Origin of the sequence: Ochrobactrum sp. CGA5, from assembly GCF_006345815.1 — a bacterium.
GTDB lineage: Bacteria > Pseudomonadota > Alphaproteobacteria > Rhizobiales > Rhizobiaceae > Brucella.
In genome coordinates this window covers 1-55,463 of sequence record NZ_VCIG01000042.1, presented here as the reverse complement: position 1 = coordinate 55,463, position 55,463 = coordinate 1, and the positions used below count along the sequence as shown (strand labels likewise).

The window sequence follows — 55,463 nt, the reverse complement described above, 5'->3', positions numbered from 1 at the left end:
CCGGTCGGTTGCATTTCTGAAGGGCACAAAATGGAAAAAGCAGATATCGGAATGGTCGGCCTTGGCGTCATGGGCTCCAACCTGGCGCTGAACATAGCCGAGAAAGGCTACACGGTAGCCGTCTACGACCGTGATGAGCCTGTGCTCAAAGCCTTCATCGAAAAGGCTGGCCCGCTGCGCGACAAGATTATCCCTTGCCCCACTTTCGAGGATCTGGCTGCCAGCGTCCGCAAGCCGCGCCCGATCATCTTCCTCATCAAGGCAGGCGCTCCTGTCGATACTGAGACCACCCGCCTCAAGGCTTATCTTGAGAAGGGCGATATTATGATCGACGCCGGTAATTCCGACTACCGCGATACGGTGCGTCGTCTGAAGGCTCTAGGCCCTAACGACCCAACCTTCGTCGGCATGGGCGTTTCCGGCGGTGCAGAAGGCGCGCGTCACGGCCCGTCAATGATGGTTGGCGGCACCGAGGAAGCTTATGAGCGTATCGCGCCGATCCTGCTCGCCGCTGCCGCCAAGTACAAGGACGAGCCTTGCTGCGCGCTGGTCGGGCCGGATGGCGCCGGTCATTTCGTCAAGACGATCCATAACGGCATCGAATATGCCGACATGCAGATGATCGCAGAAATCTACGGCATCCTGCGCGACGGTCTGGGACTTTCGGCTCCTGCCATCGGTGACGTGTTCGAGAAATGGAACGAAGGACCGCTCAACTCCTATCTGATCGAAATCACGGCCAAGGTGCTGAAGGCGACCGATCCGCAAACAGGCAAGGCGATGGTCGACATGATCCTCGACGAAGCTGGCCAGAAGGGTACGGGTCGCTGGGCGGCCATTGAGGCGCAGATGCTGGGCGTTCCGGCAACGGCCATCGAAGCGGCAGTTGCCGCGCGCTCGTTGTCCTCGCTGAAGGCCACGCGTGCGCTTGCTGCAAATGCCTATAAGCCGGGTTCGCGCAGCCTCGACATTTCCGATCAGGCAAAATTCCTTGCCGATCTGGAGCAGGGCCTGCTTGCAGGCAAGATTGCCGCCTATGCCCAAGGTTTCGCAGTGATGGAAGCTGCATCGCAAGAGCATGGCTGGAACATTCCGCTTGCTGAGACCGCCCGTATCTGGCGCGCAGGCTGTATCATTCGTTCGCAGCTTCTGGACGACATCGCTCACGCTTTTGAAGACAGCGAAAGCCGCAATCTGCTGCTGGCACCTGCTTTTGTTGAACGCATGAGCAAGGCTTCCAAGGGCCTTCGCCAGATCGTTGCCAAGACAGCGCTCGCCGGCCTGCCTCTGCCTGCGCTGGGCTCGGCCCTCAGCTATTTCGACAGCTTCACGCAGGCGCTTGGCACAGCCAATCTCATTCAGGGCCAACGCGATTTCTTCGGCTCGCACGGCTTCAAGCGTATCGACAAGGACGGCGATTTCCACGGTCCTTGGGGCTGATCTTTCGGTCCCTGCCCCGCCTGCAAAAGGCGTCTTTCTGCGATTCGGTGCTCACGTACTTTATGTACGCTGCGCTCCGGTTCTCGAAAGCCACCATTTTCGGCACGTCATGAACCGAAATCGCATCAGCCCGTCGCGCACGTAACAAACAAAAAAAGCCGCCCATCGGGCGGCTTTTTTACTTTAATCGGCCAGCACGAGCAGATCATGCGAGGCGAAATGCACCGTCACCTTGTCGCCGCGCTGCGGCGGAGGCTGTGTTGGGTCGTTGAACGTGTCGAACGAGAGGCGATTCTTGCCGAGCGCCACGCGCGTGCGGATGACAGAGCCGAGGAAGTGAACATCCTCGATGGTCGCGTCGAGCGAAGTATCGTGGCTTTTGCGTGCTTCGAGGCTCACAGCCTCCGGGCGCAAGGCAAGGGTCAGCGGTTTACCCTTTGGATGGTGGTCGAGATTTTCCTGCACGGTTATCATGCGGCCGTCGAGCTCGATGCTGTTTTTGCCAGGTTCGCTGACCGAGGCTTCCAGCATGTTGAGCGTGCCGACGAACGATGCCACGAAGCGCGAGGCCGGCCGGTTATAGATGTCGAAGGGCGAGCCGATCTGATCAGCGCGGCCTTCATGCATGACCACAATACGATCGGAGATTGACAGGGCTTCTTCCTGGTCATGGGTAACGAAGACAGTCGTAATGCCGAGCTTCTGCTGGATGGCGCGAATTTCTTCGCGCAAGGATATACGGATTTTTGCATCAAGTGCCGATAAGGGCTCGTCGAGCAGAAGAACCTGCGGCTTGGTTGCAAGCGCGCGGGCCAGAGCGACGCGCTGCTGCTGGCCACCGGACATCTGATAGGGATAACGATCCGCCAGATGGTCGAGACGGATGAGGCTGAGCATCTCCTGCACCGTGGCATCGATTTCCGCCTTAGGTTTCCCGGCAACCCGCAGGCCGAATGACACGTTCTGAGCAACCGTCATATTGGGGAAGAGCGCGTAGGCCTGAAACACCATGCCGATATTGCGCTGGTTCGGCTTCAGATCGACCACATCCTTGCCGTCGATTTCGATAGCGCCACTATCGGGCATCTCGAAACCGGCGATCATGCGAAGAACAGTTGTCTTGCCACAGCCCGATGGACCGAGGAAGGAGACGAATTCGCCCTTCTCCACAGCGAGGTTGAAATCGTGGACGACGGTATTGGCGCCGAAGCTCTTTTTCAGGTTTTTGATGTTGAGAAAAGCCATGAATGTTACCCGGCGGTTGTCTTGAACTTATTGAGGCGCGAGACGAGCTGCAGCATGATGATGCTGAGCCACGTGATGCCGAACGAAATGATTGCCAGCGCCGACGGTTCGTAGGCACGGTTTGCGCCGACGAGCTGCAAATAGGGACCGAAGGCCGGGCGGTTCAGGAGCGAGGCCAGCGTGAACTCGCCGATGACGATGGCGAATGTGATGAAGGCACCGCTCATTACGCCGGAAATCACATTCGGGAAAATCACTTTGAACATGATGCGGCCCCATCCCGCGCCGAGGCTTTGTGCGGCCTCTGTCAGCGTTCTGACGTCGATGGTGCGCATCGCCGTATCGACGGCGCGATACATATAGGGCAGCGACAGCGTCATATAGCCGAACATCAGAAGCAGGTCGGTTGCCCGCGTGGACGATGTGAATGGCAGCCACGACGACGAATTGTAGATTCGGAGGTATCCGAACACAATAACGATGGCCGGGATGACCAGTGGCATCAGCGTGATGAACTCCATCACCGGGCGCAACTGCGGCAGGCGCAGCCGTACCCAATAGGCGGTGGGCACAACCAGCAGAACACCGAAAATGATGGTCAGCAGGCCAAGTAGGATCGAATAGCCAAAGGTGGCCTGGAAGTTTGGATCGGAGAAAACGACGCGATAGGCATCGAAGGAATACTCGCCGCGCCGCATACGCAGCGAGAATTCAAACGTACCGATCAGCGGGACGAGAAAATAGATCGCACCGATCAGGAAGGCGATCCAGGCGCCGATCTTCTGGGCGTTAATGCCTTTCTTTTTCATCGCTGCCACCTCTCGGCGCGAATGCGCAGCCAAATATAGATGAGGTTGGAAACACCCGTAATGACAATCATGCCAAGTGCCAATGCGTAGCCGAGGTTCTGGTTATGCAGAACGTCGCCGCGAATTTGGGCATAGAGCAGGATCGGTACGATGTTGAGCGATGAACCTGTCAGAGCATAGGCGGTAGCAATCGCCCCGAAGGCATTGGCGAACAGCAGAAGCGTTGTGCCGAGCAGGCTGGGCCACAGGATTGGGAAAGCCACCATACGCCAGTATTGCGCGGTGGTTGCGCCTAGAATGGATGAGGCTTCCCGCCATTCTTTTTTCAGTCCGTCGAGCGCGGGCGTCAGGATCAGCACCATCAGCGGTATCTGGAAGAACAGATAGGTCAGCGTCAGGCCAAAAAAGGAGAGTAGGTTGAAGCCTGTCGAATAAAGATTGAAACCAAACCACTCTCTGAGCAGGATCGTTACAAAGCCGGTTCGTCCCAGTGTCGCCAGAAAGGCGAAAGCAAGTGGCACGCCTGCGAAATTCGACGCTACGCCAGAAAAGGTCAAGACCGTTGGGCGCAGCCATGAAGGCAGGTTGCCGAGAACGACCGCCCAAGCCAGAAAGAAGCCAATAATCGCGCCACCAATGGCCGATGCAAGGCTGACCTTGATCGACACCCAGTAGGCGCTCATGATCTGCGGCTGGAACAGATCGTGGATGTTCTGGAGCGTGAAGTTTCCTGCTGGGTCCTGAAATGCACCGATGATGAGATACATCGTCGGCCAGATCAGAAACAGAATGGCGAAGATGAAAAACGGTGTCACGCCAAGCCAGGACAACGGAAGCGGGCGTTTGCGCACTCCGCTGGGGGCTGGTGTTTCGGCTATTGAACTCATACGTTCTTTCTTTAGACCGGTTCCCGCTAGAACGGAACTGATAGAACCCGTTCCAACTTCTTGTTTTATTTTTTGCGATCAGCAGGGCGGCCGTTGGGTCCTGCCGGAATTGCTGTCATTCTTTTAAACTGGGCATCCTGTTTGCCAAAAAGCTGGTGCTGTTTGGAAAAGAGGATCGGCTGCTAGGAGAAAGCTGCCTGGATATCGCGCCGACCGTGTAAGGCCGACGCGATATGTGGTCGATGCAAAAGCGCCCTTTGACGCTTATTGGACGTTTGCGCCTACGACACTGTCCCACTCCTTGGTGATCGTGGTCTGTGCAGCTTCGATCTGTTCCAGGGTCGGGAAGATAGCCTTTTCATAAGCGTCTGCCGGTGGCAGCTTGTCGAGCAGTTCCTGCGGAATCTTGCCGGCCTTCGCCATTGCATTGAAGCGGATCGGGTGGCAGTAGCCCTTCAGATAACCGAGCTGGCCTTCGTCCGAATAGAGGTGTTCCATCCACAGCTTCGCAGCATTCGGGTGCGGCGCGTAGGCGCTGATTGCCTGAACATACACGCCAGCGATAACGCCGGACTTCGGAATGACGGTTTCGACTTCCGGATTGCCCTTGAGCGTGTCACGATCGGCGAGCGCGTTATAGTCCCAACGGATGACGATCGGGGTAGAGCCCTGCGCCAGCGAAGCAGCCTTGCCGATGACCGGAACGAAATTGCCGTTGGCATTCAGTTCCTTGTAGAATTCAAGGCCCTTTTTGCCTGCGGCTTCGCCCGGTTCACCGCCACGAGCGATGCCGGCAGCATGAACACCGAGAATAGCCTGTGCCGAAACGCGCGGGTCACCTGCAAGCGCGACAGAGTTTGCATAGTCGCTCTTGAGGAGGTCTTCCCAATCCTGCGGAATATCCTTGACGATGTCCTTGTTCACTTCAAACGCCAAAACACCGTAGTAATCGCCATACCAGTAGCCTTCGGCATCCTTGGCGCTGTCTGGAATTTCGTCCCAGGTTGCGACCTTGTAAGGCTGAATGAGGCCATCCTTCTTGGCCGATGCGCCGAACGCAAAGCCAACGTCGATGACGTCTGGTGCCTGAGGACCTTTGTTGTCCTTGTTGGCCTTGATGGCTTCAATTTCATCGCCCGAACCGGCATCCGGGTTCAGTTCGTTGACCTTGAGGCCATATTTGTCCTTGAAGCTCTTGATGATTTCGCCATAGCCGCACCAGTCATGCGGGAGAGCGATGGTTGTCAGTTCGCCTTCTGCCTTGGCTGCGGCAATCAGTTCGGCTGATGGTTCGGCAGCGGCGATGGAAACCCCGGCAACGGCGATTGCCGTCGAAAGCGACAGCAGACGCGCTGTGTAAGCAAGCATTGTTTGACTCCCCTGTTTAAGGTCCGGCGAACGCCCCCGGTCGATTCCGGTGCTCGCGCATTCCCGATACCCGCCCTACATGACGGTTGGATGACAGTTTGTTGCTTGTCACAAACTGTCAGCGGTGGAAAGTGAAACACGTTTTCAGGGACTTAGCAATTCATCCATTCGCGGGAAGGGCATTTTTATGACAGGAATTGTGACAGTAAATTCGTCACTGTCATAATTCTGGAGGAAGCTTTTCCCTGCGCGACAAGGGTTTTTCCGATTGCGCCACCAACGGTGGATATTGGCGACAAACGAAAATTTCCGAAAGACGGGTGAACCTTTATTGTTTTCGTATGAAGTCGAGAGGCAGGAGGCCGGGGCATCCCGAAGGGCGTGAAACCGGTCTCGGAAGAGACCCGTTTCCAAGCAAATACTGAGAGCGCATGTCTGATTCATCCAGATCGAAAAGCGCTCTAATGCCCCCCGCCGCCACCGGCAACCTGTTGCGGCTTGCGCAGCATGATGGCGCAGACAGCAAGCGAACAGAACATCATCGTGAGGATGAAGAACACGTCGATGAACGACAGAAGGGTGGCTTGCTGGCGCACCATCCCGGAGAGTTTGGCTATGGCGATTGTCGCGCCGTCCATGCCCGCAGCATTGTACTTGGCGGTCAGATTGGCGACTATTTTCTCCGCTTCTGCATTGCCCCATCGGACATGCTCCGCCAGACGTTCGTAATGCATGTCACCACGTCGGGTCAGGATCGTGTTGATAACGGCAAGGCCGACGGCTCCCCCCAGATTGCGGGTTAGGTTGAAAAGGCCGGAAGCGTTTTTCAAAAGAGCAGGTGGAAGCGTGCCGAGCGCCAGATTGTTGATCGGCACCATGCAAAGCATCAGTGAGCAGCCGCGCAGAATTTGAGGCAGCAGCAATTCGTAGAAATCCCAATCGGCAGTAAGACCAGTTACCATCCATGTGCCTGCCGCAAAGCCGAGAAAGCCGATCGTCATCATCAGGCGGGGGTCCATCCTGTTGGACAGGAAACCGGCTACCGGCGCGGTGAAGAACATGGCCAGACCGCTGACGAAAAGTGCTTTGCCAATCATCAGGGCGTCATAGCCGCGAACACTGCTCAAATAGAGCGGATAAAGATAAGTGAGGCCGTAGAGACCGACACCCATTACAAAGGAGAACAGCGAGCCAAAGGCAAAATTGACATTCTTGAAGGCACGCAAATCCACAATTGGCTGTTCTGCCCTAAACGCGCGATAGAAAAAGACGATGCCGCCGACTGTCATGACTATGGAAAGGAAGAAGATCGCGTCGTCCTGCAGCCAGTCGTTGCGCGGGCCTTCTTCTAGGACATATTCCATGGAGCCGAGGAATGCGGCCATGCCAGCAAGTCCCCACCAGTCAAACTTGCTCAAAAGCGAGCGGTCGCCTTCGTCGAAGTCGATAAGATTCCATGCAGCGATGGTGACCAGAATGCCGGGGCCGACATTGACCAAAAACAGCCAGTGCCAGGAAAAAGCGTGGCTGAGATAGCCGCCGACCGTCGGGCCGATGGTTGGCGCAAGTGTCGCGACCAGTCCGATCATCGGCGAAACGATGGAACGTTTGGACGGCGGGAAAATGGTGAAGGCGGCTGCGAACACGCTGGGGATCATGCCGCCGCCGATGAATCCCTGAATGGCGCGGTAGACGATCATCTGCTCAATATTCGTCGCTGTCGCGCAGAGCATGCTGGCCAGGGTGAAGCCCGCCGCCGAGAAGGTGAAGAGAACGCGCGTCGACAGCAGACGCCCGAGGAAGCCCGACAGCGGAATCATGATGACTTCCGCGATCAGATAGGAGGTTTGAACCCAAGAGATTTCGTCAGAGCTGGCACTCAAACCCGCTTGGATTTCGGCCAGCGATGCAGAGACGATCTGGATGTCCAGGATTGCCATGAACATGCCGAACACCATGGCCAGAAAGCCGATGGCCTTCTTCGGGTCGATGCGGTCATCTGCCGGGACCAATGGTCCCATTGTCGTGTCTGCAGCCATGACGGCGCACTCCGGAATGAAAGAGAAAGGCGGCACGAAACCTGCTTTGCCGCGCCGCCGTCTTTTACTTCAAGTCACCCACAGGGCTCGATCAGTTGGCCTTCCCATCGGGCGCCGTGCGCGTATCGATATCGACCACGACACTCAGGCCCGCGCGGATCTTTCCAGATTCCAGCGCTTCCTTGGGGATCATGATGCGAACGGGAACGCGCTGAACGATCTTGGTGAAATTGCCGGTCGCATTTTCCGGCGGCAGCAGTGAGAACACTGAACCCGAAGCCGGAGCGATGGACGCCACTATCCCGTCAAACTTCGCGCCGTCGATAGCATCGACATAGATATGCGCGGTCTCACCGGTCTTGATCTCTGCGAGCTGCGTTTCCTTGAAGTTCGCATCAATATAAAGCTCATTGATTGGAACCAGGGCCGCTATCTTCTGGCCAGGAGAAACGAGATCGCCCTTTTTGCCTGAAAGATTGCCAATCACGCCGTCAAACGGCGCGCGCAGCACCGTGAAGGACAGATCACGTGCGGCTTTATCGCGGGCAAGTTCCAGCGACTTCATAGCGCTTTCGACTTCGCTATATTGAGCGTTGAGCACTTCGATATTGGCCTTTGCAGAAGCGATCTGCGCATCGCCTCCGGCGACCTTGGCGCGGGCCTGATCCAGTGAAGACTGGGCGGTGTCAAGATCAGCTTGCGCGACAAAACGCGTTTCATGCAACTTCTGCACGCGCGCAATTGTGTTCTGTGCGTTGGTCAGGACAGCGGTTGCGGCTTGCTTGTCGGCATTGGCCTGCTGGAGCAATGCCTGTGCGGCATCAGTCTCGGCCTTGATGCGAATGAGGGTCTGCTTCTGAGTTGCGAGCTTGGCTTCAGCTTCGTCGAGCGCGATCTGGTAATCGCCCGCATCAAGCTGGAAGATCACATCACCAGCCTTGACCATCTGGTTGGCAACCACCGGGATATTTTCGACATAGCCGGTAACTTTGGGTGCGATGGACGCGATGTCACCCTGCACATAAGCGTCGTCAGTCGAAACCATGAAACGCCCGACGGTCCACCAGTCATAGGCGAACCAGAGGCCGCCAGCGACCGCGACTGCCAGAATTCCGGGAATAAGGACACGTTTGCCGAAGCCTTTGTTCTTGCCGTCCTTGGCGATCTCGCCGGGTTCCTTGGGTGCGGCTTCCTGCGGTTTCGGTGCGGTATGGGGCTGCGATCTCTCGTTCAGAGGCGCCTCACTTGTCGCCGGCGAGGTTGCCGAGGCGAGGTTCTTGGCGTTGGGGAACGGATGAATATCGGCCTTATCAACGGACTTCGGGGCGGACATAGGGAAACTTTCTGTACATCCTTTGGATTGAACCGATCGGTTCGATGTTGACATAAATCAATAAGATGCTCATATCAAGAGGATATCGAACCGCTTGGTTCGAAAAAGTTAAGAGTCTCGAATAATGAAGCCTGATCGCAACACCAGCGGAACAACAGATACGATAATGCATGACCGGAATCGGCATGTCGAAAAAGGTGTCGGTCGATCCGGCGACAGCAAATCTTCCTGCTCCGAGATAGAGTGTGGCCGCACACGGCTGGGTGCGGGGCAGGACCCGGCGAAACGCCGCCAAATCCTCGAAGGCGCTCAGGATGTTTTCCTGCGCATGGGTTTCGATGCCGCCAGCATGAATGATATCACGCGTGAGGCAGGCGTGTCGAAGGGAACGATTTACGTTTACTTCAACAGCAAGGAAGATCTGTTCGTCGCATTATGCGAGCATTATCGTGATACAATGTTTCGTGAACTGATCGACAAACTCGATAAGGGTTTCAATTCGCGACAGGAACTGACCGATTTCGGCGTTGCATTGGTAACGCTGATAACGTCACCGACGGCCGTGCGCGCTCAGCGCATTGTTCTGGGCGTCAGCGAGCGCAAGCCGGAACTAGCGGCGCGTTTCTATGAGCGCGGGCCGAAACGCAGCCTCGTCCTGATGGCTGAATATCTCAAGGACATGATCGATAGGGGGGAACTGGAACCTTTCGATCCTGAGAAGATGGCCTATCAGCTTTCTGATCTGTTTCTTTCCGGCCTCTACAGGCCCCGTCTGTTCGGCGTGCTGCCTGAGCCGCCGCCAGCGGAAACGATTCGCAACAATGTCGAGCTGGCAATCGATTTCTTCTACCGCGCCTACGGTAGGGGGCCGGCGAGTGTTCAAAAAGAGAGCAGCTGATTTGTCAAAATCGCCGCAGATGCGGTTATTCTTCATCCGACCTATAAACTTCGCGTGAAGGTCTTAATTTCTGCCCGGTTTTTGTGTGTAATGGACTGCACTCTATTATTTGTGGGTTGTCAGAGACCCTATATTTTATGTCACTTATAAATGATTGAAAAGCTCTTCGTCTACGATTCGCTGATATTTGAAATACAGTAACTGGCAGCGCTTGAGCTTGAGTACCAAGGATATTGTAGAAATGACGCTTGACCTCATTCATTTTCCGAACTTCAAGAAGACCTTCTTTGGAACGGCCTTTCAAAGCGATACGCTGGCTCTCTTGACGCGAATTCGCGACGAGATCGGTTGCCGCCATATCATGCACACCTATCGCGGACGCATGGGCGATTGCGCAAAGACGAACTCTTCCGATCTGACCGTCGTAATGACTGTGCCGACTACCTGGAGTGCCCGTTACTCCGCTAAGAACTATTTTGTCATCGATCCGATCTTTCAGGAAGACGCACCTTATTTTCACAACGACGCCAGCGGCATCGTTCGCGATCTTCGGGAAGACGCCGATCAGTGTCCAGCCGTTGCTGAGTTACTGGCGGATGCGGAAAAGCATGGCCTGGGCAATATCTTCATTGGCGTCTCGGCCCGTAGCCAGAAAGGTGCGGTTGGCTGTTCCCTGTTCAGCTTTGAGATCAGCCCGGATGAGGATCGCGAACAGTTCCTGACAAAGCTTCGCCCGCGGTTGCTGAGCCTATCCGGGATCATTCATTCGGCCCTGTGCGGCTGCAAGGATGTCGCGACTGTTGCAAGTCTTCTGACCCCGCGCGAAGTTGATTGCCTGCGCTGGGCTGCGAGCGGGAAGACGGATGGCGAGATTGCGGAAATCCTGAGCATCGCTCGCTGGACCGTCGTGACCTATCTACAGAACGCGAAGATCAAGCTCAATTGCTCCAACCGTACTTCGGCCGTGGCAACGGCTCTGTCGCTCGGCATTATCGAAATGCCAGAGGTTCACCATCTGGTGTAGTTACAGCGCCATACGAAAACAGAACACCGGATGCTGAGGCATCCGGTGTTTACATATTTTCAGCGTGTTTGCCTCACGTAAAACCGCTTTGCACTTTGCGGGAAATGCTTCAGGCTCGCTTTCTAAGTGGCAGGCGTGCGGCCTCGAATGCGTTGGCAAGTCGCACTGTATTTTTCGCCGGGTCTTCGTCCGCGTCTTCGAACGCGATATGGTTCAGCTCCACGCCAGCAGTTTTGTCGGTCAGCGTCAGGCGGAAATAGGCGTAGACGCCCTGATTGCGAAACTCCATATCGAGCACGATGGCAGGCGCTGACTGCCAATCGCAGAGATAGTCGCCGCCATGACCGAGTTCGAGTGTTCCGGGAAAGAAATAAAGCTCGGTCGCGGAACTGACGATATCGGCAATATTGGCAAAAAGCTCGCAGCGTATGAACGCGATGTAATCCGCTGGATCGACCAGCCGGAGATCGGTTGCGACCTCGCGCAGGTTCCGTGCAATGATCGCCTCTCGTTCGTTCGAGAATTGCAGGCTTTTCATAGTCTCACCGCCGATCTGGGGAACAGGCTGTCACTGTTCTGAAATATATAAATAACATGGACATCCATCAATGTATCGCATGTCGCGTGTTGATGACCCGTATAAGCTCAGCCACCGCCTTGTAGAACTCAGGTGCAATCATTTGATCGACACTCACCTGTTTATAGAGCGCACGCGCCAACGGAACGTCCTCGAATATCGGGATAGAATGCTGTGCAGCTATTTCTCTGATCTTCAATGCGATGAGATCCTGTCCCTTTGCGACGACGATCGGGGCGGCGTCCTGATCGGGCTTGTAACGCAGTGCTACGGAAAAATGCGTCGGATTTGCGACGATCAGCGTTGCTGTCGGAACAGTGTTGATCATCCGGCGGCGTGCGCGGTCACGACCGAGCGAACGCAGGCGCGATTTGACCAGAGGGTCACCTTCCGACTGCTTCAGCTCGTCTTTGACTTCTTGCCGGGTCATGCGCAATTCCTGCCGCCAGTGAATGCGTGACCAGGCGAGGTCGAAACCGGCAATTGCCGTAATGGCCAGAACATTGGCGACAAGCAGGCGCACCATGTTCTCGCGCAGAAATTCCGGCAAAGCGCTTGGATCGGAGGCGACTGCATCCGTGAAAAGGCTGTTGCCGCCGAAGAAAACGACAAAGACAATAACGCTCGCAGCGAGAAATTTGGCAAGAGACTTGAGAAACTCCACCTGACCGGCGCGCCCAAAAATACGCTGCCAGCCCTTGAGTGGGGATATGCGCGAGGCTTGCGGGCGGATGCGCTCGCCAACGAAACGCGGCGCGTTCTGGAACGCGGAAGCTGCAATACCGGCAAGCGGGATGATGATGAACACCGGTACCAGGGCTGCACCGACTGCCAGCGCCAGCACGCCAAAGAGGCGACTTGCGTCTTCTGCACTGTTGAGGAGCCAGTCTTCTGGACGGTCAATCAGTTCGCGCAGGAAGACGGCAAGTTTCATTGTAGCCGGGCCTGCGACAAAGACCGCGATAATCAGCAGGGAAGCAATGCCAGCGAGGATCGGCGTTTCGCGGGAGAAGGGCATATTGCCCTTTTCCAATGCGTCGCGGATCTTCTGCTCGGTCGCTTCTTCTGTTTTGCTTTCCTTGTCAGCGTCATCGGCCATAGGTCACACGAAATCAGGACGAAGCTTCGCTTGCGTCAAGGGTGATGATACCGCGCTCGGAAAGGTCAATGGCGATACGGGCTATCGCGCGGCGCGCATCGGCAATGTTTTGTGCGGTTACGTTGCCCTGCTCGGCGCCAAGTTCAGTCTCAACCATTCGGCGGCCCCGGGTCGAGAGCGATGAGAGAACAAGTTCCTGAAGTTTTGCATCGGCTCCGCGCAGTGCGATGGCGATCTGTTCCGTCTGCACTTCATCGAAGAGCAACAGGCGCGCGCGTTGCGACAGACGTTCGATGTCTTCAAAGGTGAAAAGCTTGGCCTTGATGCGGTTGAGATCGTCGCGGTTGAGATCCTCAAGGCTCGCCATCAGTTCTTCCATCTCGCTCCTATCGAGCTGGTTGAAGATGTTGGCGATCTGGCCGTGATGAGCTTTGACTGGCCCGGAATCACTGCGGCCTAGAAGATCGCGCCGCAGCACGTCTTCGAGAAGTTCCACAGCCGCCGGTGCCACATTGCCGATATGAAGCGACCGCTGCACGACGGCGTTGCGTAGTTGCGGCGGCAGGATGACGAACAAGCGGGCCGCAAGGTCGGACGGCAGCTTCGACACGATGTAGGCGATGATCTGCGGATGCTGGTCCGCCAGATATGCTTGCAGGCTTTCCACCGGCAGGCGTCCGAGTTGTACCCACACCGATTCCTGAACGAGCTGCGGCTGTACACGGTCTTCCAGAACCGCATCGACCTCGTCTTGCGGCAGTGCTTCCCGCAGCAGGCCTTCAAACCGCTGGGCGGCTTCCGAAACCGGAGCACCTTCGGCAAAGGAGTCCTCGAATTGCTTGACGAGCTGCTCAAAATCGAGTGGGGAAATAGGCTCCAGCGTGCGGGCATGACCGGCAAGCTTGCGCAGGTCCTCGGCATTGAAATGCTTCAGAAGACGAGCGGCGGCAGGCCGTCCGATCGCGACAAGGATAGCCGCCGCCTTTTGCGGGCCGGTCAGCGTATCGACGATGCCGCTGGCTCCAGCTTCAAAGTCTTCCACAAGGGCTTGCTGTTCATTGTCGGCCATGATGTCGTCCGTTACTTGCCGATGATTTCGGTGAGACTGACACCGAAACGCGAGGAATCGTCTTCAAGAACGATGACCTCACCGCGGGCGATGACACGGCCATTGACCACGATATCGACCGGATCACCGATCTGCTTGTCGAGGGTGATGACGGCACCGCGACCGAGCTTCATTAGATTGGCAACCGGCATGGTCGTGCCGCCAAGAACCACCTGAACATCGACGGGAATTCCCATGATGAGTTCGAGATTGGGCTTGGATGGACCCTTCTGTGTGCTGCGTGACTTTTCCTCACGCAGTTCCTCAATGGCTTCGTCCAGTTCCTGCTGCATGTTCTTGTCCTTGTTGTCAGCGCTCATGCCTGCCCCGCAATGTCGACGGTAGCTTTACGGACCGCGCGACGCACGAAAACCGGCAGCGCGCTCTTTTCCTTCGGGAGCGATTGTTCGGTGGCGGTCGCGATTTTCTCTTGTACTCGTGGTGTGCTATCGGCGACATTGCGCGCATGGCGCATGTCGCGAGCCAGCGCCTGGCGTAGCCGGTTCAGTTCCTCAATGGCCTCGTCCATCTCGCGGCGCACGCGCTGCGTTTCGGCAAGACGGGCTTCAAGCTTGTTGTTCTCGTCGGCCAAAGCCGTGCTGAGGTCGGTGCGTTCGTCCTGGATCGCCTTCACGGCGCGCTCCAAACCGTTGGAGGCGGCTGCAACGCGCAGCGCCAGCACTTTGCCGAGCTTGATCGTCTCGTTGGCCTTGCGGCCAACCACGATCAGCGCGGCAAGCGAGGCAAGAGCCATCAATGTAGAAAGCACGTTAGCCAGCAACAAGCTCATCGATGAAATCCTCTTCCTGATTGACCGGGTCGCCGACCTTGACTGTGAAATGAATGCCCGATTTACCGAGCGTGCACTTGAAAAGCTGCTGATTGCCAGCGCGCAGGCGCACCTGCTGCATGGCATCGGCAGGCAGCTTCAGAACCTGACCGATTTCTAGCGTCGACAATGCTTCCAGCGTCATTGATCCCTGCTGTATGAAAGCTTCGAGTTCGATGCGCGCACGGCTGACTTCCTGCCGCATCTTCTTCGCCCAGCTCGGATCGGCCTGGTTCATCGGGCGGCGCAAAAAGGCAGCCATGGCGTCCTGCATCGGCTTGTGCGTGCTGCGTGGCAGAAGCAAATGTACTCGTCCGGTTTTGCCTGCGGCAGTAACATCGATGCGGCAGGCGAAAAGGCGCGAGAGCTCGAAATTCTCACGGTCGAATTCGGCTGTGTCGGTGCATTCACCGGCGGCAAAAAGCGCCTGTCCGTTTCCGGCGAAGACCTGATCGAGAGAACCGGCGAGATGACCGGCAAGAAGAGCCGAAATCTTTTGTTCCAGCATGCCGAAAGGCCGGTCCTCATCGACGGAGCCGACATTGCCCTGTGCGCCGAACATGGCTTCGATCACGGAGAAGACGAATGTCGCGTCGGCAGTGAGATAAAGCGAGCAGCCCCAGCGCTCGGCCTTCAGCGGCGCGATGATCACAGCTTGGTCGAGAATATCGGCAAAGGCAGCCTCGTCGGTGCTTTCCACCTGACCTGCCTCAACGTCGAATGCGGCAGCGCAGCCATGTTTCAGCCGATCACAGAAATGCGTTGAGGCATCCTTGAACACATGGGCAAGCGATTTCAGGTCGTCGCCTGAAAGGCCCGCTGCCCGCAGCAGGTTCTCGGCCAGAACATCATTTTTGCGGTTTTGCCCCAAGGTGGTCATGTTACGCTGCCTGCTGGGTCGGCGCGCTCGCCATGGTTTCCTGCTCAACCACATCGATGGTCGGGCGATCATAGGCGGAGATAGTCTTGCGGCCATACTCCACGGCGATCTGCGGCAGGGAGCCGTTCATATAGGCGAGAAGTGTCTGCTTCACGACGATGTAGAGGCGATTGTTCTTTTCTCGGGTCGATTTGATCTTGGCTGCGATCGGGCCAACCACGCCGTATGAGAAGAAGATACCGGCAAAGGTGCCGACAAGGGCTGCGCCGATCAGATGCCCCAGGACTTCTGGCGATTGGTCCAGCGCGCCCATGGCCTTGATCACGCCGAGAACGGCGGCAACAATGCCGAGCGCCGGAAGGGCTTCGGAAATGCTGACCATGGCGTGGTAAGGCTTGAGCTTGTCACGGGCGATGGTGTGGATTTCCTCGTCCATCAAGGCCTCGATTTCATGAGAGCGTACGTTGCCGACAATGATGAGACGGCAATAATCGCATATGAAATTGGTGAGGTCTTCTTTCTTCAACACGCTCGGATAGGCCTGAAAGATCGGCGATTCCTTCGGGTTGTCGATATGCACTTCCACTTCGTTGCGCGACTTTGCGCGCAGCTCACGCATCAGGCTGTAGAGCACGCCAAGAACGTCGAGATAGTCACGCTGTTTCGGGACCGCGTTGCTGAATGCCTCCATACAGGCGCGCCCCGTGTCTTTCACGAGCGAGAAAGGATTGGCGATGAAGAAGGTTCCAAGCGCGGCACCTAGAATGATGACGAATTCCCAGGGCTGGATGAGTACGCTGACATGTCCACCCATGGCGATAAAGCCGCCCAGCATACAGCCCAGTGTGATGACAAGACCGACAATAATGCCCAAAGCTAGAGACTCCTGCGTACAAGTTCGTTCATCGCACTTTATGGATCGCGGCTTGCGCGAACCTTGCCTGTAATGGCCGGATCAAACCAGCTTCGGACAAGCTTGGCCCTGCATAAGGATTGAAATACCGGAAGGGAGTCATGCGCATGGTCGATACGATGACGAGCTATCGCCTGATCGCGGCGGATATGACGCGGTCGTTGCAGCGTGTTTCAAAAGAACCGTTGGTGGAGCGGGAAACCGCCTACTACAAGGAGAATATCGGCAAGGTGAAATCCATCGATGATTTCATGGCCGATAGCCGCCTTTACAATTACGCGATGAAGGCGTTCGGTCTGGAAGACATGGCCTTCGCCAAGGCATTTGTCCGCAAGATATTGACCGAGGGCGTCACGAGCGATGATGCCATGGCCAACAAACTCACGGACAAGCGCTACAAGGAATTTGCAACTGTCTTCGACTTTGCGGGCAAGGGGGCGGAGGCAACCCAGAGCACTGCGGCACAGCAAGGTGTTGTGGACAAATATATTCGCCAGACGCTGGAGACGGAAGCCGGAAGCCAGAATGAGGGCGTGCGGCTGGCGCTTTATTTCGCGCGCAAGGCACCGGCGATCACCAATGCCTACGAAATCCTTGGCGATAAGGCGCTGGTGTCGATGATCCAGACGACCTTTGGCTGGCCATCGAGCATATCCAACGCCGATATCGACAAACAGGCGAAGATGATCGAGGACAAGATTGACTTCACCAAGATGTCGGACCCCGATTATGTGTCGAAGCTCATTTCGCGTTTCACGGCCATGTATGAGATGAACAATCCAACAGCAAGCAGTCCGGCGTCGATTGCGTCCCTGCTTCTGGGGGGAACCTCTTCCGTCGGCATTTCGATGGACATTCTGAGTACCTTACAGAACTTCAAGCCGGGCGGACGCTAGATAATGCAAAGCAATTCGATCTATGTCGGGCTTTCGTCACTCATCACGCTGGAACGGCGGATGGATGCCATTGCTCATAACGTCGCCAATGTCTCAACCGTCGGTTTCCGTGGAGAAGGCACCAAGTTCGATACCATTGTTTCGAGCAAGGCCAGCGACGACGTCAGTTTCGCCACGGCAGGCAAGAGCTTCATCCGCACAGAAGCAGGCCCGATGATCAAGACCGATAATCCGCTGGATGTTGCGGTCAAGGGCGATGTCTGGATGTCGATTTCCACGCCGCAGGGGCAGGTCTATACGCGCGACGGGCGCATGAACATGCTGCCGACAGGCGATCTCGTCACCGTCACCGGCCATCCGGTTCTCGATGTCGGCGGAGCGCCCATCGTCCTCAATCCAGCTGGCGGCGCGCCGAAGATTTCGATCGATGGCGCGATCTACCAGAATGGCGCGCAGATTGGCGCCATCGGTCTCTACACGATCCCCGCCGATGCGGATTTGACCTATGCCGGTACGTCCGGCGTGATCCCGAACAAGCCTGCACAGCCCGTAGTCGATGACAACAGTGTGGGCGTCGTGCAGGGCATGATCGAGGGATCGAATGTCGATGCAATGACGGAGATGACCCGTCTTATCAGCGTGAGCCGCGCGTTTGAGCAGGTCAACAACCTGTTGTCGCAGCAGGAAAGCACGGTATCTGAAGCCATCAAGACCCTGGGCTCCAGAAACGGATGACGCCTGATCTGCCGCTCTCCCGTCTGGCCGCTTTTGCCCGTCAGCAATCGGCGGTGCCAAAACCGTTGACCGGTATCGGCGGAACGGTCAGCGACGTTTCGCGCTCGGCGATTGCCGTGCGCGGCCTTTCGCGTAAGGCGCGTTTGGGTGAGGCAGTCGCAATCCATACGCAAGGGACCCACAGCCTTGCCGAAATCATCCGCGTGGCTGACACGCAGGTTCTGGTAAAACCCTTCGATGACCGTATTGTTCCCTCGCTTGGCGCTGCGGTTTTCGAGGAAGGGCCGTTGCACATCCGCCCCGCGCCGGATTGGCGCGGACGTGTCATCAATGCGCTTGGGCAAGCGGTTGATGGGAAGGGCGCGTTGCAGCCCGGCACACGGTCGATGGCATCCGAGAGCCTCGCTCCTGCTGCCTTGCGTCGCGCACGTGTCGATAGGGGTTTGCGCACTGGCGTCAATGTCATCGATATTTTCACGCCGCTTTGCTTTGGCCAGCGCATTGGCATCTTTGCAGGCTCCGGTGTCGGCAAATCGACGCTGCTTGCGATGATGACGCGAGCGGCGGATTTCGATACAGTCGTGCTGGCGCTGACTGGCGAGCGCGGACGTGAAGTGCGCGAGATGCTGGAAGAGACCATGGCGGGTCATCTCGACAAGACCATCACGATAGTGGCGACAGGCGATGAAAGCCCAATGATGCGCCGACTCGCACCGAATACGGCAACGGCGATTGCCGAATACTTCCGTGACCTTGGCCAGAATGTCCTGCTGATTGTCGATTCCGTTACGCGCTTTGCCCATGCGGCGCGTGAAGTGGCGATTGCCGCTGAGGAGCCGCCGGTTTCGCGCGGCTATCCGCCAAGCGTCTTCAGCCAGTTGCCGCGCCTTCTGGAACGTGCGGGGCCGGGTATCGGGCAAGCGGGCGGCAGTATCACCGGGATTTATTCAGTGCTGGTCGATGGTGATGACCATAATGACCCGGTATCCGATACAATACGCGGTACGCTCGACGGGCATATCGTGCTTGACCGTGCGATTGCGGCGCAGGGGCGCTTTCCGGCCGTGGATATTCCAGGGTCGGTTTCGCGCCTTGCGAAGCACAACTGGACGCCGGAACAGCGCAAGCTGGTCAGCCAGTTGCGGGGCATGGTTGCCCGTTTTGAGGAAACGCGCGACCTGCGTGCCATCGGCGCGTACCAGAAGGGCCATGACGGCCTTCTGGATCAGGCGGTCGATCTTGTGCCGCGTATCTATGACGCCTTGCAGCAATCGCCGGAAACCGGCCTATCGGACGATCCCTATAACGACCTTGCCGCAGCTTTGCGCGGCGACAAACAGGCGCAAAACGCATGATGACGGGCTCTCAAAAGACAAAGGAAGACAGGAACTTCGCCCAGCTTACGGCAGAGGTCGAAGCTGCTGCAAGGCAGGAAGGTATGAAAAAGCCGCAGAGCAAGGTGGATCGCTACCTGAAGATCGCGGCCATCACGCTTGCTGCTGGAAGCGCAATGCTACCCTTCATCACCTACCTTCAGCGCGCTGATCTGGGTGCGCCGGAAAAGGCAGAGCGCAAGATCATCGATCCGCTGGACCGTTCGGAACAGAAAACGGTGCGCCGTTTCCCGTCCTTCCGCCCGTCCGAACAGGTCGCACCGAGTGCTGAGGTGGACGATACGATGACAGGTTCGGTCATGTCGAATGGCAAGGGCCTTCCGGGAACAGGTGCGGGCGGCGATGGCGATGGCGGGGAAGGGCAGGCGTTTCCGAAGCCGGTTTTCGCGCTGCGTGAGGTAGTCGGCGGCATGGCAATGATCGAGGATTCATCAGGCTACTGGTTCGTTGAAAAAGGCTCGCTGCTGCCCGATGGCAGCCGCCTTGTTTCCATCGGTCGCGGCGCGGGCACATGGCAGCTTACGACATCTTCCGGTGATGTGATCCAGAAGACGCCGTAAGCCGCTCTTCAAAGCCCCACCGATGGCGAGGCAGCTAATTAGAACTCATATTTCATGATGCGTTCGCCGCAGATCACCTCTCCCGTCATCCGGAAGCCTGTCTGCTCGTAGAGTCGCTGGGCACCATCGTTGCCCGGCTGAAGGCCGAGAATGACGAAGGGGCAATCCGGCAGTTCTGACAGCAGGCCCAGCAATTGCTTGAGAGCTGCGCGGCCATAGCCTTTACCCTGATGGCGCGCGTCGATCATGAGGCGATAGATCCAGTAGTTTCCATCGTCTTCATCAAGGGCATACATGGCAAAGCCGACCGGCTCGCCTCCGGCCCGGATAAGGAGCGGAACACAGGCCGGGTTCTCCTCAGCTTCTTCCAGCGATTCCTCATTGCTGGCCACAAAGTCCTGCTGATGCGGATGAGGATGCAGGGCTATCACCTGCGGGTAATCTGCCCGCCTGACCGGTTCGAGGGTCACGGCGGTATCGTTTGCAGCGCGAGGCTGTCCATTCTGTTTCATGACAGTGGGTTCCTGTAAGGCGCACGAGTTGGGCGTCCGGATGGACGCACGGCGCTCCAAATTTCGATAGGATGCCCGCTGGCCGACAGGAAACGCTTTAAACGGTCGCGCCTTGGCGCATTCCAAAACCGGCGAGCGTTGCAAATTCTGTCTTGTTCAGCATGTCGCACCTCCCGGTTCGCGTTGACGATGGCTTGCAGGTAGCCGCTTTCCTGGCATCACGCAAGTCTCGCACAAGATTCGATGTGTAGGTTAACGAACAATGAATAATGATGGCGGGTAATAGATATGGGGCCGATTCATCTCTTCGATCTGGCCGCAAGGCAGGCGCAGTGGTTGTCGGTAAGACAGGCCACCGTCGCGGGCAATGTCGCCAATGCGAATACGCCGGATTTCCGTGCGCGGGACGTGCAGCCCTTCGCGGATGTGCTCGATAAGACGCAACTTACTATGGCTGCCACTAGCCCACTGCATCTGGAAGTCGAGACGGACGGGATCGCGGCCACGCGCCTGCGCCCGGACGACATCACCGAGCAGACGCATTCCGGCAATACGGTCGACGTCGAACAGGAAATGATGAAGGCTGGTGAGATTGCCCGCGACTATTCGCTCAACACAAGCATAGTCAAAGCGTTTCATCGCATGATGCTTTCGGTCGCGAAGGGGTAGTTATGTCTTCCGATGCCTTGCAGAGCACATTGAAGATCGCAGCGTCGGGCCTTTCGGCCCAATCGACGCGTCTGCGTATTGTTTCCGAAAATATCGCCAATGCGCAGTCCACTGCGAAGACTGCCGAAGCCGATCCCTATCGCCGCAAGACGGTTTCCTTCCGCACCGAGCTGGAACAGGGCACCGGCGCCGCCGAAGTCCGCATTGCTGAAGTCGGCAAGGATACGTCGCCCTTCGTCGAGCAATACGAGCCGAGCCATCCCGCAGCGGATGAGCGCGGCTATGTCCGCTATCCCAACGTCAACATGGTCGTTGAAATGGCGGACATGCGCGAAGCCAATCGTTCCTATGAAGCCAATTTGCAGGTCGTGAAACAAGCCCGTGAGCTGATTTCCATGACCATCGATCTCTTGAGGAGCACATAATGTACGACTCGATCATGAGCATTTCGGCGCGCAATGCCCTGTCGCGCCTTTCCGAAACGGTCGCCGAAAAGGGCGTGGGTTCGGCCTCCGCGCCGCAGGTGGTTCCGGCCGCTCCCGGCGCTTCGTTCGGCGAAGTCCTGTCGCAGATGACTGATTCCGTCGGCCAGAAGCTGCAAGCGGCTGAAGCGACCTCCATCCAGGGCATCAAGGGTGATGCGCCGGTGCGCGATGTGGTCAGCTCCGTGATGGAGGCCGAGCAGTCGCTTCAGACCGCCATCGCGATCCGCGACAAAATCGTGCAGGCCTATCTCGAAATCAGCCGCATGCCCATCTGATTTGCGGCAGCCAAGGATAAACAATGAAAGCCCTGACCATTGCCGCCACTGGCATGAACGCCCAGCAGCTCAATCTGGAAGTGATTGCCAACAACATCGCCAATATCAACACGACCGGCTTCAAGCGCGCGCGGGCTGAATTTACCGATCTGCTCTACCAGTCCGAGCGTACTGCGGGCGTGCCCAATCAGGCAAACCAGTCCATCGTGCCGGAAGGCGCGCTGGTTGGCCTTGGCGTGCAGACGGCGGCGGTGCGCAATCTCCACATGCAGGGAAGCTTCAACCAGACCGGCAATCCCTATGACGTGGCGCTGACCGGGCGCGGCTGGTTCCAGATCCAGAGCCCGACGGGAGAGACGCTTTATACGCGTGCCGGTGCGTTCAACAAAAATGCGGATGGCCAGCTCGTAACACTCGACGGTAATCCGGTTGAACCGGCGATCACGATTCCGCCGAACGCCATTGAAGTCACTATCTCTGATACAGGACAGGTCTTTGCGAAGTTGCAGGATCAGGTCAATCAGGTCGATCTTGGCCAGCTTACCCTTGCGAGCTTCACCAACGAAGCGGGTCTGGAACCACTGGGCGGCAATCTCTATCGTGAGACCGAAGCATCCGGCGGCCCGCTGGTGGGTGTTCCAGGTGATCCGGGCTATGGTTCCATCAAGCAGGGCTATCTCGAAGCGTCGAACGTCGATCCGGTGAAGGAAATCACCGATCTCATCACGGCGCAGCGTGCCTATGAAATGAATTCCAAGGTTATCCAGGCTGCCGACGAGATGGCGGCAACCGTGTCGAAGAACTTGCGCTGACGGTGATGGCGATGGGCTATGCGAAGGCAATCTTCCAAAAAACGCGGCTGGCGCTTGTAGGCAGTATTCTGCTTGCTGCCGCGACGGGGGCGGTTGCTGCCGACCGCATCGCTTTCGTCGTGCCTTCGGCCACGGTTTACCCCGGCCAGATCGTGAGCGACACCGCGTTGCTGGAGAAGCAGTTTTTCATCAATGCGCCGGCGGCAACCCAATATGTGCTCTCGCCGGATCAGGCATTGGGCAAGGTGGCGCGCAAGACACTGCTCCCTGGCAAGCCGATTCTCGTTTCCGCATTGGGCGAACCGTCTCTGGTCACGCGCGGCGTGCCGGCACCGCTGGTCTTTACCGCCGGAACGCTGACCATAACGGCCATGGGCACGCCGCTCGAATCCGGTGCGGCAGGCGATTTCATCAAGGTTCGTAACGTCGACAGCGGCATCATCGTTTCCGGCACGGTGCTGGCCAATGGACGCATTCAGGTGGGGATGCAGTGAGAAAAATTTGCGCCGCCCACATCACCACTTTGATCGCTGTTCTTGCGCTTGTTTTCCAGCCTGTCGCGGGCTTTGCGGACGAGTCATCGAAGAACGCGCGAGAATTTGGTTCTGCAGTTGATGCCGATGCCGATTGGCTCGGATCGGGCGGCGACCCGTCGAAAATGGCCTATGCTGAGCTTGGTCGAGGCAGCGCGGTCGCCCGCCTGAAAGATATTGCTACTATCCAGGGCGTGCGTGAAAACCAGCTTGTGGGGTATGGCCTTGTCATCGGCCTAAAGGGTACGGGTGACAGCCTCCGCAATTCACCGTTCACCGAACAGTCCATGCGCGCCATGCTCGACAATCTCGGCATCAGTGCTCCCCGCAACTCCACCCGCTCCAAGAATACGGCTGCGGTCATTGTCACGGCTAATCTGCCCGCCTTTGCCGGTGCGGGTTCACGCATCGATGTGACGGTATCGTCGCTCGGCGATGCAACCTCGCTGCAAGGCGGCACGCTGGTCATGACCCAGCTCATGGGTGCCGACAACCAGGTTTATGCTGTTGCGCAGGGCAACATGATCGTGTCCGGTTTTGCGGCGGAAGGTGAAGCCGCCACCGTGACGCAAGGTGTGCCGACTTCCGGTCGTATTCCGAATGGCGCGCTGGTCGAGCGCGAGGTGGCAGGCAATTTCGGCAAGGAAAGCGAAATGATTGTCGAGCTGCGGGATCCTGATTTCACCACTGCTGTGCGCGCTGCCGATACGATCAACGTCTTTGCCAAGCGCCGTTACGGGCGCGGCGTTGCCATTGCGCGCGATGCCAAGACGATCCGCTTGTCGCGTCCGAAGAACGTGCCCGCTGCGCGGTTCCTCGCAGAGTTGGAGGGTCTGCCGATCACGACCGACGAAGTGGCGCGCGTGGTGGTCGATGAGCGAACCGGAACGGTCGTCATCGGCGAGAAGGTTCGCATATCCAAAGTGGCCATCAGCCATGGCAGCCTGACGATCCGTGTGACAGAAACGCCGATGGTCGTCCAGCCGGAGCCATTCAGCGATGGTATAACGGCTATCGAACCGAACACCGATATTGCCGTCAACCAGCAGAACGCCAAGATTGGTATTCTGACCGGCGCGAATCTCGAAAATCTGGTGAAGGGCCTGAACCAGATTGGTGTGAAACCGACGGGCATTATCGCCATTCTGCAGGGTATCAAGACATCCGGCGCGCTTCATGCGGAACTGGTGGTGCAATGACTATGGCTCATAAAATCATCCGGTACGGTTCGGCAGTGGCGCTACTTCTGATCGCTTCTGCCCCGGCTTTTGCGCAGCAATCTGTTTCTTCGCCGCCGCTTGGTAATCTCGATGAGATCAGAAAATTCTGCGGCAATATTGACGATCAGGCAGCGGATGCTCGCTATGCGCTGCAGGCCAAGCAATTGACCGAGCTGAAAGCCGATGTTGAAGAAAGAATGCGTGCGCTTGAGGAAAAGCGCCGCGAATATGAAATGTGGTTGAAGCGCCGCGACGATTTTGTCAGCAAGGCTCAGGACTCGCTGGTCGACATTATCTCGAAAATGAAGCCGGATGCGGCGGCGGCACAGATGGCGCTGATTGGCGACGAAGCGGCAGCGGCTCTGATCCTCAAGCTCAATCCGCGTGTATCCAGCATCATTCTCAATGAAATGCCGCCGGAAAAGGCGGCCAAGCTGGCGCGCGTCATCGTCGGTTCTCAGCGGACGACGGCCACGTCGCAGCCTGTCAGGGATCAGCGCGCCGCGGCGCAGTCCGGGAATACGGTTCAATGAAAAACAGCATGAACAAAGCGACCCTCGCAGCAGCAACATCGATACTTATCGGGGGGCTTCTGGCCGGTTGCGCCACCAAGCCGGAGGAAATCGGTCGTGCGCCCGACCTCTCCCCCGTTGCGGCCAATCTTGGTATGCAGAACAATCCGCAGTTCAACGGCTACCCGGCGCGTCCGAGCAAGGCGACCTATTCGCTTTGGGACCAGCGTTCGACCAATTTCTTCAAGGACCCGCGCGCGGCGACGCCGGGCGATGTTCTGACGGTTATCATTTCCATAAACGACCGCGCCAATCTGGATAACAAGACGGACCGCGAGCGTGTGTCGAAGGGCATTTACGGCGCGGGCGGCTCGTTCGCGACCAGCAGCATCACCGGGGCTGCGGCTGGCGGCGATATGGACGCATCGGTCAACACCCGTTCCGACAGCAAGTCGAAGGGCAAGGGCACCATTGAGCGCAGTGAAGAAATCCGCCTGCAAGTTGCGGCCATCGTGACCGATACGCTGCCCAACGGAAACATGATCATCCGTGGTTCGCAGGAAGTGCGGGTCAATAATGAGTTGCGCGTGCTCAACGTTGCGGGCGTGGTGCGTCCGCGCGATATTTCCGGCAACAACACGATTTCCTATGACAAGATTGCCGAAGCCCGAATTTCCTATGGCGGGCGCGGACGTTTGAGCGAGATTCAGCAGCCGCCTTACGGCCAGCAGATTCTCGATCAGGTTTCTCCGTTTTAGGGCGCTGGGCATGAGCGATACGACGGCAACGGAAAAAGACAGCAAGGCGAAGGGCTCCTTGATAGGGCTGTTGGCTGCTGTCGCTATCCTCACCGCAATCGCTGGCGGCGGCGGGTGGTATCTGGGCGGCATGATTTCCGCCGATAAACTGGCATCGGTCAAGCCCTCCGGTAAGGAGGACAAGCCGAAGCAGGGCGATTTCGAATCGCGCTCCATCGGCACTGTCGTACCCCTGCAGCCCATCATTACTAATCTCGGCATCCCCCAGAATACCTGGGTGCGTCTTGAAGCTTCGCTGGTCGCAAAGCCGGGCCATGAAATTCCGGCGGCGGTGGCGGCAAGTGTTGGTGATGATTTCATGAGCTTCCTGCGCAGTGTCAATCTCATGCAGTTGCAGGGCGCGGCTGGACTATCCTATCTGCGCTCCGATCTGGAAGAACGTGCGCGCCTGCGTTCGGAAGGCGCGGTCGACCGCGTCTTCATCTCGGCGCTGGTGGTGGAATGACAAAATCTTTCGGCCTCGGCGTCGTTCTGACGCTCGCTCTCACCGTCTCGGCACAGGCCCAGCAGGCGCTGACGCTCGATAATCTTCTGCCTGCGGGCAGCGGGGCCGCGAGCGGCCAGATCGTGCAATTGTTCGGGCTTCTAACGGTGCTCTCCATTGCGCCGGGCATTCTCATCATGGTGACGAGCTTTACGCGCTTTGCCATCGCGTTTTCGCTTTTGCGCTCCGGCCTCGGCTTGCAGACCGCGCCTGCCAGCATGGTGATGATTTCGCTCGCTCTGTTCATGACGTTTTATGTCATGGCGCCCGCGTTCGATCGGGCGTGGAGCAATGGCGTGCAACCCTTGATGCGCAATGAAATCACGCAGCAGGCAGCACTTGGTGAAATCGCCGAGCCTTTTCGTGAATTCATGATGCGGCAGGTCCGCGACAAGGATCTGCGCCTGTTTGAAGACCTCGCCGATCCCTCTTTCCGCACCGGCGATGACGGCATCGTCGATTTCCGCGTGCTGGTTCCCGCCTTCATGATCTCGGAATTGCGGCGCGGTTTTGAAATCGGTTTCCTGATCGTGCTGCCATTTCTGGTGATCGATCTCGTCGTGGCGACGCTGACCATGTCCATGGGCATGATGATGCTGCCCCCGACGGTGATCTCCCTGCCTTTCAAGATTTTGTTCTTCGTGCTGATCGACGGCTGGAATATTCTGGTTGGAAGCCTCATACGATCCTTCTCCTGACCCATTTCGGTACGCCTCGAACCGGCCGAGCGAAAATTCGATTTAAGAATCTGCGAATCTGTTAAATTTTGACTGAATAAATTAGCCTTTATTTAATATTTGGGTTCTAACTGTCGGCTCATGGTGGGTTTCCGCGCGTTACGCGGCAACAGGCATGATGCCGCTCCACCATGCCGGTAATCCCAAACCCGGCCTGTCCCTCAGATTGTTTTTCCCAAGGGGCAAAAAACTATGGCTAGCATTCTTACAAATTCATCGGCTCTGACCGCTCTCCAGACGCTTGCTTCAACCAACAAGTCGCTGGAATCGACCCAGAACCGTATCTCGACCGGTCTTCGCATTTCCGAAGCTTCGGATAATGCTTCGTACTGGTCCATTGCGACGTCAATGAAGTCCGACAACAAGGCCAACTCGGCTGTGCAGGACGCCCTCGGCCTCGGCGCTGGCAAGGTGGACACCGCTTACTCCGCGATCAACAAGATCCGTGAATCGGTCGATGACATCAAGACCAAGCTTGTTTCGGCTCTGGGGGCGAGCGCTGAGGACAAGGGCAAGATCGAAACCGAAATCAAGTCGATTGTGTCCAACATCAATTCGGCTCTCAGCAACGCGAACTACGCAGGCTCGAACCTGCTGAACGGCCCGACCACCGATCTGGAAGTTGTTGCTTCGTACAACCGTTCCGGTGCCACAGTGACGGTTGACAAGATCACCGTTGCCGCTGCTGATACCAACGCGCAGACGATGGTTGCCAACATTGTTGCAGCAGGCTTCTTCACTTCGGCTTCCGATGACACTGCCATTGGCACGGCTCTGAACACGGTTGAAACCGCTCTCGCTTCCCTGGCTACCGGCGCAGCGACGCTCGGTGCAGCCAAGTCGCAGATCGACAGCCAGAAGAGCTTCCTGTCCGGTCTTCAGGACTCCATTGAAAAGGGCGTTGGCACGCTCGTTGACGCTGACATGAACAAGGAATCGGCACGTCTGTCGGCTCTGCAGGTTCAGCAGCAGCTTGGCGTTCAGGCCCTGTCGATTGCCAACTCGTCGAACCAGTCGATCCTGTCGCTGTTCCGCGGCTAATTATAACTGAGTAAGCATTGGAGTGCGTCCTGAAAAGTGTGAAACGGTTTTCGGATAAGACGTACTTCTAAAACGGGAGCCGGGTTGCTGGCTCCTGTGGGGTCTCAGGTAAATAAGGGGTCGTATCCGAACCGACCTGATCGGGCCGGATGTCTTCGGGCGGAAAACGGGGCGCGGGATTTATTCCGCGCCCTAAATCTTTGCGCTCATTTCCAGTTTCTGGAAGTGCTTGCTTGGTCCGCCGACACTTTCGCGCAAGCTTCGCGGGCTAGTTTGCATCCATCATTATGGCGGTGGTGTTGATGCAGCAGAATTTCCAGCAATTGATCGAACAGCTCAAAGGTACGCTCGGTAAACTCGGCGCGCGAAAACTCATCGCGCTCGGACTGGTGGGCGCGGCACTTATGGGCGCGATCCTCTACACGAGCATCTATCTGAGCCGCCCATCCTACGAGACACTTTATGTTGGGCTTTCGCGGGATGACGTGAACCGCATGGGCCTCGCGCTCGGCGAAGCAGGCATTCCTTTCGACGTGAAAGCCGACGGCTCGTCCATTCTCGTGCCCATCGGCAAAGCCGAAAATGCCCGGATGTATCTGGCCGAAAAGGGCCTGCCGACCTCGAACAACGCCGGTTACGAACTATTCGACAATATGGGGTCGCTCGGTCTCACCTCATTCATGCAGGAAATCACGCGTGTGCGCGCGCTCGAAGGTGAAATTGCCCGCACCATTCAGGCCATTCGCGGTGTGAAAGCTGCACGTGTTCACATCGTTCTCGCCGAAAAGGGTTCGTTCCGTCGGGGCGACCAGAAGCCATCCGCTTCGGTGGTCATTCGTGCCGAGGGCGGCTTTGCTGCCGAATCCGCCCAGTCCATCCGTCAGTTGGTCGCCGCCGCCGTTCCATCGCTCGACGCTTCCGCGGTCACTGTACTCGATACCAATGGCCGCCTTCTGGCATCGGCTGGTGAAGCGGCCAATGGCGCGGCGCTCATGACTGCCTCGCTGGAACAGCAGGTTGCAGGCAACGTGGACGACAGCATCCGCAAGGCACTGGCGCCCTATCTCGGCATTGGTCATTTCCAGACAAGCGTCCAGGCCGTACTCGATACGGACCGCCGCCAGATCAACGAAACCACCTACGACCCTGAATCCCGAGTGGAACGGTCCGTGCGTGTTGTCCGTGAAAGCGGCGATTCCCGCAACAATCGTAACGACAACGCAACTGGGGTAGAGCAGAACATTCCGCAGGAAGAAATCCAGAACCGTAACGGCGAAAGCTCGACGGAAAAGACCGACCGCCGCGAGGAACTGACCAATTACGAAATGAACAGCAAGACGGTCTCCACGGTCAGTGACGGATATACCGTCAAGCGACTTTCCATTGCCGTGGTCATCGATCAGGCGCGGCTTCTGGAAACCGCCGGCACCACACCGCCGCCAGCGAATTTCGTCGACCAGCAGATCACCAAGATCAGGGACCTTGTTGCGACTGCTGCGGGTCTGAATGCGGATCGTGGCGATGTCATTAATGTGACGGCGGTGAACTTCCTCGATCCAGCCGGTGCCGATATGGAACCGGTTTCCACTCCCTGGACCGACACGGTGCTTCGCCAGAGCGGCTCCTATGTCAATGCGCTCGCCATCCTTGCCGCTGTCGGTCTCCTGATCTGGTTCGGCCTGCGTCCGCTGCTGCGTGACCAGAATGCCAAGCCGACCGGTACGGAAGTGGCCGTACGCGAGACCAGCGAAGTGGCGACGCCGAATTTCGTTGGCGGTCAGGCGGCTGCTGAAGGTGTGCAGGCAGTCATTGGCGGGCCGGAAGCCTATGCCGACCAGATGAAGACCAGCCTCAGCGATCTTCGCCAGCGCATGCGTATGCCCGCCAGGCTGCGTCTGGAACAGATGATCGACATGGATGAGGAGCGCGTCGCCGCTGTTCTCAAGCAGTGGATTCATGAAAACGCCGCCAGCCGCGAAGCTCAACCATCGAGGGAATCGTCAATAAAGGTTTCGGGCAGGCCGGAGCTTGAGGCTGCCTGACGATGAGCGCGCTTTCCCTCAGCCGTTATCTTCCCGATTTTTCGACCCATCATATTGAGGATGAGGCGGTCGAGATTATTGCGGCGCCCGCGCCACCCAAGCCGCTGAAAGAAACTCCTCCGCCATATGTCGAGGGCGCTGAACCGAAGCGCCACGTTTCGCCTGAGAAGGCGGCCGCTAACGAGCAGGCGGAAGTTGCAGCCATTATTGCTGTGGAGGAAGAAAGGCGCGTGGCTTTTGAAGCGGGACGTGAGGACGGCCATGCGCAAGCGCAGGCGCTTTACGAGGCCGAGAAGGCACGGCTTGTGCGTGAGCATGAGACGGAGATCGAAACACTGCGCGCCGCGTTTTCGCGTGAGCAGGCTTTGTTGCTGGCAGGCAGCCTCACCGAAGCCTTGACCGCACTTGAGCGAAATTTTTCTGTCCAGATCGCCGAGATCTTGGGGCCTCTACTCGCGGGAAAATTGGAACGCGAGGCTGTCGCAGAATTTGCGCGGCGTATTGCGTCACTGGCGCTGGACGGCGAAGCACCGGAGATTTCCGGTCCGGCGCGACTGATTGCGCCGCTTCGGGATCATGCTGCCCTGTTGCCGTCAGGTTGCCGGTTTTCAGAAAACGCAGCAGACGAACTTTCCTTTTCCTTTGGCGAGCGAATGCTTGAAACGCGCCTCGCGCCGCTTCTTGAAGAATTGAAGGCTGCGGTTCAATGAGCATCGACCCCGAAACCAAACGTGAGATCGTCATTGTTCGCCGCGGCGGACATGACGACCATGACAGTCATCATGGCGGTGTGTGGAAGATCGCTTATGCCGACTTCATGACTGCCATGATGGCCTTTTTCCTTGTTATGTGGCTCATCAATGCCGCCAATGAGGAAACCAAGGCGGCGGTTGCCAGCTATTTCAACCCAGTCAAACTGATGGACCGCCATTCAAGTCCCAAGGGCGTGCAGGACGTTGAGGAGAAAGATGGCAAGGTTCGCTATGAAAGCGACCAGCAGATCGAAAACAGCACTAAGGTCATCAACGATACTACGGTTGCGCCGCCAAGCGAGCAGGAGGAGCGGCAGCTTTTCCGCGAACCTTATGCGGTCCTGTCGGAACTGGCTCATGAAACCGGTGTGTTGCAAAATCAGTCCGCAAAGGGCGACGGCGGCACATCGCAATCCGGACCCGCTACGGGCGCTGAGGGCGGCGAAGCCTATCGCGATCCGTTCAGCCCGGATTACTGGTCGAGCAAGGCCGTTGAAGATCTGACGCCGCCCGATGCTGCACCCGCCGCCCCATCCAAGCCTGAAACAACCCCGACGAAGTCCGAGGAGGCCCAAAAGCCTGCGGAAACGAAGGAACAGCTTATCGCCGATCTGAAGAAGGCGGCTGAAGGTGAAACCGCGACGGAAGGTACCGGGGTGAAGAAGGCCGAGCCAATGCCCGATGTTACAGTCGTTCCCGTCGAAGGCGGAGTGATGATCCAGCTAACTGACAAGGTCGACTATGGCATGTTCACCATCGGCTCGGCCAAGCCGGATGCCCGCGTAGTGCAAATGCTGGAGCGTATAGCGCAGGTCATCTCCCGTCAGCCCGGCGAAGTCATCATCAGCGGACACACCGATGCGCGCCCGTTCAAGAGCGCGACCTATGACAATTGGCGTCTGTCCTCGGCGCGTGCGCAGATGGCATACTACATGCTGGTTCGTGGCGGGCTTGACGAAAAGCGCGTGCTGCGTGTCGAAGGCTATGCCGACCGCCAGCCAAAGAATCCCAACGATCCGAATGCGGCTGAAAACCGCCGCATCGATATTTTCCTGAAGTCTGCTCCATGATGCAGCTCGCCATGCGCACTTTGCTGGCATGCGTTGCAGGCTTCTCCCTGCTGGGAGTGGTTTATCCGGCCATTGCGCAAACGCAGGCTCGGGCCGAGACGCGCGCGCTGCCGGTGCTGGAGCCTTACAAGCTCGTGCGGTCTTTACGCATGTTGCAGGATCAGGTCGTTGCCGGAAAGCCGGAAGCAGTCGTTATGCTGAACAAGCTTTTGGGGATTGTCAGCGCTGATATGGGGCGAGCGTCCAATGACGTCTGGAGCAATCCGGAAAATGTCTATGCGGCGATCATCTATCTCTTCAATGGCGGCAATCCGGACGCGGTGCGCAAGGTTCTGGCCGACCTGAAGTCGGATGCTGTGCCTCCAGAACTGGTGAAGGGCGCGCTCGCTTATGCTTCCGGCCAGACGATTGAGGTGGTGAAGCTTTTTTCGGTTCCGCTGTCATCTGACGTTCCGACGGAACTGAAGGCGTCGATTGTGCTCGTGACCGCCAGCCAGATGACAGCCTTCGATCCCGCGACGGCCTTGATACGGCTCGATCAGGTGCGGCTCGACGCGCCGGGTACCTTGTTCGAGGAAGCTGCGATCCGCCGATCTATGCCCATTGCAGCCAAGCTCGGTGACGCCGACAAGATCAGGCTTCTGTCGCGAAACTATCTCCAGCGCTTTCCCCGTTCGCCCTATATGCGAGATTTTATGGCGCAATTTGTCGATGCGGCGGTGAAACTCAACGACCGTATCGGTAATGCGGAACTGGCAAAGCTGATCGGATCTGCTGATCCTGTCATGCAATATTCGCTCTATCTGCAAATTGCGCGCGGTGCGCTTGTCGATGGACAGACGGAACGAGCGCGGTTCATGTCGGCTGAGGCGAAGAAACTTGCCGACAGACTGAAAGCCGACCCCACCCGCGCCAATCTCTATGCAGCTGCAAGCGATGTAGCATCAGATTCAGCGGGCAGCGCGCTTCGCGAGTTGTCACAGATTGCACCGGATAAACTACAGGAGCGGGACCGAAAGCTGCTGAAAGCCGCTGAAACGGTCGGCACGGTGGTTACCCGTACGCCGGACGCATTGCCGCCAGCAAAACCTGCCATCACCGAACGGGATGTGCCGCCGATGGCAGTGGCGGAATCGCGGAACCGCGAGGTGGAAACGCCCACACCAAACACGATTCCGAGCCCGATGGTAGTCAATCTGAAGCCAGTCAGGAACCAGCCGGAATACGACTTGCAGAAGACGATGGAAGATGCCCGGCGCAAACTCGCCGAGATCGATGCCCTGCTAGGAAAGACAGTTCAATGAGCATTGACATCCTGCCGAATTCCACCAGCCGACTTGCTTCGCTCACCCGGAATCCGGCTCTTCCTCAGCCGAAAGCTGAGGGAGAGGGGCAGGATAATACCGGTCTGACAAAATTGTTCAGTTCGCTTATCGAAAAGCCTCAGGGCAAGGTCGAAAAGAAGGATGAGAGCGAAGCCGAGGTTAGCGTGGACGGACCGGCAGCGAAGGATGAAGAGGAGGGTAAGCCGGTTGCAATTTTCGCGTTGCCACAAAATCTCCTTTCTTTGGCCGCTTCTTCACCTGATTTTAAGGGGGCAAATCACAATTTTGCCACTCGAAATCTCGCGGAAAACGACAAAAACGTCCCCGATCCGCTTTCTGCCTTAATTGTGGACGCAGGCCCAAAACAGGCCGATGAGCAAGGCGACGATGCGACGGCCGCGCACCGTGACCAGAAGAAGGGACCAGCCTCAAAGACATCTTCGGTCAGCACTGCAACCGTTCAGTCCGTGCCCCAGGATGTGCCGGATGCGATTGGCGATAAGCAAGCTGAAAGCGTTTCGGAGGACTTCGCCAGCCATCCGAAAGCAGATAGAGGACAGGTACAACAGCAGTCTGGTCAGATGCATGACAGAACCGACATCCAGCAGCAGCCAACCGCAAAAAGCAATATGCCTGCTGACGTCAAGGCGTCAGCCAGGCAATCACAGACCGCGGTCCGAATCGCCGACATTCAGGTGGTCTCCGAACGCAGCTTTGGCACGGTAAAGACCCTGCAGATCAGGCTTGATCCAGCGGAGCTGGGAGCGGTGACTGCTCGCATTCGCGTGGCGTCAGAAGGTGTTGAGGTGCATCTCGTTGCTGAAAAGGCAAATGCGGCGGAAGCGCTCGCTGCCGACCGGTCGATGATCGAGAAAGCGCTGAAAGCGACGGGCATCGCAGACGATGCGAAAATTTCGGTTACGGTTGCCGACCGTAATGCAGCAGGTGCCGTGCAGCAGGCTCAGGCATCGCAGAACACGGGTCAGCAACAGGCGAGTGGCCATCAAGCGGGGCAGCAGCAGGCTTTCAGCATGCAGCAGGGCTTTGACGGACGAAACGGCGCGCAGACGCAGGCGGGCTTTATGAGCGGCGAGGGCAGGCGAGATGGCGAATCCGGTCAGTCAGGACGCGAGCGTTCGGACATGCAAACCGCTCAGGATGGCGGGAACGGCCATTCTCGCAATGATAGTCGCAGCCGCGGTCTGGTTGTTTGACAGTAGCGCGGTCCGCGCCGAAAACATCTGCGAGCGTGAAATGCATCGGGCATCCGCACGCTACGACGTTCCGCTCGGCATCCTCTATGCGGTCGGTTTGACGGAAACCGGCCGCAAGAATTCCCTGCAACCCTATGCGATGAACATTGAAGGCCGGACCGAATTCATGCCGTCGCAGATGGCGGCGGTGAGACGCTTCGACGAGGTGCGGGCCGAAGGCGCGAAACTGATCGACCTTGGTTGCATGCAGATCAACTACTACTATCACGGCAAGGAATTTCCGTCGGTCGCTGCGATGCTGACGCCAAGCTTGAACGTCGACTATGCGGCTCGCTTTCTGCAGCAGCTTCGACAGCGTGAAGGCAACTGGACAATGGCTGTTGCACGCTATCATGCAGGACCAAATAACGACCCCGCCCAGAAGCGCTATGTCTGTCGCGTGATGACGAATATGGTTGCTACAGGCTTCGGAAACTGGACGCCACAAGCGCGCAGCTTCTGCTCCGGCTGAACAGGAGTCCCCCAAATTTTACAGGTTGTAACAGACCGTCAAGTGCAATCGCCGCAAAGGCGATCAACCTTTGATTGAAGTCGCTAGTGAGACTAATTTAGCGTATAGCTTTTTAAGCCCTTGTAAAGAATCGTAAAAGTTCGTGATCCATTAACATTTGGTTAAGGTTCTTACCTCTAAAGAGGTAGGTGCTTTGCAATCAGCGCGATTCCCTTTAAATTAGTAAACACTAAAATTGATCCCAATTTATTGCGGGCAATAAATTGCCATTGTTGCTGATTCCTTCCCCCAGTTATTGCTAACATGCTTGGGCTAACATATTGATTCGGAAGGCGGGCCGATGATTGTTGTCGTAGACGACAGAGATATAGTGACTGAAGGATACTCTTCCTGGTTCGGTCGCGAGGGCATCACGACAACGGGTTTTACCCCTACTGATTTCGATGAATGGGTGGAGAGCGTTCCACAACAGGATATCATGGCTGTCGAGGCGTTCCTGATCGGCGAATGTGCTGATCAGCATCGGCTTCCGGCCCGAATTCGTGAACGCTGCAAAGCGCCTGTGATCGCCGTGAACGATCGCCCGTCATTGGAGCATACGCTTGAATTATTTCAATCCGGGGTTGACGACGTCGTTCGCAAGCCGGTGCATGTTCGTGAGATTCTTGCGCGCATCAATGCAATTCGTCGCCGCGCAGGCGCGTCCGCCGCTTCCAACGACAGCGGCACCGAGCTTGGTCCGATACGTGTATTCTCCGATGGTCGCGATCCGCAGATCAACGGCATTGATTTTCCGCTGCCGCGCCGCGAGCGCCGAATCCTGGAATATTTGATCGCCAATCGTGGTCGCCGCCTGAACAAAGCGCAGATTTTCAGCGCGATCTATGGCATTTTCGACAGTGAAGTCGAAGAGAACGTCGTTGAAAGCCATATCAGCAAGTTGCGCAAGAAGCTGCGTGAGCAGATGGGTTTCGATCCGATCGATTCCAAGCGCTTCCTTGGCTATTGCATCAATATCGAGTGATATTGCTGCATCCTCCAGTGTTGTGATTTCGAGCATTTTACGAGTTTCTGAAATCGCGTCGGTCCCCCAGTAAAAGCGTAGAAAATCCAGAGGCTACAGTTTCACGCAAGCGTGGTCCGTTAGCTTTGCCGCGGATGAGTGGATCGCCGTGCCGATTCCGCCGCTCGGTTTTAAGAACTACAGCTTGAAAGTTTCCGTCTTCGAGCTGGTTGCTACAACTAATCAGGAGCTGCCAATGAGCCTCTACGGTATGATGCGGACCGGTGTTTCGGGAATGAACGCGCAGGCGAACCGCCTGTCGGCGGTTGCTGACAACATCGCGAATGCGAGCACCGTCGGTTACAAGCGTGCGGAAACCCAGTTTTCGTCGCTCGTGTTGCCCAGCACTGGCGGCCAGTATAATTCCGGCAGCGTTCTGACCAATGTTCGTTACGGCATTTCTGATCAGGGTGGCATTCGCTCCACCTCCTCCACGACCGACCTTGCCATCGACGGTAACGGCTATTTTGTTGTGCAGGGAGCAGATGGCTCGACCTTCCTGACACGCGCAGGTTCCTTCGTTCCCGACAAGAACGGCAATCTGGTCAATTCAGCCGGCTATTATCTGCTGGGCGCAGGCCCGAACGATCCCGCTGGCGCGCTGACAATGGCAGGCTTGAACATTATCAATGTCAACAGCGCCGCACTTCCGCCGGAGGCGAGTACCTCGGGTAATTTCACGGTTAATTTGCCGTCTACCGATCAGATTCCGGCAGCGGGCGAGTTCAATCACAAAACGTCGCTGATCTCCTATAATGACAAGGGCGAGAAGATCACGCTCGATGTCTATTTCACCAAAACCGGCGCAGATGAATGGAGCGTCACGGTCAAGAACGCTGCCGATGATGCAGTGGTCGGCGGCCCGACGACGCTGACGTTCGATCCGACGACGGGCGATATGACATCTGCCGGTGGCATCGCGGTCGATCTTGGCCCATATGGCGGCCAGAATCTCAACCTCAATCTGGGTGCATCCACGCAGCGTGCCGGTGATTATACAATCTCGCAGGCGCAGATTAACGGTCAGGCGCCATCTTCGGTCAAGGGCGTGGATGTGGCCAATGACGGTTCGGTCGTCGCCATCTATGAGAACGGCACACAGAAGGTCCTGGCGCGCATTCCGCTCGCCAATGTGGCAAGTCCCGATCGCATGACGGTCGTCAGCGGCAACGTGTTCCTGCCCAGCGCGGAATCTGGCGATGTCCGCCTCGGTTTCCCGCAGAGCGAAGGCATGGGCAAGGTCATGTCCGGCACATTGGAAGAATCCAATGCCGATATCGCGCAGGAACTGACCGAGATGATTGAGGCGCAGCGTAGTTATACGGCCAATTCGAAAGTCTTCCAGACCGGCTCGGAACTGATGGACGTGCTGGTCAATCTGAAAAGATAAGTTGGCGCAGTTCCGGGCAGGCTGAAGAAGCCTTTCCCGGAACTGCTGCAAATCCGGTCCGTTCGGGCAACAGGCGGCGGACCGGGCGTGTGGGGCAGTTTCGTTGAAACGAATGACGGGACCTGTTCCAGGCAGTTGTTTCAGCCGTGTTTCCAAGGGGCGTGCTGCTTTACGCCCCGACTGGAAATACACTACTAGGATGGGGTAAGATGTCGCTTAGTTCTGCTCTTCTGACGGCCAAAAGTTCGCTTGCGGCAACGTCCAAGCAGACCTCCGTTGTCTCTCGCAATATTGCGGGGGCCAATGATCCAGATTATTCCCGGCGCACCGCGTCTCTTGTATCGGGGCCTTACGGCTCCCTTTACGTGGGGATCAGCCGGTCGGCGGATGAAGCTTTGTTCAACAAGTTCATCCAGTCAAACAGCACGGCCTCTTCTTCTTCCATTCTCGCAGGCGGGCTTGACCGCCTTTCTTCGCTTTATTCGGCAGACAATTATTCCGGTTCGCCTTCGGCCCTGATCGGCGATCTGCGCGATGCGCTCCAGACCTATGCGGCGTCGCCTTCCAATAGCGCACTTGGCGACAGTGTTGTTTCCACGGCGCAATCGCTTGCCAATGCGCTCAACGCCGGAACCAAGCAGGTTCAATCCCTTCGTAACGACGCCGACCGCGAAATCGCGGATTCCGTTGCTAACATCAATGATCTTCTTGCCAAGTTTGAAAAGGTCAATCAGGAGATCGTCGGCGGCACGCGCGCCAATCGCGATGTCTCCGATTATATGGATCAGCGTGACTCGCTCCTGAAGCAGCTTTCTGGCGAGATCGGTATTACCACGATGATGCGCGGCGACAATGACATGGTCATTTTCGCTGAAAACGGCGTGACGCTGTTCGAGACGACGGCGCGCAAGGTGAGTTTCGAGCAATCGACGGTGCTGGCGCCGGGTATTGCGGGCAAGGCGGTGCTGGTGGATGGCGTGCCGCTCAACCACGAAACCTTCGACCAGCCTTATGGAACGGGCCGATTGAGCGGATTGCTGCAATTGCGCGACCAGATTGCCCCACAATACCAGATGCAGCTTGACGAAATTGCGCGCACCCTGGTGACGGTGTTCGCCGAAAGCGACCAGACTGGCGTTGGTGCGGACAAGACGGGACTATTCGGTTGGGCGGGCTCACCCGATGTTCCCGGTACGGGTATCTCGGCTGGCATTGCAGGGACTATCAACGTGTCTTCGGCCTTCGTTGCATCGGAAGGCGGCAGCCCGCTGCTTCTGCGGGATGGTGGGGCGAACGGACCTGACTACAAATACAATAACGAAGGCGGCGCAGGTTTCAGCGATCGCCTGCGTGCGCTCAACGAAGCATTTTCTGAACCGATGGCCTTCAATTCGGTCGCGGGTCTGGCAACGAGTTCCAGCCTGACAGACTACAGTTCATCGTCGATTAGCTGGCTCGAAGGCAAGCGTCAGAAAGCCAACAGCGAATTCTCCTATAATGCGACGATTGCCGGTCAGGCAGATGCAGCCCTTTCCAACGCCAACGGCGTCAATATGGACACAGAAATGGCGCTGCTTCTGGATCTTGAACATTCCTATCAGGCATCGAGCCGGGTTCTGACCACGGTCAGCGCAATGCTCGACGATCTTCTCAACGCGGTGTGAGGCCAATGAAAGCGCAATCGATTTCCACCTATGGCGCAACGTCAGCCCTGCGGGCACTTGTGGCGAAGAACAAGGCCGAAATGTTGAAGGCGCAGCAGGAAGCCACCACGGGAACCGTATTCGATGTCGGCTTGTCGCTCGGCTCCAAATCCGGCCAGACCATATCGTTGCGCAAGGAATATGATCGTCTGAGCGTGCTCACAGATATGAATAAGCTGGTGCAGCAGCGCATGAATGCCACGCAGACTGCCACAGGCACGATCATAGAGGACATGCAGAATTTTCTGGGCGACTTGACCGGCGCGAACAATGCCGCTGAAAGTGCTGCAACGGTGGCAAAATCGGCAAAATCCATTCTCAGTTCCGTCACCGGCCTGCTTAACACCAGCTATAATGGCGAGTATATCTTTGCCGGCGTGAACACCGATGTGAAGCCGGTTGCCGACTATACCGAAGGCAGCGCCGCGCAGACGGCGGTGCGTCAGGCGTTTCAGACGCATTTCGGCTTCGCCATCGACGATCCGCAGGTGGCGGACATTACCGGCGATGAGATGAGAGCCTTTCTGGAAGGCGATTTCGCCGACGAGTTCAACGACGCTAATTGGGCCGCAAACTGGTCGGATGCCTCGGACACAGTCATCAAGAGTCGGATTTCACCGACCGAAACGGCAAATACATCGATTTCCGCCAATGCAGATGGCTTCCGCAAGACCATCATGTCGGCGGTCATGGTGGCCGAATTTGCAACCATCGGCCTCAACAACTCGGCTTTCGGAGCCTTGACTGAACAGGCGTTGCAGACCACGACGACGGCGATCACCGAAACGACGTCGGAGCAGACAACGCTTGGTCTGGCGCAATCGCGCACGCAGGCTGCAACAACGCGCATCGCCGCGCAGCAGAAGATACTGAACCAGTCCGTACTCAATCTTGAGGAGGTCGATCCCTACGAAGCGGCGACACGCGTCAACGCATTGAAGACGCAGATCGAGACTTCCTATTCGCTGACGGTTCAGCTGCAGAATATGAGCCTGCTCAACTATCTCCGATAGTTGAGATGAAATCAGGACGGACGCAGCATGATGCGAGCCCGTCCAACTGGTACTGATAGACGGAGACACCATGTATCAGATGCGCTACGAAGATGTCATGAATGACGATATGGCGAGCGCCAAGGAACGGGAACGGGCATTGTTCGACCGTTCCATCGCAATGCTCGAGGCGGCGAAGGCGAACGGTAGCGGCTCTCGAGAGGCGATCGACGCGACCTATTTCACGACGAAGCTCTGGACCACGATCATCGATGATCTGGGGTCGGAGGAAAATGTGCTGCCGAAGGAACTGAAGGCCGCGATCATTTCCGTCGGTATTTTCGTGCTGAAGGAAATCGAGCGTATCCGCCAGGGCGAGAGCAACGATTACGCCACGCTGATCGAGATCACGCAGTCGATCCGGGACGGGCTTTGATATGACCCCGAACGGAAAGCCGGCCATTCGCCTTTCGCTGCGTGCGGGCGAAAGAATCTTCATCAACGGCGCGGTGCTGAAAGCGGATCGCAAAGTTTCGCTCGAGCTCCTGAACGATGCAACTTTTCTTCTCGAAAACCACGTTCTCCAGCCGGAAGACACGACAACGCCGCTACGCCAGCTTTATTTTGCGGCGCAGATGATGCTGATCGAACCGGCCATGCGCGAAAAGGCCCATGCCACTTTCGCGCAGATGCTGAAGGGCATGTTCTCGACGTTCAAGGATGCGGAAATCCTGAATGCGCTGAAGCTGGTTGACGAACTGGTTCATAACGGGCGTGTTTTCGAGGCGCTGAAGACCATTCGCGTGCAATACCCACGCGAGGCCGAACTGATGGCCCATGAAAGCCCGGCTTTGCCCGTAACGGCACCCCGGAAATCTGTGGAGGCAAACCCATGACCACGACACCGCCGGTTGGCACGAACACGACGAACAACAGCTCAACGAACAACAGCAGCTCTGCGGCCAACAAGGCAAGCGTCGACTACAACTCCTTCCTGAAGCTTCTGGTGACCCAGATGCAGAACCAGGATCCGACCCAGCCAATGGACGCGACGCAGTATGTTTCGCAGCTTGCGACCTTCTCCAATGTCGAGCAAGCCGTTCAGATGAACAGCAAGCTCGAAACACTGATCGCCAACACGTCGCTGACGCAGGCCGAAGGCTGGATCGGTCGCACGCTGACAAACGCCGATGGCAGCATATCGGGCGTCGTCAAATCCGTCACCATTCAGTCCAACGGCATGCTGGCGGAACTGGAGGACGGGAAGACGCTGATGATCGGCGCTGGCGTCAAGATCAGCTAGGAACTGATGCGGTGAACGAGGCCGACGCACTCGATATTGTCAATTCTGCGATCTGGACCGTGCTTATGGCAAGCGGCCCGGCGGTGCTTGCTGCCATGCTTGCAGGCATCGGCATCGCGCTTTTTCAGGCGCTGACGCAGATTCAGGAAATGACCTTGACCTTCGTGCCGAAGATCATCGTCATTTTCGTCGTGCTGGCTTTGACAGCGCCTTTTGTCGGCGCACAGATCAACTCTTTCACGCTGCTTGTCTACTCCCGAATCGAGAAGGGCTTCTGACGCGCAGCCCTCGCGCAAGCTTCGCAAGCTAGGGTCCGTTCCGAAACAGGAGACGGATGTGCAGCAGGCAGCGGCTAAACCCTTTATGAAAAGTGGATTTTTAACCGGCAGCGATATGGGGCTGGCGGTTGGCATCATCATCATCCTGACGGTGCTTTTCCTTCCCGTTCCGGCTGTCGTGCTGGATATCGGCCTGGCGTTCTCGATCGCCTTTTCTGTCTTGATCCTGATGGTAGCGCTCTGGATTCAACGCCCGCTGGACTTTTCCGCCTTTCCGACGGTGCTGCTCATCGCCACCATGATGCGATTGTCGCTGAACATCGCGACGACGCGCGTAATTCTTACCCACGGCAATGAAGGCTATCTCGCCGCCGGTCACGTGATCCATGGCTTCTCGCAGTTTGTGATGGGCGGTGATTTTGTCATCGGCCTTGTCGTTTTCTGCATTCTCATCATCGTCAACTTCCTCGTCATCACCAAGGGTGCGACACGTATCGCGGAAGTGGGCGCGCGCTTCACCCTCGACGCCATTCCCGGCAAGCAGATGGCCATCGATGCCGATCTTTCGTCGGGCCTGATCGATGAAAAGGAAGCGCAGCGCCGCCGTCGCGAGCTGGAAGAGGAAAGCTCCTTCTTCGGCTCCATGGACGGTGCGTCGAAATTCGTGCGCGGCGACGCGATTGCAGGTCTCATCATCACCGCCGTCAATATTTTTGGCGGCATTATCATCGGCGCCACGCGCCACGGCATGGATATTTCACAAGCGGCCGATGTCTTTACCAAACTTTCGGTTGGCGATGGTCTGGTCACGCAGATCCCGGCCCTGATCGTCTCGCTCGCCGCCGGTCTTCTGGTGTCGAAGGGTGGTACACGCGGTTCTGCCGATCAGGCGATCTTCGGCCAGTTGGGAGCCTATCCGAAAGCATTGCTGGTGGCGGCAATGCTGCTCTTCGTTCTTGGCATCATGCCGGGCTTGCCCGCTTTTCCATTCTTCATGCTGGGTGGCGCAATGGCTTTCGTCGGCATTGCCGTGCCTCGTCGACAAGCGCGCCAGCGCGAGGCGGAAGCCACGGAAGCCGACAAGAAGCAGCGCGAGGCAGAAGAGCAGGAGCGCAATTCCGTCAAGGCGTCGCTGGAAACCAACCAGATCGAGCTTTGCCTCGGCAAGCAGCTTTCCGCCCGCCTGATCGCATCGCAGCAGGAACTGGCGCACCGAGTCAACAAGATGCGCCGCAAGTTCGCACAGGAATACGGTTTCGTTATCCCCGAAATCAAGGTCACGGACGACATCGCGCTTCCGCCGAAAAGCTACCGCATCAAGATTCACGGCACGGCTGTCGCCAGCCACGAGTTGCGTGTCGGCGAAACGCTCGTCGTGCTGGGTGACCGCCCGATACCAGCCGTTCCGGGCGAGGAAGTGCGTGAACCGGCCTTCGGTATGCGCGCTTATTCTGTCCCGGAAACCTTCGCATCGGACCTGCGCCGCGACGGCTACATGACAGTTGATAATCTCTCTGTGTTGCTGACGCATTTGAGCGAGATCGTCCGCAACAATCTGGCCCAGCTTCTTTCCTACAAGGATATGCGCATTCTGCTGGACCGTCTCGGCTCCGAATATCGCAAGCTTCTGGAAGATATCTGCCCGTCGCATATTTCCTATTCGGGCCTGCAGGCGGTGTTGAAGCTGTTGCTTGCCGAACGCATCTCCATCCGTAACCTGCATCTGATCCTTGAAGCGATTGCGGAGATCGCGCCGCTTGTCCGCCGCCCGGAGATGATCGTGGAACATGTCCGTATGCGTATGGCGCAGCAGATTTGCGGCGATCTTTCCGATAATGGCGTGTTGAACGTGCTGCGTCTTGGCAATCGCTGGGATCTGGTCTTTCACCAGAGCCTCAAGCGAGACGCCAAGGGTGAAATCGTCGAGTTCGACATCGATCCACGCTTGCTGGAGCAGTTCGGCACGGAAGCTTCCACCGTAATTCGCAAGCATTTCGACAATGGAGAGCGTTTCGTTCTGGTTTCCTCGCCGGAAGCACGACCATACATTCGCATGATTATCGAGCGTCTGTTCGCCACCTTGCCTGTCCTGTCCCATGTCGAAATCGCACGTGGCGTGGAGGTGAAGTCGCTCGGGGCCATTTCGTAGGAGAACAGCGTTCTTCGATCGTTCTGTTCCTTCGAGACGGTTCCCTTTGCTGTGCTCAGGGCACATCCTCAGGATGAGTGGGGTGCCGATTGGAGATGCCTTTGTGACAGTGTTCAGGGTGCGCATCCGCGAGGTGGGGACCTGGTGGCGATGACCCTCTGTCCGGGCTTAGGGGGGTAGCTCAGTACGAAGGGAACAGTTTCGAAGGAAGAGGAGAGTAGTTATTGCTTCATACGCGGAAAGGGGCCTAAGTGCCGATCGCGCAACTGCCGCTCAATGAAATCATTCTGGCTGCCATTCTGGCATTCTGTCGCGTCGGCGCGTGCCTGATGCTGATGCCGGGACTTTCGAGCGCGCGCATTCCGTTGCAGGTCAGGCTCTACATCGCATTGGCCTGTTCATTCGCGGTTCTGCCGCTGGTGCTGCAGCGTATCGTGACCGTTGTCGATGCCGGGCAGCCATGGACCCTGTTTCGCCTGATGGCCAGCGAAATGTTCGTCGGGGCCATTATCGGTATTCTGGCGCATATCTATTTCTGGGCGCTGCAATTCATGGCCAGCACGATGGCCGTGTCTGTCGGTTATTCCGGTTCTCCTGCCGATGCCATCACGGAAAGCGAACCGCAGGCAACGCTTGCAACTATCGTCACTTTTAGCGCCCTGTTCCTGTTCTTCATCACCGACATGCATCTGGAAATCTTCCGGGCGCTGCTCAACTCCTATGTGGCCATACCGGTTGACGGGCAGTTCCGCCCCGATGCGGCAATGATCGATTTCACCGATGCTCTTTCGGCGGCCTTTCTTGCAACGCTGCGCATTGCAGCACCGTTCATTGTCTTTGCAATTCTCGTCAATTTTGCCATTGGCCTGATCAACAAGCTGACGCCGGCCATACCGGTTTACTTTGTATCGATGCCATTCGTTTTGGGGGGCGGGCTGCTGGTAATCTATTTCATCCTGCCGGAAATCCTGCGCTTCTTCACCAACGAAACCGCGACGCAGTTGCGTGAGCTGTTTTGAGTCTGACTATGAAAAACCCGCGTAATCTCAAGAAGCTGATTGAACTGCAGAAGCTCGGTAGCGCCCGGCTGGAGCAGGCTCTTGCCGCAGCCAACGCACGCAAGAACGCGCTGGATGATGAGCGGGAGGCGCTCATCGCCATGCAGGATCGCCGCTATGATGGCGATGCGCTCAATATCGACCCGTCGCTGCTCATCAAGCGCCTTGGAACCAACGCCGCCGAATCACAGCAGCTCGGGCAGCGGCTCGAATCGCAACGCAAGGCACTTTTGCAGGAACAAAGACGTGTTGGGTTGCTGGAGAACCGTCTGACGGATGCTGAAAGCGATCGCGAACGGCGCGAACTTTCCAGCCTGATCGAGGAATTTATTAGCCGGAAAACGACAAACCGGTCGCAAAACCTTGATTGACCCAAAATCGAGGCTGAACGCACGCACAAGTTTCAGTCAAGTTTGACCCATTATGGTGCAAGTAACAAAGCGCATCCCAAAAGCGCGAAGCGGCTTTTGGATAAGATGCGCGGCGGAGCTAACCATTGGAGCGCCGATCTGATGCAATCAGATCGAAACACGCTCTGAAGCAAGGAGTGGTGCATGGCGATCAACCCGCCGTCAGATCTGGTGATGGACGTGGCGCGTGCAGCCGATCCGCAAGCCTATCGCATGGCGGCGGAACGGTTGAGAGCGCCATCCGCATCCGGGACCATGATGGCGTCTGCCGCCGGTGATGGGTTAACGCGGGATAACTTCGCCAGCTTTTCCGACAGCCTTGCGGCTGGGGTCAACGTGCGACCGGAGGTACAGAACGTGGCCAATCCGGCCTACCGCAAGTTTGAAGCCTTCATGCTGCAATCCTTCGTGCAGTCAATGTTCACCAGTGACACGCCCGCGACCTTCGGGAAGGGGATTGCCGGTGAATACTGGAAGTCCATGATGGCGGAAGCCATGGCAAACAAGATGGCGGATAGTGGCGGTGTCGGCATTGCCAGGCTGCTTGAGGAGCAGGCGGCGCGCAACAGGCGGACAGACGCGCCGACGACGATGGCGTTTGGAGACGTTGTCGACGATCTGGGAGGAAGTGTGAGCCAGAACGGCGTATCGAAGGGCATTGTGCATGGCTTTGAACGCAGGCTGATTCAAAAGCAACTGGAGCATGTCTCCCGAAAATGGGACCCGGTTTCGGGGTAAAGACATGCCTGAAAGTAAAGAGGTAGAGCGGTTCTGACCGCTCCGTTCTACCGGAACCGCGCAACAACAGCGAAATGGATAGCGCGAGGCTTATCGGCCTTTAATGACAAGCGCCCGCCATGCTTCATATTTGAGGACCCCAAAATGACAGAGACAAGCTCTGAGAACAGCCTGACGCCAGAGGATTCGCACATCGTCACTGTCACGAGCGAACCGGCTCAGGTGCTGGCAGAGGAGCCAGCCGAGAACCCCACATTGAAGCCGGTCGTGCGAGCTATCCTTCGCCTCGAGGATGTCATCGATACGGAAACACGCCTTCTGCTGGAAGGCGGCAATCCCGATCTGGCGGAAATCAACTCCCGCAAGAGCCGCGGGCTGTATGACTTCAACAAAGCGATCAAGAAAGCGGCCAGCGTTGCCGAACCGGCGACGATGAAGCGGCTCCAGCCGTTGCTCGACGGGTTGAAGCAGAAGCTGGAGAAGAATTGCGAAGCGCTGCAACTGCATCTGCGTGCCGTGGGCGAGCTGGCGGACCTCATTCGTGGTGCGCTGGAAACGCAGGACGCTGACGGCACCTACAGCATGCAGAGCGTGAGGCTCGGGCAAGCACGATGATCCGTATCGTTCTCATCGGTCTGTGGATCTGCGTCGTCGCCTTCGGTTCGCTTTTCATGGCGGTCCGCCAGAAGACTTCGTCTTCGGGAGAGGCGCAGGTTACAGCCGGTGGATTTGGCGGCGTGGATTACGTCAAGACGGATGTGATGAGTGTTCCGATCATCTCGAACGGCAATGTCGCCGGTTATGTGGTGACGCAGCTTGTCTATACGGTGGATTCGAACATTCGCAAGAAGCTGACCGTGCCGCTCGAATTCTTCATCAGCGATGAAATCTTCCGCAAGTTTTATGGCAGCTATTCGGATACGAAAGAGGTCGAGAAGGTAAGCTTCGAGGATGTGCGCGCCTCGATCATCACAGATCTGAACGCGCGGTTTCCAGAGCCGGTCATCAAGGACCTTCTGGTCGAGCAGTTCAACTATATTTCAGCGGAAGAAATCCGCGCCATGAATATGCGCGGAACACCTGCACCGACTGCTCCGGCCAAACAGTCTTCAGAAAAGCAGGCCAGCGCGCAGCCGGTCAGTCACAGCGAATAATATTTGCCTGAAAGCTGGGCGAGACGCTCTTCGTCCAGTGGTGTGACCGCCGGGTCAGACACAAGTTCCACACCCATTTCGCGACCATTGCGCCAGGCAACCCGGGCCAGAAGCGCGCGGGCGTAATAATCATCGAACAGCCAGAAGCGCTCCGGCAGGGTCGGTACTTCAACAGTTCGGAGCTTGGCGCCGTGGGGTGCGATATCGCTGAACTGGCATTCAATGATAAACCGTCCGTCGAGGCCCACAATCTTACCAGAGCGCAGCCTCGTACGCTGCCTCTCTTCTCTGCGACGTTCATGCGATGGCTTAACACGTGCCATATCAAAATCTTACCTGCTATTCCCCACTGCATCGGCGTGAAAATCGGAAACGATTTTCAGAAAGCACGATGCGCAGTTTCCCTAGACTAATCTAGCAGGTTTCGATTGCGGATGCGTTACTTTTTAACCGGGGACCCTTCGGACATGGTTACCTTGAACAGGTTGTGGTCTGTTTGAGCATGATCTTTTTCCCGCGAAGGCGTTTCCCACTTTGGGTGTGCGACTCTAGTGCTCGCCGCAGGCTTCGCAGGTGCCGCGCAGCTCCAGTGTCGTCTTGCGCGATTTGAAACCGTTCTGAAGGCTCCATGCGCCGACGAGATTCTCTATCGCTGCGTCTGAGAATTCCGTCACCTGACCGCATTTTTCGCAAATCGCGAAAGCCACGAGCCCTTGCTGATGGCATTGCGGGTGGGCGCAGGCAACGAAGGCGTTGAGGCTTTCGAGGCGATGAATGAGGCCGTAGTCGAGCAGTTTTTCCAGTGCGCGATAGACCTGCAGCGGGGCGCGGAAACCGTCGTCGCGCAACTGGTCGAGGATCGTATAGGCGCTGAGCGGTCCTTCAGCCTTGGACAAGACGTCAAAAACCAGTGTCTGATTGCGGGTCAGCTCCTGAGAGGCGTGATGATGATGGGTGCTCATTGTCCAGCGATCCGTTTCGGTGATGCCTGTTCCCTTTTATGTAGGGGTAGCAGGCTCAGAATGAAAATGGCAAGCGCCGCGACCACAATCGATGGACCGGAGGGCGTGTCGAAATGAATGGAACCATAAAGTCCGCCTATGACCCCGGCGGCCCCGATCAGCGAGGCTAGAATGGCCATTTGCTCGGGTGTGGAGGAAAAGCGGCGTGCTGTCGCTGCCGGAATGATCAGCAGCGATGTAATCAATAGAATACCGACGATCTTCATCGCAATTGCGATGACAATGGCAAGCAGCAGCATGAAAACAATGCGGGACACTGCCGGGCTCATGCCTTCGGCGCGGGCAATATCCTCGCTGACAGTGGCAGCGAGGAAAGGGCGCCATAGCCAGGCCAGAACGGCGAGCACAAGCAAGCCGCCGCCATAGATGAAGGCGATGTCCATCCGCGAGACGGCCAGAATATCGCCGAACAGAAACGACATCAGGTCGACACGCACCCATGTCATGAAGGCGATGAGGACGAGACCAAGCGACAGCGTGGCATGGGACAGGATGCCGAGGAGCGAATCCGCCGACAATGTATGCCGACGCTGCAAAAGCAGCAGAATGGCGGAAATCGCCACGGCGACGGCAAACACGCCGATCATCAGATTGATGTCGAAAACAAGCGCCAGCGCCACGCCAAGCAGGGCGGAATGCGCCATGGTGTCGCCGAAATAGGCCATGCGCCGCCAGACAATAAAGCAGCCGAGCGGTCCTGTCGTTAGCGCCAGTCCGACACCGGCGATGATGGCGCGAGTGAAAAAATCGTCAAGCACGCGGCGCGCTCCCTTCGTGATGATGGAGTTCGTGTTCATGTTCATGCTCATGATGATGGCCATCATCGGCGTGGCAGTGATCCGTTACGGAACCGTCGGCATGCAGCACGCGCCCGTCGGGCAGATGCGTGTGATCATGGCGATGCTCATAAACGGCAAGAGGCCCGACGGCCCGGCTGCCGAAAAGCCTCATATATTCAGGACTTGCCGTCACATCGCGCGGCGTCCCGCTACAGCATACATGACCGTTGAGGCAGATGACGCGGTCGGTCGCCGCCATGACGAGATGCAGGTCGTGCGAAATCAAGAGCACGCCGCAGCCTGTATCGTCGCGCAGCTTCGCGATCAGTTCGTAGAGAGCGGCTTCGCCGGAGAAGTCGACGCCCTGCACTGGTTCATCCAGCACCATAAGGTCCGGTTTGCGAGCAAGCGCGCGCGCCATCAGCGCCCGCTGGAATTCTCCGCCCGACAGGTTGGCAATCTCGGCCTTTGCAAGGTGTGGGATGCCCACTACTTCCAATGCCGTCTCAATATCCTTGCGCGACAGAGGTCCTGTCAGGGTCATCAGGCGCTCAACCGAAAGCGGCAGCGTACGGTCGATATTGATCTTCTGCGGCACATAGCCGATGCGCAGGCCTCGCGCATGGATCACGCTGCCTTCGTCGGGCTTCAGGATGCGCAGCGCCATTTTGGCGGCGGTGCTCTTGCCCGCGCCATTCGGACCGATCAGGGTAACGATCTCCCCGCGTTCCACTCCAAGGTCGACATTGCGCACAAGCCAGCGCCCGTCGCGATAGACGCCAGCATCTTTCAGTTCGATCAATGTTTCCCGCGCCTTTTCGGCGGGGAGGGCGGTCTTCCTGCTCATCTGTTTGGGGCTTTCACTGCCTGTATGTTCTTGTCCCACACACGGATCATCCGCCGCTGTGATTTTTCCAGAATGGGGGTTGCCTCACCTTATGGCAGACGTTATAGCATAACGCAACTTACGTAATAAAATAACATATCAATTGAATATGGTGCCCTTCTCCAATCGTACAAGAGAGAGACTATGAAACATCTCCGCTCCCTTCTCCTCGCCTCAGCATTTCTGGCCGGTACGGCAAATGTCTCGCTTGCCGCAGAACGCGACGGCGTCGTGGTGTCGATCAAGCCCCTCCATTCCATCGTTTCCGCAGTCATGCAGGGCGTGGGTGAGCCGAAACTGATCGTTCAGGGGGCTGGTTCTGAACATGTCTACAGCCTGAAGCCCTCTGATGCGGAAGCAATCGAACATGCCAAGGTGATTTTCTGGGCTGGTCCGTCCATGGAAACCTTCCTTGACAAGCCTATCGATACGCTTGGCGATGGCGCGAAGATTGTCGCGCTTGGTGAGGCAGACGGACTGACCAAGCTGAAGTTCCGCGAAGGCGGCCCGTTTGAAGCGCATGACCACGGACATGAAGGTCACGACCATGGTGCCGAGGGTCATGATCATGGGGATGATGACAAGAAGGGCCACGATCACGCCACCGAAGCTTCGGAAGACGGGCATAACCATCACCATGGTGACGGTGAATATGATCTGCATTTTTGGCTAGACCCACAGAACGGCAAGGTTCTGGCCGCGGATATTGCGAAGACGCTGAGCGAAAGCGACCCGAAACACGCCGCGCAATATGAAAAGAATGCCAAGAACTATGGCGAGAAGATCGACGCGCTGACCAAGGAAATCGCCAGCGAACTGGAGCCGGTGAAGGGCAAGCCGTTTATCGTCTTCCACGACGCCTACCAGTATTTTGAAAATCGCTTCGGTGTGACGGCGGCTGGATCGATCACGGTCAGCCCCGAAAAGGCACCGGGCGCTGCGCGCATCAAGGAAATCCACGAGAAGATCAAATCGCTTGGCGCAACCTGCGTGTTTTCCGAGCCGCAGTTCGAGCCGAAGCTTGTGAATACAGTTATCGACGGGACGGACGCCAAAACCGGTGTTCTCGATCCTCTGGGCGCGGAATTGAAGGATGGTCCTGATCTTTATCCGCAACTTATCCGAAATCTGGCGGATTCGCTGAAAAGCTGTCTGTCGAAATAGCGGCGGCGGCCGCCGTCGTTTGCTGGGTGCCAACGCATCCCAGAAGGCGGCTGCAATGTGCCGGGCTGTATTGTACCGACAGCCCGGCACTTTGAAATGATCCTGATTTGATTGAAACGGACCGGAATCCGATTCTTTCATTTTGATACGCTCATGGGCGGCTCTGACCGCCTATTTTCACCGCAATATCTGCAATGATATAACATTAAAGGAGAAGAGGATGGCGAGCTTTTTGAAGGCGCTTCACGCCAGTGCCGTTTTGTCGTTTCTTGCTCCCGCAATTGCGGGTGCGCACGGTATCTGGATTGCCGAGCGCCACGGAATACAGGCTGTCGTTTATGGCCATGGTGCAAGCGATGAAGCCTATGATCCGCAGAAGCTGAAGACGGTGAAGGCGAAGAACGTAGACGGCAAGGAGGTCGCCGTCGAGATCGTGCGAAAGGAAGATCATGCTCTGCTGCGCGTACCCAAGGACGCAGTCGTGGTCAGCGGCACGTTCGACAATGGCTTCTGGGCTGAGGGTCCTGACGGCAAATGGGTCAACAAGCCGAAATCGGAAGTTCCGGGCGCAAGGCAGTCCAGCCAGAGCCAGAAGTTTGCCGTCGCGATTCTGGACCATCTGCGCAAAAAACCAGAGCCCCAAGGCATGCCTTTCGAAATCGTTCCGTTGATGGATCCGACAATATTGAAGGCGGGCAATGAGCTTCCTGTGCAGGTCCTGTTTGACGGGAAACCTGTGGAAGGCGTCGAGGTTGCGGCGGATTATGTCAATGACAGCCATGCAGCACCGGTGAAGACCGACGCGGAGGGCATCGCCAGGATCAATATCCGCAACGCTGGCCTCAATGTTGTTGGGGCGGGTTATTCCAAGCCGTTGTCCGATTCAAAGGAAGCTGACAAGCTCAGCTATTTCACCACGCTGACCTTCAATCTCGATCACCACCATCACGATTGACCGCATCCGGTTTAGAGCGCGTTTCAATCAGGCCGACGCTCTAACTGTTTGTTTCAACGCGCAACCCGAAAGCCGTTTCATACTTTTCGGGTTGTGCTCCAAGCAAGGAACGGAGTCATGAGAAAGAGACTGCCTGTTACGGTCCTGTCCGGTTTCCTCGGGGCCGGGAAGACAACACTGCTCAATCACGTGCTCAATAATCGCGACAACCGCCGCGTCGCGGTGATCGTCAATGATATGAGCGAAGTGAATATCGATGCTGCCCTGGTTCGTGAAGGCGGCGCCAACCTCTCCCGCACGGATGAACAATTGGTCGAAATGACCAATGGCTGCATCTGCTGCACATTGCGCGATGATCTGCTGAAGGAAGTTTCGCAACTGGCTGCTCAGGGGCGCTTTGATTATCTCCTCATCGAATCGACCGGCATAGCCGAGCCGCTGCCGGTCGCCGCCACGTTCGAGTTTCGTGACGAGAAGGGCAGCAGTCTTTCCGATGTTGCACGGCTCGACACGATGGTGACGGTTGTGGATGCCGCCAATCTGCTGAAGGACTATGCGTCGAGTGACTTTCTGCGCGATCGTGGTGAGTCGCTTGGGGAGGGGGACGAGCGCACGCTTGTCGATCTTCTGGTCGAACAGATCGAGTTCGCCGACGTTGTTGTGTTGAACAAGATATCGACCGCTTCTGAAGAAGAGCGTGATCTGGCTTGTAAGGTCATACGCTCGCTCAATCCCGATGCACGCATTGAGGAGGTGGATTTCGGCAAAGTACCGCTCGAAGCCATACTGGACACAAAGCGCTTCGACTTCAACAAGGCGCATGAGCATCCGCTTTGGTACAAGGAGCTGCACGGGTTCGCCTCGCATACGCCGGAGACCGAGGAATATGGCGTGCGCTCGTTTGTCTATCGGGCGCGGCGTCCGTTCGATCCAGAAAGGTTCCAGTCGTTTATCGACAAGGGCTGGCCGGGTGTCGTGCGGGCAAAAGGTTTTTTCTGGCTGGCAACCCGTCCGGATTTTGTCGGTGAAATCAGTCAGGCGGGCGCGTTGGTGCGCACGGGAAAAAGAGGGCGCTGGTGGTCATCCGTGCCGAAGCAATACTGGCCGGAAGAACCGGAGTGGCAGCGCGCCATGGAGCCATATTTCCATAAGGTTTGGGGCGACCGGCGTCAGGAAATCGTTTTCATAGGTGTCGATCCAATGCAGGAGGACGCGCTTGTCGGTGAACTGGATCAATGTCTTCTTGAGGAAGAGGACTTCGTGCCCGAGCGCTGGTCGGGGCTGAAAGATCCGTTCCCCAACTGGTCGGCAGCCGCCGCCTGAGACCTATTCAGACAGTGAGGCCATATCTATGGCCTTGCTGTCAGCCAGTGTCCGATGATCCAGAACGCTGGCTATCGCTTCGCGTACATCAAGCATCATGTGGCGCACCTCGCATTCGTCCTCATCGCAATCGTCGCAAGGGCGATAGTCTGTCTTGCTGGCGCAGGCGATGGGGGCAAGCGCGCCGTCGAGTGCGCGAATAATATTGCCGATGGCGATTTCGTTGGCCGGACGGGCCAGGCAGAAGCCGCCGCCTTTGCCCTTGCGGCTCAGAACGAAACCGGCATTGCGAAGCTCGGTGAAGATATTATCGAGAAACTTGCGCGGTATATGGTGTTTTTCGGCGATCTCGCTGGCTGAAACCAGTTGCCCATCCGTAACGCCCGCCAGATGCACCATGGCTTTCAGGCCATACTTGCCTTTTTTAGTCAGCATGCCACCCCTGTGGGGCATTTCCTCTGGGAGCGGAAACCGGTTTCCGTCTGGAAATGCATGAAAAGAATACACCAAACACACCGCCAGCTTGAACTGACGTTGCTTCGCAAGATCAGGCTGAATGTCTGCGACCGCCTGTATATAAGAAATTAGGGGGTAAACCGGTCTGCGACAAGTCTTTTTGCGGCCAAAGCATCGCACATTCATAGCCGCAGCGTCTTGATATGCCCTGGCGGTCAGTCTCGTCTGTTCGCTAGCAAGGCAAGCGACAATGCTCCCTGTAACGCATCGCCAAGCGCGGGTTGAAAGCATTCATGATGCGGCAGAAATGGCAGCGTCGCATAGGACGAGGCGAGACCTCCCGTCAGACTGAACCGGCCAAGCGTTTCTATGCCGAGGCGATCGAGACCAAGGGCAATATAAGAACAGGCGTGTTTCAGGATCGAAAGACCAAGCGCATCGCCGTTATGCGCATAGTCGAAAACGATGGGAGCGAAGGTGGCATAGTCAGCGGCCGTTGCCGTGCGCGAGAAGGTGATGATCTGGCGTAGTTCACCGCCGAACCGTGCCAGCACGGCATCGGTAAGTGCCGTAGGCGCGGCCATGCCGTCCAGAGCCAGCAGCGCCTTCTCGAGCAGTTCACGGCCAAGACGCGCGGCGCCTGCATGGTCGCTCAGCATGAAGCCGCGCCCGCCCACTATCTCGAATACACTTTCTTGTCTTTTAACGAAGGCAGAGCCGGTGCCGAGTATGACGATAGCACCGTCTTCCGGACCGAGCGCACCTTGCAGGGCGGTAACAGCGTCGGAAACGATCTTCGTCCTGGCGAAGGGGAAGCTCTGTTCCAAGCGATCCGTGTCGGGAAGTGAGTTAGCGCCTGCGAGCCCAAGCACGGCGCAGGTCTCATTCAATACAGAGACATCCAGTCCTGCGTCGTGCGCTGCCAGTGCCGCCGCGCGCATGACATTATCCAGAGCCGTTGCCGGGGCGGCGCCGATATTGGCGGGACCGCTTGCGCCTCGGCCTACGGGATCGCCATTGCCGTCGGCAAGCAACGCCCGGCATCCTGTGCCGCCGCCATCGACTGCCAGAATATAAGGCATAGGCTTCATGCTTGTTCGTTCCATTGTCATGTCAACCGTCACGGAAACGTCGCAACCGCTCGAATCGCCATCTTTTCGCAGTTGAAATCTGGTTAAAAAGGACCATCTTGGCTGTGGAAAGAAAAATCCTGAATTTTTTACGAAAGGTCGTTGACAGTTTTGTTTAGTGGGGTCTATATGGCGCCACAACGATGGCGGCGACGCTGCTAGCGGCAGGTTGATGCGTCCATGTTGTTGGTTGAAAGGGTTGGGTTTATACTTGGCTTGAGTAGATTTTTCGCATTGACGGGGCTTTTGTTCTGTTGATGTGTGGAGAAAAGAACGGCGATTAAGTTTGTGATTTTCTTCAAAAAAACGGGTTGACATGCTGAACGGTGTGGACTAGATACCCGGCACCGCTGAGACGGAGCGCAGACGAGATTGAGACTTGAGGGCCGGATGGTTCGGATGGTTTTGAGAGATTGGTTGCGGGGCGTTTGGCGGGAGAGTTTTTGACGGTTTGAGATCGTCTG

At 57.1% G+C, this 55,463-nt stretch carries 61 protein-coding genes; 41 read left to right on the top strand and 20 right to left on the bottom strand.

The features are described 5' to 3' along the window. Positions 1–30 precede the first annotated feature (30 nt). A complete protein-coding gene (gene gndA, locus FJQ48_RS18575; protein ID WP_139976438.1) occupies positions 31–1,440 on the top strand; it encodes an NADP-dependent phosphogluconate dehydrogenase in 1,410 nt (469 codons plus the stop codon). A gap of 183 nt (positions 1,441–1,623) precedes the next feature. Here gndA and FJQ48_RS18570 read toward each other — a convergent pair whose 3' ends face one another. The 6 genes from FJQ48_RS18570 to FJQ48_RS18545 all read right to left on the bottom strand — a co-directional run bounded on the left by FJQ48_RS18570 (position 1,624) and on the right by FJQ48_RS18545 (position 9,121). After that, entirely contained in the window at positions 1,624–2,685 is a 1,062-nt protein-coding gene (locus FJQ48_RS18570; RefSeq protein ID WP_139976437.1) for an ABC transporter ATP-binding protein, read from the bottom strand. A 5-nt stretch (positions 2,686–2,690) separates the two neighbouring features. Continuing rightward, positions 2,691–3,494, bottom strand: coding sequence for an ABC transporter permease (locus tag FJQ48_RS18565; protein ID WP_139976436.1), 804 nt, complete (start codon positions 3,492–3,494; stop codon positions 2,691–2,693). Then, a complete protein-coding gene (locus tag FJQ48_RS18560) occupies positions 3,491–4,381 on the bottom strand; it encodes an ABC transporter permease subunit (RefSeq protein ID WP_139976435.1) in 891 nt (296 codons plus the stop codon). The genes FJQ48_RS18565 and FJQ48_RS18560 overlap by 4 nt, the downstream gene beginning before the upstream one ends. A gap of 264 nt (positions 4,382–4,645) precedes the next feature. Further along, a complete protein-coding gene (locus tag FJQ48_RS18555) occupies positions 4,646–5,749 on the bottom strand; it encodes an ABC transporter substrate-binding protein (RefSeq protein WP_139976434.1) in 1,104 nt (367 codons plus the stop codon). A gap of 461 nt (positions 5,750–6,210) precedes the next feature. Further along, positions 6,211–7,788, bottom strand: a complete 1,578-nt coding sequence (locus FJQ48_RS18550) for a DHA2 family efflux MFS transporter permease subunit (RefSeq protein WP_139976433.1) — start codon at positions 7,786–7,788, stop codon at positions 6,211–6,213. 91 nt (positions 7,789–7,879) lie between these two features. Further along, positions 7,880–9,121: an HlyD family secretion protein gene (locus FJQ48_RS18545; RefSeq protein WP_139976432.1), complete on the bottom strand. Its 1,242-nt coding sequence runs from the start codon at positions 9,119–9,121 to the stop codon at positions 7,880–7,882. 124 nt (positions 9,122–9,245) lie between these two features. Here FJQ48_RS18545 and FJQ48_RS18540 point away from each other — a divergent pair, with 124 nt between their 5' ends. After that, positions 9,246–10,019, top strand: coding sequence for a TetR/AcrR family transcriptional regulator (locus FJQ48_RS18540; RefSeq protein ID WP_139976431.1), 774 nt, complete (start codon positions 9,246–9,248; stop codon positions 10,017–10,019). A gap of 241 nt (positions 10,020–10,260) precedes the next feature. Then, positions 10,261–11,043: a LuxR family transcriptional regulator gene (locus FJQ48_RS18535; protein ID WP_139976430.1), complete on the top strand. Its 783-nt coding sequence runs from the start codon at positions 10,261–10,263 to the stop codon at positions 11,041–11,043. Between the two features lie 109 nt (positions 11,044–11,152). On the opposite strand, the gene FJQ48_RS18530 is transcribed toward FJQ48_RS18535, so the two are convergent. The 7 genes from FJQ48_RS18530 to motA form a co-directional block, all read right to left on the bottom strand. Beyond that, positions 11,153–11,581: a hypothetical protein gene (locus FJQ48_RS18530; protein ID WP_139976429.1), complete on the bottom strand. Its 429-nt coding sequence runs from the start codon at positions 11,579–11,581 to the stop codon at positions 11,153–11,155. A 67-nt stretch (positions 11,582–11,648) separates the two neighbouring features. Continuing rightward, entirely contained in the window at positions 11,649–12,719 is a 1,071-nt protein-coding gene (locus FJQ48_RS18525) for a flagellar type III secretion system protein FlhB (RefSeq protein WP_139976428.1), read from the bottom strand. Positions 12,720–12,732: 13 nt separating this feature from the next. Further along, positions 12,733–13,788: a flagellar motor switch protein FliG gene (locus FJQ48_RS18520; RefSeq protein ID WP_139976427.1), complete on the bottom strand. Its 1,056-nt coding sequence runs from the start codon at positions 13,786–13,788 to the stop codon at positions 12,733–12,735. 11 nt (positions 13,789–13,799) lie between these two features. After that, entirely contained in the window at positions 13,800–14,147 is a 348-nt protein-coding gene (gene fliN / locus FJQ48_RS18515; RefSeq protein ID WP_139976426.1) for a flagellar motor switch protein FliN, read from the bottom strand. Then, the gene (locus tag FJQ48_RS18510) at positions 14,144–14,617 is read right to left on the bottom strand and encodes a hypothetical protein (protein ID WP_139976425.1); all 474 of its coding nucleotides are present in this window, start codon (positions 14,615–14,617) and stop codon (positions 14,144–14,146) included. The genes fliN and FJQ48_RS18510 overlap by 4 nt, the downstream gene beginning before the upstream one ends. After that, a complete protein-coding gene (locus tag FJQ48_RS18505) occupies positions 14,598–15,536 on the bottom strand; it encodes a FliM/FliN family flagellar motor switch protein (protein WP_139976424.1) in 939 nt (312 codons plus the stop codon). The genes FJQ48_RS18510 and FJQ48_RS18505 overlap by 20 nt, the downstream gene beginning before the upstream one ends. Position 15,537: 1 nt before the next feature. Then, complete coding sequence (gene motA, locus FJQ48_RS18500) at positions 15,538–16,410, bottom strand: flagellar motor stator protein MotA (RefSeq protein ID WP_021585290.1); 873 nt, start codon at positions 16,408–16,410, stop codon at positions 15,538–15,540. Positions 16,411–16,556: 146 nt separating this feature from the next. On the opposite strand from motA, the gene FJQ48_RS18495 reads away from it, so the two are divergent. Genes FJQ48_RS18495 through FJQ48_RS18480 form a run of 4 tightly spaced genes read left to right on the top strand, consistent with a single transcriptional unit; the run spans position 16,557 to position 20,034 of the window. Then, complete coding sequence (locus FJQ48_RS18495) at positions 16,557–17,345, top strand: DUF1217 domain-containing protein (RefSeq protein ID WP_139976760.1); 789 nt, start codon at positions 16,557–16,559, stop codon at positions 17,343–17,345. A gap of 3 nt (positions 17,346–17,348) precedes the next feature. Then, the gene (gene flgF / locus FJQ48_RS18490; protein ID WP_139976423.1) at positions 17,349–18,080 is read left to right on the top strand and encodes a flagellar basal-body rod protein FlgF; all 732 of its coding nucleotides are present in this window, start codon (positions 17,349–17,351) and stop codon (positions 18,078–18,080) included. After that, the gene (gene fliI / locus FJQ48_RS18485; protein ID WP_139976422.1) at positions 18,077–19,435 is read left to right on the top strand and encodes a flagellar protein export ATPase FliI; all 1,359 of its coding nucleotides are present in this window, start codon (positions 18,077–18,079) and stop codon (positions 19,433–19,435) included. Before flgF ends, fliI begins: the two co-directional genes overlap by 4 nt. Further along, entirely contained in the window at positions 19,432–20,034 is a 603-nt protein-coding gene (locus FJQ48_RS18480; protein WP_139976421.1) for a hypothetical protein, read from the top strand. The genes fliI and FJQ48_RS18480 overlap by 4 nt, the downstream gene beginning before the upstream one ends. A 38-nt stretch (positions 20,035–20,072) precedes the next feature. Here the strand turns inward: FJQ48_RS18480 and FJQ48_RS18475 are convergent, their stop codons facing one another. Continuing rightward, the gene (locus FJQ48_RS18475; protein WP_139976420.1) at positions 20,073–20,546 is read right to left on the bottom strand and encodes a GNAT family N-acetyltransferase; all 474 of its coding nucleotides are present in this window, start codon (positions 20,544–20,546) and stop codon (positions 20,073–20,075) included. Positions 20,547–20,834: 288 nt separating this feature from the next. Between FJQ48_RS18475 and flgB the strand changes: the two genes are divergently transcribed. The 31 genes from flgB to FJQ48_RS18320 all read left to right on the top strand — a co-directional run bounded on the left by flgB (position 20,835) and on the right by FJQ48_RS18320 (position 47,284). Continuing rightward, positions 20,835–21,215, top strand: coding sequence for a flagellar basal body rod protein FlgB (flgB, locus tag FJQ48_RS18470; RefSeq protein ID WP_139976419.1), 381 nt, complete (start codon positions 20,835–20,837; stop codon positions 21,213–21,215). 2 nt (positions 21,216–21,217) lie between these two features. Further along, positions 21,218–21,640 (top strand): flagellar basal body rod protein FlgC, encoded by a 423-nt coding sequence (gene flgC, locus FJQ48_RS18465; protein WP_139976418.1) that lies wholly within the window; start codon positions 21,218–21,220, stop codon positions 21,638–21,640. Then, a complete protein-coding gene (locus FJQ48_RS18460; RefSeq protein ID WP_139976417.1) occupies positions 21,640–21,975 on the top strand; it encodes a flagellar hook-basal body complex protein FliE in 336 nt (111 codons plus the stop codon). The genes flgC and FJQ48_RS18460 overlap by 1 nt, the downstream gene beginning before the upstream one ends. Positions 21,976–21,998: 23 nt before the next feature. After that, on the top strand, positions 21,999–22,787 hold the full coding sequence (gene flgG / locus FJQ48_RS18455) for a flagellar basal-body rod protein FlgG (protein WP_139976416.1): 789 nt from the start codon (positions 21,999–22,001) through the stop codon (positions 22,785–22,787). Positions 22,788–22,798: 11 nt separating this feature from the next. Further along, a complete protein-coding gene (gene flgA, locus FJQ48_RS18450) occupies positions 22,799–23,281 on the top strand; it encodes a flagellar basal body P-ring formation chaperone FlgA (RefSeq protein ID WP_139976415.1) in 483 nt (160 codons plus the stop codon). Beyond that, positions 23,278–24,519 (top strand): flagellar basal body P-ring protein FlgI, encoded by a 1,242-nt coding sequence (locus FJQ48_RS18445; protein WP_180350249.1) that lies wholly within the window; start codon positions 23,278–23,280, stop codon positions 24,517–24,519. The genes flgA and FJQ48_RS18445 overlap by 4 nt, the downstream gene beginning before the upstream one ends. Next, on the top strand, positions 24,516–25,073 hold the full coding sequence (locus FJQ48_RS18440) for a MotE family protein (RefSeq protein ID WP_139976414.1): 558 nt from the start codon (positions 24,516–24,518) through the stop codon (positions 25,071–25,073). Before FJQ48_RS18445 ends, FJQ48_RS18440 begins: the two co-directional genes overlap by 4 nt. Next, positions 25,070–25,810 carry a flagellar basal body L-ring protein FlgH gene (gene flgH / locus FJQ48_RS18435; protein ID WP_139976413.1) on the top strand — a complete coding sequence of 247 codons (741 nt, stop codon included), beginning with the start codon at positions 25,070–25,072 and terminating at the stop codon, positions 25,808–25,810. Before FJQ48_RS18440 ends, flgH begins: the two co-directional genes overlap by 4 nt. A gap of 10 nt (positions 25,811–25,820) precedes the next feature. After that, entirely contained in the window at positions 25,821–26,315 is a 495-nt protein-coding gene (locus FJQ48_RS18430; protein ID WP_139976412.1) for a flagellar basal body-associated FliL family protein, read from the top strand. Continuing rightward, the gene (fliP, locus tag FJQ48_RS18425) at positions 26,312–27,052 is read left to right on the top strand and encodes a flagellar type III secretion system pore protein FliP (RefSeq protein WP_139976411.1); all 741 of its coding nucleotides are present in this window, start codon (positions 26,312–26,314) and stop codon (positions 27,050–27,052) included. The genes FJQ48_RS18430 and fliP overlap by 4 nt, the downstream gene beginning before the upstream one ends. A gap of 231 nt (positions 27,053–27,283) precedes the next feature. After that, positions 27,284–28,132: a flagellin gene (locus FJQ48_RS18420; protein WP_139976410.1), complete on the top strand. Its 849-nt coding sequence runs from the start codon at positions 27,284–27,286 to the stop codon at positions 28,130–28,132. A 287-nt stretch (positions 28,133–28,419) separates the two neighbouring features. Next, positions 28,420–30,174, top strand: a complete 1,755-nt coding sequence (fliF, locus tag FJQ48_RS18415; protein WP_139976409.1) for a flagellar basal-body MS-ring/collar protein FliF — start codon at positions 28,420–28,422, stop codon at positions 30,172–30,174. 2 nt (positions 30,175–30,176) lie between these two features. Then, complete coding sequence (locus FJQ48_RS18410) at positions 30,177–30,884, top strand: hypothetical protein (protein WP_139976408.1); 708 nt, start codon at positions 30,177–30,179, stop codon at positions 30,882–30,884. After that, the gene (locus FJQ48_RS18405) at positions 30,881–31,996 is read left to right on the top strand and encodes a flagellar motor protein MotB (RefSeq protein WP_139976407.1); all 1,116 of its coding nucleotides are present in this window, start codon (positions 30,881–30,883) and stop codon (positions 31,994–31,996) included. The genes FJQ48_RS18410 and FJQ48_RS18405 overlap by 4 nt, the downstream gene beginning before the upstream one ends. After that, on the top strand, positions 31,993–33,300 hold the full coding sequence (locus tag FJQ48_RS18400) for a chemotaxis protein (protein ID WP_139976406.1): 1,308 nt from the start codon (positions 31,993–31,995) through the stop codon (positions 33,298–33,300). Before FJQ48_RS18405 ends, FJQ48_RS18400 begins: the two co-directional genes overlap by 4 nt. Then, positions 33,297–34,535, top strand: coding sequence for a flagellar hook-length control protein FliK (locus FJQ48_RS18395; RefSeq protein WP_139976405.1), 1,239 nt, complete (start codon positions 33,297–33,299; stop codon positions 34,533–34,535). Before FJQ48_RS18400 ends, FJQ48_RS18395 begins: the two co-directional genes overlap by 4 nt. After that, positions 34,504–35,046, top strand: coding sequence for a transglycosylase SLT domain-containing protein (locus tag FJQ48_RS18390; protein ID WP_139976404.1), 543 nt, complete (start codon positions 34,504–34,506; stop codon positions 35,044–35,046). Before FJQ48_RS18395 ends, FJQ48_RS18390 begins: the two co-directional genes overlap by 32 nt. 340 nt (positions 35,047–35,386) lie before the next feature. After that, entirely contained in the window at positions 35,387–36,070 is a 684-nt protein-coding gene (locus tag FJQ48_RS18385) for a response regulator transcription factor (RefSeq protein ID WP_010660744.1), read from the top strand. Positions 36,071–36,305: 235 nt separating this feature from the next. Next, on the top strand, positions 36,306–37,499 hold the full coding sequence (locus FJQ48_RS18380) for a flagellar hook protein FlgE (RefSeq protein ID WP_139976403.1): 1,194 nt from the start codon (positions 36,306–36,308) through the stop codon (positions 37,497–37,499). Between the two features lie 209 nt (positions 37,500–37,708). Further along, a complete protein-coding gene (gene flgK / locus FJQ48_RS18375; RefSeq protein ID WP_139976402.1) occupies positions 37,709–39,163 on the top strand; it encodes a flagellar hook-associated protein FlgK in 1,455 nt (484 codons plus the stop codon). A gap of 5 nt (positions 39,164–39,168) precedes the next feature. Continuing rightward, entirely contained in the window at positions 39,169–40,215 is a 1,047-nt protein-coding gene (locus FJQ48_RS18370; RefSeq protein WP_139976401.1) for a flagellar hook-associated family protein, read from the top strand. A 70-nt stretch (positions 40,216–40,285) separates the two neighbouring features. Next, positions 40,286–40,630, top strand: coding sequence for a flagellar biosynthesis regulator FlaF (flaF, locus tag FJQ48_RS18365; RefSeq protein WP_010660748.1), 345 nt, complete (start codon positions 40,286–40,288; stop codon positions 40,628–40,630). Between the two features lies 1 nt (position 40,631). Next, positions 40,632–41,090 carry a flagellar biosynthesis repressor FlbT gene (gene flbT / locus FJQ48_RS18360; protein ID WP_139976400.1) on the top strand — a complete coding sequence of 153 codons (459 nt, stop codon included), beginning with the start codon at positions 40,632–40,634 and terminating at the stop codon, positions 41,088–41,090. Further along, positions 41,087–41,497, top strand: coding sequence for a flagellar hook assembly protein FlgD (flgD, locus tag FJQ48_RS18355; RefSeq protein ID WP_139976399.1), 411 nt, complete (start codon positions 41,087–41,089; stop codon positions 41,495–41,497). The genes flbT and flgD overlap by 4 nt, the downstream gene beginning before the upstream one ends. An 11-nt stretch (positions 41,498–41,508) precedes the next feature. Beyond that, a complete protein-coding gene (gene fliQ, locus FJQ48_RS18350; RefSeq protein WP_139976398.1) occupies positions 41,509–41,775 on the top strand; it encodes a flagellar biosynthesis protein FliQ in 267 nt (88 codons plus the stop codon). Positions 41,776–41,860: 85 nt separating this feature from the next. After that, positions 41,861–43,924, top strand: a complete 2,064-nt coding sequence (gene flhA, locus FJQ48_RS18345; RefSeq protein ID WP_180350267.1) for a flagellar biosynthesis protein FlhA — start codon at positions 41,861–41,863, stop codon at positions 43,922–43,924. Between the two features lie 251 nt (positions 43,925–44,175). Then, positions 44,176–44,943 carry a flagellar biosynthetic protein FliR gene (fliR, locus tag FJQ48_RS18340; protein WP_139976396.1) on the top strand — a complete coding sequence of 256 codons (768 nt, stop codon included), beginning with the start codon at positions 44,176–44,178 and terminating at the stop codon, positions 44,941–44,943. Between the two features lie 8 nt (positions 44,944–44,951). Next, positions 44,952–45,353: a hypothetical protein gene (locus FJQ48_RS18335; protein ID WP_139976395.1), complete on the top strand. Its 402-nt coding sequence runs from the start codon at positions 44,952–44,954 to the stop codon at positions 45,351–45,353. 183 nt (positions 45,354–45,536) lie between these two features. Beyond that, positions 45,537–46,130, top strand: a complete 594-nt coding sequence (locus tag FJQ48_RS18330) for a rod-binding protein (RefSeq protein ID WP_139976394.1) — start codon at positions 45,537–45,539, stop codon at positions 46,128–46,130. 144 nt (positions 46,131–46,274) lie between these two features. Next, positions 46,275–46,745 (top strand): flagellar protein FlgN, encoded by a 471-nt coding sequence (locus FJQ48_RS18325; RefSeq protein WP_139976393.1) that lies wholly within the window; start codon positions 46,275–46,277, stop codon positions 46,743–46,745. Then, positions 46,742–47,284, top strand: coding sequence for a hypothetical protein (locus tag FJQ48_RS18320; RefSeq protein WP_139976392.1), 543 nt, complete (start codon positions 46,742–46,744; stop codon positions 47,282–47,284). Before FJQ48_RS18325 ends, FJQ48_RS18320 begins: the two co-directional genes overlap by 4 nt. Here the strand turns inward: FJQ48_RS18320 and FJQ48_RS18315 are convergent. The 4 genes from FJQ48_RS18315 to FJQ48_RS18300 form a co-directional block, all read right to left on the bottom strand. Then, positions 47,272–47,607 carry a PilZ domain-containing protein gene (locus FJQ48_RS18315; RefSeq protein WP_139976391.1) on the bottom strand — a complete coding sequence of 112 codons (336 nt, stop codon included), beginning with the start codon at positions 47,605–47,607 and terminating at the stop codon, positions 47,272–47,274. The two genes, FJQ48_RS18320 and FJQ48_RS18315, sit on opposite strands and share 13 nt — an antisense overlap. Before the next feature lie 225 nt (positions 47,608–47,832). Next, complete coding sequence (locus tag FJQ48_RS18310) at positions 47,833–48,246, bottom strand: Fur family transcriptional regulator (protein WP_139976390.1); 414 nt, start codon at positions 48,244–48,246, stop codon at positions 47,833–47,835. Then, entirely contained in the window at positions 48,243–49,103 is an 861-nt protein-coding gene (znuB, locus tag FJQ48_RS18305; RefSeq protein ID WP_139976389.1) for a zinc ABC transporter permease subunit ZnuB, read from the bottom strand. Before znuB ends, FJQ48_RS18310 begins: the two co-directional genes overlap by 4 nt. After that, on the bottom strand, positions 49,057–49,932 hold the full coding sequence (locus tag FJQ48_RS18300) for a metal ABC transporter ATP-binding protein (RefSeq protein ID WP_139976388.1): 876 nt from the start codon (positions 49,930–49,932) through the stop codon (positions 49,057–49,059). The genes znuB and FJQ48_RS18300 overlap by 47 nt, the downstream gene beginning before the upstream one ends. A gap of 183 nt (positions 49,933–50,115) precedes the next feature. Here FJQ48_RS18300 and znuA point away from each other — a divergent pair, with 183 nt between their 5' ends. From znuA to zigA, 3 genes are all read left to right on the top strand, one after another. Further along, entirely contained in the window at positions 50,116–51,135 is a 1,020-nt protein-coding gene (gene znuA, locus FJQ48_RS18295; RefSeq protein ID WP_139976387.1) for a zinc ABC transporter substrate-binding protein ZnuA, read from the top strand. Positions 51,136–51,355: 220 nt separating this feature from the next. Then, complete coding sequence (locus tag FJQ48_RS18290; RefSeq protein ID WP_139976386.1) at positions 51,356–52,090, top strand: DUF4198 domain-containing protein; 735 nt, start codon at positions 51,356–51,358, stop codon at positions 52,088–52,090. A gap of 117 nt (positions 52,091–52,207) precedes the next feature. Then, complete coding sequence (zigA, locus tag FJQ48_RS18285) at positions 52,208–53,413, top strand: zinc metallochaperone GTPase ZigA (protein WP_139976385.1); 1,206 nt, start codon at positions 52,208–52,210, stop codon at positions 53,411–53,413. A 3-nt stretch (positions 53,414–53,416) separates the two neighbouring features. Here the strand turns inward: zigA and FJQ48_RS18280 are convergent, their stop codons facing one another. Both FJQ48_RS18280 and FJQ48_RS18275 read right to left on the bottom strand, forming a co-directional pair. Next, positions 53,417–53,848: an Rrf2 family transcriptional regulator gene (locus FJQ48_RS18280; RefSeq protein WP_139976384.1), complete on the bottom strand. Its 432-nt coding sequence runs from the start codon at positions 53,846–53,848 to the stop codon at positions 53,417–53,419. A 236-nt stretch (positions 53,849–54,084) separates the two neighbouring features. Continuing rightward, positions 54,085–54,951 carry a BadF/BadG/BcrA/BcrD ATPase family protein gene (locus FJQ48_RS18275; RefSeq protein WP_139976758.1) on the bottom strand — a complete coding sequence of 289 codons (867 nt, stop codon included), beginning with the start codon at positions 54,949–54,951 and terminating at the stop codon, positions 54,085–54,087. Positions 54,952–55,463 lie beyond the last annotated feature (512 nt).

Coding starts and splice junctions, on each gene's coding strand:
- gndA (WP_139976438.1), top strand. CDS start 31: ATGGAAAAAGCAGATATCGGAATGGTCGGCCTTGGCGTCATGGGCTCC.
- FJQ48_RS18570 (WP_139976437.1), bottom strand. CDS start 2,685: ATGGCTTTTCTCAACATCAAAAACCTGAAAAAGAGCTTCGGCGCCAAT.
- FJQ48_RS18565 (WP_139976436.1), bottom strand. CDS start 3,494: ATGAAAAAGAAAGGCATTAACGCCCAGAAGATCGGCGCCTGGATCGCC.
- FJQ48_RS18560 (WP_139976435.1), bottom strand. CDS start 4,381: ATGAGTTCAATAGCCGAAACACCAGCCCCCAGCGGAGTGCGCAAACGC.
- FJQ48_RS18555 (WP_139976434.1), bottom strand. CDS start 5,749: ATGCTTGCTTACACAGCGCGTCTGCTGTCGCTTTCGACGGCAATCGCC.
- FJQ48_RS18550 (WP_139976433.1), bottom strand. CDS start 7,788: ATGGCTGCAGACACGACAATGGGACCATTGGTCCCGGCAGATGACCGC.
- FJQ48_RS18545 (WP_139976432.1), bottom strand. CDS start 9,121: ATGTCCGCCCCGAAGTCCGTTGATAAGGCCGATATTCATCCGTTCCCC.
- FJQ48_RS18540 (WP_139976431.1), top strand. CDS start 9,246: ATGAAGCCTGATCGCAACACCAGCGGAACAACAGATACGATAATGCAT.
- FJQ48_RS18535 (WP_139976430.1), top strand. CDS start 10,261: ATGACGCTTGACCTCATTCATTTTCCGAACTTCAAGAAGACCTTCTTT.
- FJQ48_RS18530 (WP_139976429.1), bottom strand. CDS start 11,581: ATGAAAAGCCTGCAATTCTCGAACGAACGAGAGGCGATCATTGCACGG.
- FJQ48_RS18525 (WP_139976428.1), bottom strand. CDS start 12,719: ATGGCCGATGACGCTGACAAGGAAAGCAAAACAGAAGAAGCGACCGAG.
- FJQ48_RS18520 (WP_139976427.1), bottom strand. CDS start 13,788: ATGGCCGACAATGAACAGCAAGCCCTTGTGGAAGACTTTGAAGCTGGA.
- fliN (WP_139976426.1), bottom strand. CDS start 14,147: ATGAGCGCTGACAACAAGGACAAGAACATGCAGCAGGAACTGGACGAA.
- FJQ48_RS18510 (WP_139976425.1), bottom strand. CDS start 14,617: ATGAGCTTGTTGCTGGCTAACGTGCTTTCTACATTGATGGCTCTTGCC.
- FJQ48_RS18505 (WP_139976424.1), bottom strand. CDS start 15,536: ATGACCACCTTGGGGCAAAACCGCAAAAATGATGTTCTGGCCGAGAAC.
- FJQ48_RS18495 (WP_139976760.1), top strand. CDS start 16,557: ATGGTCGATACGATGACGAGCTATCGCCTGATCGCGGCGGATATGACG.
- flgF (WP_139976423.1), top strand. CDS start 17,349: ATGCAAAGCAATTCGATCTATGTCGGGCTTTCGTCACTCATCACGCTG.
- fliI (WP_139976422.1), top strand. CDS start 18,077: ATGACGCCTGATCTGCCGCTCTCCCGTCTGGCCGCTTTTGCCCGTCAG.
- FJQ48_RS18480 (WP_139976421.1), top strand. CDS start 19,432: ATGATGACGGGCTCTCAAAAGACAAAGGAAGACAGGAACTTCGCCCAG.
- FJQ48_RS18475 (WP_139976420.1), bottom strand. CDS start 20,546: ATGAAACAGAATGGACAGCCTCGCGCTGCAAACGATACCGCCGTGACC.
- flgB (WP_139976419.1), top strand. CDS start 20,835: ATGGGGCCGATTCATCTCTTCGATCTGGCCGCAAGGCAGGCGCAGTGG.
- flgC (WP_139976418.1), top strand. CDS start 21,218: ATGTCTTCCGATGCCTTGCAGAGCACATTGAAGATCGCAGCGTCGGGC.
- FJQ48_RS18460 (WP_139976417.1), top strand. CDS start 21,640: ATGTACGACTCGATCATGAGCATTTCGGCGCGCAATGCCCTGTCGCGC.
- flgG (WP_139976416.1), top strand. CDS start 21,999: ATGAAAGCCCTGACCATTGCCGCCACTGGCATGAACGCCCAGCAGCTC.
- flgA (WP_139976415.1), top strand. CDS start 22,799: ATGGGCTATGCGAAGGCAATCTTCCAAAAAACGCGGCTGGCGCTTGTA.
- FJQ48_RS18440 (WP_139976414.1), top strand. CDS start 24,516: ATGACTATGGCTCATAAAATCATCCGGTACGGTTCGGCAGTGGCGCTA.
- flgH (WP_139976413.1), top strand. CDS start 25,070: ATGAAAAACAGCATGAACAAAGCGACCCTCGCAGCAGCAACATCGATA.
- FJQ48_RS18430 (WP_139976412.1), top strand. CDS start 25,821: ATGAGCGATACGACGGCAACGGAAAAAGACAGCAAGGCGAAGGGCTCC.
- fliP (WP_139976411.1), top strand. CDS start 26,312: ATGACAAAATCTTTCGGCCTCGGCGTCGTTCTGACGCTCGCTCTCACC.
- FJQ48_RS18420 (WP_139976410.1), top strand. CDS start 27,284: ATGGCTAGCATTCTTACAAATTCATCGGCTCTGACCGCTCTCCAGACG.
- fliF (WP_139976409.1), top strand. CDS start 28,420: ATGGCGGTGGTGTTGATGCAGCAGAATTTCCAGCAATTGATCGAACAG.
- FJQ48_RS18410 (WP_139976408.1), top strand. CDS start 30,177: ATGAGCGCGCTTTCCCTCAGCCGTTATCTTCCCGATTTTTCGACCCAT.
- FJQ48_RS18405 (WP_139976407.1), top strand. CDS start 30,881: ATGAGCATCGACCCCGAAACCAAACGTGAGATCGTCATTGTTCGCCGC.
- FJQ48_RS18400 (WP_139976406.1), top strand. CDS start 31,993: ATGATGCAGCTCGCCATGCGCACTTTGCTGGCATGCGTTGCAGGCTTC.
- FJQ48_RS18395 (WP_139976405.1), top strand. CDS start 33,297: ATGAGCATTGACATCCTGCCGAATTCCACCAGCCGACTTGCTTCGCTC.
- FJQ48_RS18390 (WP_139976404.1), top strand. CDS start 34,504: ATGATAGTCGCAGCCGCGGTCTGGTTGTTTGACAGTAGCGCGGTCCGC.
- FJQ48_RS18385 (WP_010660744.1), top strand. CDS start 35,387: ATGATTGTTGTCGTAGACGACAGAGATATAGTGACTGAAGGATACTCT.
- FJQ48_RS18380 (WP_139976403.1), top strand. CDS start 36,306: ATGAGCCTCTACGGTATGATGCGGACCGGTGTTTCGGGAATGAACGCG.
- flgK (WP_139976402.1), top strand. CDS start 37,709: ATGTCGCTTAGTTCTGCTCTTCTGACGGCCAAAAGTTCGCTTGCGGCA.
- FJQ48_RS18370 (WP_139976401.1), top strand. CDS start 39,169: ATGAAAGCGCAATCGATTTCCACCTATGGCGCAACGTCAGCCCTGCGG.
- flaF (WP_010660748.1), top strand. CDS start 40,286: ATGTATCAGATGCGCTACGAAGATGTCATGAATGACGATATGGCGAGC.
- flbT (WP_139976400.1), top strand. CDS start 40,632: ATGACCCCGAACGGAAAGCCGGCCATTCGCCTTTCGCTGCGTGCGGGC.
- flgD (WP_139976399.1), top strand. CDS start 41,087: ATGACCACGACACCGCCGGTTGGCACGAACACGACGAACAACAGCTCA.
- flhA (WP_180350267.1), top strand. CDS start 41,861: ATGAAAAGTGGATTTTTAACCGGCAGCGATATGGGGCTGGCGGTTGGC.
- FJQ48_RS18335 (WP_139976395.1), top strand. CDS start 44,952: ATGAAAAACCCGCGTAATCTCAAGAAGCTGATTGAACTGCAGAAGCTC.
- FJQ48_RS18330 (WP_139976394.1), top strand. CDS start 45,537: ATGGCGATCAACCCGCCGTCAGATCTGGTGATGGACGTGGCGCGTGCA.
- FJQ48_RS18325 (WP_139976393.1), top strand. CDS start 46,275: ATGACAGAGACAAGCTCTGAGAACAGCCTGACGCCAGAGGATTCGCAC.
- FJQ48_RS18320 (WP_139976392.1), top strand. CDS start 46,742: ATGATCCGTATCGTTCTCATCGGTCTGTGGATCTGCGTCGTCGCCTTC.
- FJQ48_RS18315 (WP_139976391.1), bottom strand. CDS start 47,607: ATGGCACGTGTTAAGCCATCGCATGAACGTCGCAGAGAAGAGAGGCAG.
- FJQ48_RS18310 (WP_139976390.1), bottom strand. CDS start 48,246: ATGAGCACCCATCATCATCACGCCTCTCAGGAGCTGACCCGCAATCAG.
- znuB (WP_139976389.1), bottom strand. CDS start 49,103: ATGAACACGAACTCCATCATCACGAAGGGAGCGCGCCGCGTGCTTGAC.
- FJQ48_RS18300 (WP_139976388.1), bottom strand. CDS start 49,932: ATGAGCAGGAAGACCGCCCTCCCCGCCGAAAAGGCGCGGGAAACATTG.
- znuA (WP_139976387.1), top strand. CDS start 50,116: ATGAAACATCTCCGCTCCCTTCTCCTCGCCTCAGCATTTCTGGCCGGT.
- FJQ48_RS18290 (WP_139976386.1), top strand. CDS start 51,356: ATGGCGAGCTTTTTGAAGGCGCTTCACGCCAGTGCCGTTTTGTCGTTT.
- zigA (WP_139976385.1), top strand. CDS start 52,208: ATGAGAAAGAGACTGCCTGTTACGGTCCTGTCCGGTTTCCTCGGGGCC.
- FJQ48_RS18280 (WP_139976384.1), bottom strand. CDS start 53,848: ATGCTGACTAAAAAAGGCAAGTATGGCCTGAAAGCCATGGTGCATCTG.
- FJQ48_RS18275 (WP_139976758.1), bottom strand. CDS start 54,951: ATGCCTTATATTCTGGCAGTCGATGGCGGCGGCACAGGATGCCGGGCG.